This window comes from Vibrio fluvialis (genome assembly GCF_900460245.1).
GTDB classification, from domain to species: domain Bacteria; phylum Pseudomonadota; class Gammaproteobacteria; order Enterobacterales; family Vibrionaceae; genus Vibrio; species Vibrio fluvialis.
Genome location: NZ_UHIP01000001.1, coordinates 865,073 through 921,024, shown reverse-complemented (window position 1 = coordinate 921,024; position 55,952 = coordinate 865,073). Strand labels below are relative to the sequence as shown.

The following is a 55,952-nucleotide window of genomic DNA, read 5'->3' as shown; positions in this document are numbered from 1 at the left end:
ATCGCGCTCGTGCTCGATCTGACGCCGCCTCGCATCTGTCAGCTACACAAACAGGCGCTCAAACAACTCAACCAATATTTGTCCTCTTAGGAGCCACTTATGCAAAAGTTTCTTGGTGCCATCATTGTTCTGATGTGTGTATTCGGCGGTTACGTCTGGGCGGGCGGCAGCCTGACCGCAATTTGGCAGCCAGCGGAGTTTCTCATTATCGCCGGGGCGGCGCTCGGCTCACTGATCATCGGTAACCCGCCGCAGGTGCTCAAAGAGATGCGCCGCCAACTGCGCATGATTCTGTCACAACCGAAAAATGAACAGGCGTATTACATGGAGCTGATGGCGGTGCTGCAAGTGCTGCTGGAAACCGTACGCAGCGGCGGATTTAAGTCGCTCGATAAGCACATTGAAAATCCGGAACAGAGCCCGATTTTTGCCCGCTACCCGCTCGTTGCGCGTGATTATCGTCTGGTTTCGTTCATTACCGACAACCTGCGCTTAATGGCGATGGGCCAGATGTCGCCTCATGAACTTGAGGGGTTGCTGGAACAAGAAATCGACGCCATTCAGACCGACCTGCTACTGCCATCGCGTTCGATGCAACGCACCGCAGAAGCACTGCCGGGCTTTGGTATTCTGGCGGCGGTAGGCGGCATCATCATCACCATGCAAGCCATCGATGGTTCCATCGCCCTCATCGGCTACCACGTTGCCGCGGCACTGGTGGGCACCTTTATCGGCATCTTTGGCTGTTACTGCTGTCTTGATCCGGCGAGTAACGCCATGGCTCAGCGCGTCAAACGCGACATGTCGGCTTTTGAATGCGTGCGTGCCACTCTGGTGGCCTACGTGGCGAAGAAACCGACACTGCTGGCAATTGACGCTGGGCGTAAGCATATTCAGCTAGACATTAAACCAACCTTCAACGACATGGAGAAATGGCTAGCGGAGCAGGAGGGATAATGCAAAAACAGGAGCATGTCGTATTCAAGCGCTCTACCCGCAGTCACGACGAGCCTCACCATGGCGGTGCCTGGAAAGTCGCCATGGCCGATTTTATGATTGCCCTGATGGCGCTGTTTCTGGTGCTGTGGGTGATGCAGGTAGTGAATAAAGAAGAGCGTAAAGCGATTGTCGCGCATCTGCACAGCGCCAGCGTGTTCGATCGCAGCTACGGCAACCCGTTTGATACTTCGCAGAGCATCTCTCCTATCGATTTAGCTTCGGAATCGTCGGTACCGAGCAAGCACGATTCCAACCATACCGTGACTTCGTTCTATAACGGCAACGGCAATGGCCCGGAATCGGATGCGATCATTCCCGGTAACTTCGATACCCAGGAACAGCTGACTATTCTGGCCAAAGTGATTGAAGAGATGATGCGCCAGATCAGCGCGCAAGGGAACGTGCACGTTTCCGTGACACCGCAAGGGCTGCGCATTGTGCTGCAGGACGACTACAAACAGCACATGTTCAGTCGTGGCGGAACCGAGCTGACACCTTTTTTTGAAGATCTTCTGCTGGCTCTGGCTCCGGTATTTCAGCGGGTTGAAAATCCGCTCATCATCAGCGGCCACACCGACTCCACCGCGTTTAAGCAGCGTTTCAGCAATCGGACGAACTGGGAGCTGTCGGCCAACCGTGCCAACATTGCGCGCCAGACGTTGGTGGCCGGCGGCATGCCGGAACAGCGCGTGTTGCAGGTTACCGGCATGTCGGACCGAGCCTTGCTCAACCCGGAAGAGCCGGATGGCAGTGAAAACCGCCGCATTGAACTGTTTGTCCTGACCACGCCAGCTGCGCAGGTGCTGGAGACCTTCTTTGGCAATCAGCAGGACGGTGAGCTGGACAAAGCGCGCGATAAAGCGCAGTTCAATCAGCCAGTGCTGCGTCAGGAAACCATTCAGTATTCAACCCCGGTCGAGACAAAAAAGCAGCCCGACCAACAGTTATAACGCGTACTCTGCCCGAAGCCTGAGCCTCGGGCAGCTTTCCCGGTTTCATGGACTTCTTTATTACCGAGCACGTTATGTATCAGCATCCCGGCGAACATGCCCACAAAGACGGACTGAAAAAAGCCTTTCTCTGGCTGATCGTCATTGATTACTGCCTGCTGGGGCTGTTTTTGCTGCAACTCACCAGCCTGACGCTGCACGCGGGCACCAGCATCAGTCTGCTGCTGATGGTGTACAACATTCTGCTCAGCTTTCTCTGCTTTCAGCGCACCAGCAAGCAGGAATCCTACATCATCTATCCGACGCTTTCGGCGACGCTGCTGGCGTTCATCTGCTTCCTGTATTTCTTTTTTCTGATTTAACCTACGGAGTTATAACCGCTTTCTGACAGCATCCCCCGAAAGTATGACGGCGGACTGACGTGTCTGACATTTCTCTGTTGAATAATACTCATCAACAACAACGTCCACACGAAAACTCGATAGATAAGGATAGATGATGAAAAAAGCGATGTTCGCCCTAAGTGCACTGACTTTCATTTTAGCGGGCTGTGACACGGCTGAGAAAGCGGCAACGCAAGCAGAATCTCAACCCGCCGTGGATACACTGCCAACCGCAGTCAGCAACGCAGTTTCAACCGTCACCGACACCGTTTCAGCCGCCGCAGGCGCCGTTGCAGAAACCGTCGAAGCCGGTCACAACGCCTTCAACAGCCTTGATTGGCAAGGCACCTACAAAGGCACGCTACCTTGCGCCGATTGCGCAGGCATCGATTACACTCTGACGCTGAACGAAGATGAAACCTACACCCTGACTCAGGTGTATCAGGGTAAAGAAGACGGCGGTCAGTTCAGCTCTAACGGTAAATTCCACTGGGATACCAAAGGCAGCGTAATCACACTGGAAGATGGCTCAGAAACGCCTAACCAGTACTTCGTGGGTGAAAACATGCTGATGAAACTCGACATCAACGGCGAGAAAATCACTGGCGATATGGCCGCGCTGTATAACCTGCAAAAGCAGTAAGTCGTGACTGACTCACCTCCCCCTGAAACAACAACGCCAGCATGATGCTGGCGTTGCTTTTTTTCTGATGCAGCGCGCTCAGCGCAGCTCGGCCAGATGATCGGCAATGTACTCATCCAGCGAACGCGGCGCTTTGCCGGTGAGAGTGACAACCGCATCGCTCACGCCAGCCGTCCAGCCTTCGCGCACCGGATAGAAAATCGAGGTCAGAAATTCCGCGTAGTCGGCAGGGACACCCACCGATTTCAGCAGGTCACAGAACGCGCCCTCTTCCATCGCCTGATAAACCACTGGCTTACCGAGCGCTTCACTGATTTTTTGCGCGGCTTGCGCATAGCTCAGCGCCTCTGGACCGGTCAGGTTGAACGCCTGATTGTCAAAACGATTTGTGGTTAATGCCGCCGCTGCGCTACTGGCAATATCACGCACATCAATAAAACTCGATTTGCCTTCCCCTGCCGGAACGCCAATCACACCTTGGTCGATGCCCGCTTTCCAATAGGTATGGAAGTTATCGGCAAACCAGTTCGGACGCAGGATCACATACGGCACACCGGAGTTTTCCAGCGCGATTTCCACTTGGCGGTAAGGAATGGAATCATCGGCATCCACACCGAGTACGCTTTGGAATACCACCTTCACATTGCGCTCAACCGCAGCCTGAATTACGGGCTCGAGCAGAGCTTTTGATTCCACATAACCGCCTGGCAGCATCACATAAGCGCGGTCAACGCCGTCGAACGCGGCGTCAAAGGTTGTTGGGTCAGCAAAATCAAACACCACACCTTCAGCCGCACCAAACGCTTGACCACTGCGCGACGCAGCTTTGACCTGTTCCCCTTTTGCCAGCAACTCTGCCACCAGCGGTTGACCAACGTGACCAGAGGCACCCAATACCAATACTTTGTTCATTCTGTTCTCCTAGGTATATTTTGGAAACTATGTAGTTGATAGAAACTTTGTAAACAATCTATACTCCCGAGCTGACGTTGTGAAGAAGGCACTTTTGGGTAACAAGGTGTCCTTGAGGTAACCACCCTGTGGTTTGAGCATAGAGGAAGAATGATGGATTTTGCGTATGACGTTTATGAGAACCGCTGCCCAACCCGCGCGGTGTTGGATCGCATTGCCGACAAATGGGCACTGCTGATTTTAGACAAACTGCGCGGCGAACCGGTGCGCTTTAACCACCTCAAACGCGACATCAAGGGCATTTCGCAAAAGGTCTTGTCTCAAACCCTGAAAAAGCTCGAACGCGATGGGTTGGTCAGCCGCACCGTTTTTCCCACCGTACCGGTGACCGTGGAATACGCGTTGACGCCACTCGGCACGACGTTAACCGACGCCGTGGCTGCCCTCGCGCACTGGGCGGAAAACAATATGGACGCGGTACTGAAGGCACAAAAGAGCTACGATGCCAAACTTGATGGCGAGTAGGATTTCCGCTGAAGGCAAACTCACACCAAACCGACGTTAACGCTTTCTGTGTAAAGGCTTAGAGTAAAGTTTATTTTGCTGTCAGTTGGTCAAACTTACTTTTCACCTCCTAAAATCAAAATGTGATCTCGATTAATAAACCACATAAAAAGTGGGAGTAATTTAACTTGGATTTACGTTTTTGGGGGAGTGACCATGACCGCATCGAAAATGTTTCTAAGAGATTTGCTTGGCCTGATTTTAATCGTTTCAACCGTATTGGCGCTGCTGAGCGTATTGCTGGATTTACTGGCCCTGTTGGCTTACGTCAATCACGAGACACAAGTCGCCACCCTGCTGTTCGATGAATCGTTCTACCTGCTGGTGTTTTTCATCCCGCCCTACTTTATCGCCAAATACATTAATCGTGCAGAGGTAGTGAAAGCAGTGGATGAGTATCAGTTGATGAAGAGCAAGAGTGATGTGATTTGAAGTATTGGTGTTGGTTAGAAAGGTATATTGGGTTCAACGAGCTAGGTTTCAATTGGCTTGAATGGTTTGCATTGAACTGTTTGACGCGTTTTAGCGTCATCGAATCACGCAGCTTGGTTTGTCACGCGCCAGTTACTCTTTGCTGGCACAAAGAGTAACCAGAAAATGCCTGTTGTTTCTTTGTCGTTGCCCGGGACGGTTTTAGGCGTTCCCGACGCCGAAAACCTAAAAATTCATCCATGAATTTTTCCCTAGTGAAAGGGGATGAAACCAAATATTCTCTCTTTCTCAAGGATTCAAAAACAAAGCTAATGACTTCCCAGTAAAAAATCACAACACGTGAGACCCCTTCGAAGTCCGCTCATTCCAAAGGCGATGACATGCCCAACAGGAACTTGCGCAAATCTCTCTCAGAACGCATCACAAACAGAATAAACACTTTAGCGCCGTCGAATTTATAGAAAATACGGCATGGGTTCACGACCAACTCACGATAACTGAGATGTACAAGTTCGGGCGGAATACGACCCGATTCGGGGAAATTTTCGAGGCGTTCAACTTTAGCGAAGATCGTTTGAACCAATTGCTTTGCAGCTGCGACATTTTCAAGTGCGATGTATTCAGCAATATCATTAAGGTCAGATAACGCAGGATCCGTCCAGATTATTTCAGCCATTTCGACATTTTGTCCTTGGCTTCCTCGTGGCTCACCACTTTACCGTCAGCGAATGCACGCTCACCCCGCGCAATGCCCTCCAGAATCGCCAAACGATTTTGCATAAACTCATAATCCTCAACATCAACTAGATACGCCGACGGTTTACCATGTTCAGTAATGAGTACAGGTTCTTTCGTGCTGCGGAGATCAGCAAGGATCTTCGTAGCTTGACGTTTGAGCGATGTCACGAGTTCTACTTTCATAAGAGCAGCTCCAAAGGAAAACTAAAAGTGATACTATTCTATCACTTTTAGTCTAGCAAGTTTCATGGCGGCTAGCGTCTTGCTAAGGTGCAAGGCAAGCAATACCAAAAACCACCGCATACCACCTTAAACGGATTGTTAACTCAACTACTCAACCCCAAATGGCTTAGTAGCAATTTTCATATAATTTATTGAATCAATGAACTGCTGTGCTTTTTCTAAACTTCTCGTATAAAAACGTTTAACAACACGTTGTTCATCGTTTTTTAGCTGAATGATAAACCAATCTCTTTTGCTATAGAGTTCAAGCGCTAATATCGAGTTGAAGTAATACCTTGAATTGATATCTGATAATTTTATGTTTGAAGATGAAATGAGTAGATTTGAGACCTCATTGTAGTTTCCAACTGCCACTACTTTTGCCTTTTGACCTTCTGACAATCCAATATAAGAACTGGTCACAATAAGACCTTCAGGTCTAAATTTTATAGGCTGTTCCATGATGACCTGTTCAATCACATTTACCGCTACATCTGTGTTTACCATATCGGTAGGAGAATAAGGTATTTGCTTGGCAGCACATCCTGTTAGCAGAATAACCAAAAATAAAAACCACTTTTTCATTTTAGAAACAACCTATTTTTGTAGCAATTTCTCGTCATTTTATATCGAATAATAATTAATGTCCGGTTAAGAAATGAGCAACGCAATACCGAGGCCGCCGCATACCACCTCAACCACCAAACTTAACACATAGTGAAAATGCCACGCGTTGCGAATCACTCTTGAACAGTTTGTTAGCTGCGGACTCAATCGAGTACTTCTAAGTTAGAGTAATGGGACACTTTAACAACAGAACCTAAAACTGAACTCAACGCTTTATTTTTTCTTGTTAGTTGGTTGAAATATTCACAAACTCTTTTGTCAACGGTAAATACACTTGTAAACAAAGCAAAAACACACATATGTTTGTCTTGCATATTACTGCCGTGTGCAAACTTTTCAAATTTCATTGCCGTTTCAAAATGGTCCCATATTTCCCATGTAATTTGAGACCTATAAGGTACCTGTTTTTCTAGATGCTCTGGTAAGCCAAGTGAGTTTAGAACCACTTTTAACTGCTGATTATATACCGCTAGACTCCCCAACTGACCAATCGTTGTATTTTTAGAGACTTGTTCAAGCTTCACTCCTGATGAAAGCACAAATGCCTCATATGCCGAAATATCATGACCAAACATACCTACAGAGCTTTGCAGTACATCCCTAGTAAAGTTGGCAGCTACTTCGCTAGGATTTGATAACTTTTGATCACCACTAGTCTGTAGATTTTTACAAAGGTTATTTTCAAAAGCTATAAGGCTTTCCATCAAGTCAGTTGGATTTCGCAACTGATAGTCAAACAAACTAGACAGCTTAATTTTATCAATTGCCTTATCACGAACATGACAAATTGACTCTATCTCCTTGTCTCGTTGACTATAAGGAATACCCGAGTCACGAATAGACATATACAGGCTTTGGAAAAACTCTACAAATTCACTTCCTTTTGAATAGTTAACCAACGATTCTTCAACCGTCTGAATGAGTAAATCTGTATTTTTACCTAGCCCATCTAGCGTCAATAAAACCTCTATTTTATGAATATCGAGAATAGAACCTAGTCCAGCATTAGGGTCATGGCTACTAAGCCATGCGACATAAGGAAATTGTTGAAACAAAGACCACCTATTTAGAACAGTGCCTGTATCCTCATGCTGGAGTATTTCTAAGATATGATGATAAGTCACGAATGGTATGTACCCATTCATGACTAAATGATCAACGGTCTTTTTTGCCTTACTACGTAGCACTTCATTGTCAGAGAAATAATCTTTTGCTATGTCTCCAAAAATTGAAGTATCAATAGAAATCAACTTTGATTTACTCATAAGCTCCTTTTTACACTTGAGCAGCTAACGCCGTTATTAAACAGACCGTACCTATATAACTCTCAAACAAAAACACAGAAACAGTCTATTTAACATCGAACAAACTGCGTACATCATCAATCACTAATACAAACCAGTCAAAACTCCAACCGCCAAAACGTGCCGAAGGTATCAAACACGTTGCAACACCAAAGAAACTACCGACTCGCCTATCAACAGGGAAAAATTCATGGATGAATTTTTAGGTTTTCGGCGTCGGGAACGCCCAAAACCGCCCCGGCCTACGACAACAAACCCAAGGCACTTTCTGGTTACTCTTTGTGCAAGCAAAGAGTGACTGGCGCGTGACAAACCAACCCGCATGGTTCGATGAACATCAAACGCTACAAACCTCAAATATCAAAACAACCATCCTGCACATACCGAAACTATCACCCATGCAGCACCAACAAAACGCCCCATCCCTCTCATCCATAGGGAAAAATTCATGGATGAATTTTTAGGTTTTCGGCGTCGGGAACGCCTAAAACCGTCCCGGCCTACGACCACAAACCCAAGGCACTTTCTGGTTACTCTTTGTGCCAGCAAAGAGTAACTGGCGCGTCACACCGCAAGCCTCCTATTTCCCTAAAACCAAAACGCGACAAACCACTCAATAAATTCCAAACCCCGACCAACCATCACCAACAAATCCCCTTTCCCCAAAAACAAAAAAGACCATCAAACGATGGCCTTCTCCCTTAAACATCCACAAAAAATCAGCAAATCACCGCAATAACGCCACCACCGTATGACGACGCACATTCGCCTGCGCGTTCAGCGCCTGATAAGTCGACGAAAACTGATCCGCCGCCGCATGAAACTGCGTCAGTTTCTCCGTGGTTTGCTCGCTCGACAGCAGACGCGTCTGGCTGCGCAGCGTCTGCATTTGGGTATTGAGTTCGCTGTGGTATTGGCGCGCCTGCTCCAGGCTGGTTTGCGCCTGTGCCAAATGCTGGTTGACCTTGGCAATGCCCTGCTTGATGCCATCACGCGAGCTTAAATCAAAACGCAGCTCGGCAATGCCGTCCGGTTCGGATTTGAGGTTGAGTGTGTTGGCTTGCCCGGCCGGGAAACGGTGGCCTTGCCCTGTCACCATCACCTTTTGCTTCATCTGTTTGTACGCCGACTCTTTGGCTTCAAACACAATGTTGCCATCTTGCGTCACGCTGGCGCGCATTCCGAGCGGGATCAGGCTGCGATCCAACATTTTGACCGTTTTACTGTCATCCGACTGACCATCGAACTGAATCATCACCGAATTGCCTTGCGGGAAATCGAGACGAATCTGCTCGGCTTTCTCTTTGAGGCGGTTGACGTTCAGCCCCGGGATCGAGAAACGGCGAATGTCGGCGCGGTCGAGTTTCAGATTCAGCTCGTTATCCACCACGCGTTGACCATCAAAACGCGCCTGATCCAACACCGCTTCAATGGTCATTTTGGAACGGGTTAATGTCTCTTTCAGGTTCGGCACATTGTCGGCGCCTTGCGTCATCGCCTGTGTCAGACCCCGTTTGATGGTGGTAAGTTCTTTGCCGACAAATTGCAGCGATTTAGAGGCGATTTGCACCGAAGTGGCTTGTTGTTGCCCTTGAGTCAGCAGGACGCCAGAAACAGAATAGGCTGACGTGGTGTCAGCCTGAAGCGCGCGGGTTTGTCTGGCCGGTAAACGGGCCGAATCGGAGGAGCGCGACGGCGTAATGCTGGCCTGCTCCTGTCCGGTCAATCGAATGCCGTGTGGACGAACTTCCACTGTGCTCATTGCCATACTGAAAATTCCTAAATTCGGTCAAACAGCGACAGGTCGTCGATTTTCACATAGCTCGCCTGCGTCGCTTGCAGCGCGGCCATGTAATTGCTTAAACGCACCGAGGCTTCGCCGTAATCCAGCGCCGACAGATCGCTGGTGACTTTGTCGACAAACAGTTTGTTGTCGCCGTGTGCGCTGTCGAGCAGGTCGAGGTTGTTGTGACGGCCACCGATTTCAGTCATCGCCGCCAACACGTTGTTGAGTGTGCTGTCGACGGCGGCTAACGTATTGTCAACTTCGGTACGAAAATTCGCGGTCGGTGCCTCAAACTCACTGATCAAAGCATCCAGCGTGTTGAGCACATTGCTGCCGCCGCCCAAATCAAGAATGTCCTGCGCGGTCATGTTCGATTCCATGGTCACGCCTTTGGCCACCGTCACCACGCGCTTGTCACTGTTACCTTGCAGCACATAGCTGCCGCCGGAGTTATCCAGTGCGGCGGTGCTGGTTGCGGTGCCGGAAAACAGAAAGTGGCCTTCTTCGTCCTGCGCATTGAATGATGACGCAATCGAATCGCGCAGGCTTTTCAGCTCCGTCACGATGCCTTCGCGATCGTCAGTGGTCATGGTGCCGTTGGCGCCCCACAACACCCGTTCACGAATGCTTTTCAGGCTTTCGTTGACGGAATCTAAATACACTTCCTGACTCGACAATGTGGTTTTCACGTTGGCGATGTTGGCTTGATACTGCTCAATCGCGCTGCCTTCACGGTCAAGGTTCAGCAGTTTGATCGACGCCATCGGATCGTCCGAAAGCTTGGTCAGGCGATCGCCCGTCGACATTTGCTGCATCACTTTGCCAAGGCCGGCGTTGTTGAGCTGCAAGCTTTGCAGCATCATCTGGCTAAATTGGGTATCGCTGATTCTCATGGCCTTTCCTTAGAATAATTGCAGTACGGAATCGAACAGCTGATTCGCGGTGCTGATCACTTTCATGTTGGCGTTGTGTGCGTTGGCAAACGTCATCAGGTTGGCCGCTTCTTCATCGCTGTTGACCGCGCTGATGTTGTCGCGTGCGGCGACCGCTTGCTCGTTCATGCTGTTTTTGGCCTGATAATCAGAATCGGCCTGACGCGCTTTGATGGCCACTTCACCGACCATGCCGGTAAACGCATCGTTGAGCGACAGCGACCCAAAACCGCTGATTGAGAACGCCTGATTACTGATGGCGATCAGCGCCGTCAGGTTGTCGCTGTTACCCGGATTGCCGTCGCCCGACAGTGCCAGTTCGTTCGGCGTGATGTCAGTGATGGTCAGGCTCGATGACGGGTTGGCCGGATCGTAGCTAAACAGCGCCTTACCCGGCAGGCCATTGAGATCCAGACCCAGCGCCAGTTCGGTATTGAACGAATCGGCCATGGATTGCGCCATGTCGTTGAGCGCCGTCATGTACGGCTTGAGCACGTCGGTTTGATATTCGTTAATCGCGCCCAGCTCACCACCGAGATCGCCCGGAATGGCGAAGCTCTGCTTGCCAAATTCGACTTGCATGGTCGCGAGATAGGCATCGCTCGGATCGGGAATCGCTTTCAGCGTGCCGTGTTCACTGCCCATCACCAGCGGCTGGCCGGATGTCAGGGTCACTTGCATGCTGCCGTCGGCTTGATCAGTGGTTTTCACTTCGACGATCTTCGCCAGTTCGCCCACCAGCGCGTCACGGGTATCCATCAGTTGCGCCGGGTTACCGCCGGTGCCTTTCAGCTCGACGATCTGTTTGTTCACTTCGGCGATGTTGGCCATCACGCTGTTGGCCTGCGCGACGGCGGCCGTGCGCTGATCGTTCATGTCTTTGTGTTGGTTGTACATCGACTCGGTCAGCGTGTTGAAACGGCGCGACAGCGCTTCCGCTTCATTGATGATTTGTTGGCGCAGCGGCACCGATTCCGGTTTGGACGTTGCATCGTGCAGCGCCGCAAACAGGTTATCCAGCCCGGCAGAGAGGCTAAAGCCGTCGGCGCCGAGCGTGTTTTCCAGATAACTCATGCTGCTGGTGTAACGCGACGCGTAAGACGCCACGCTGCCGGTCGACCAGGTTTGCTTCACCAGAAACTGATCGGTGACTCGGCGAATACTGGTCACTTCTACCCCCATGCCTGCACTCAGATTGTCGTATTTCGCACCACCGACTGAGGCCATCAGCGCCTGTTGGCGGCTGTATCCCGGCGTATTGATGTTGGCGACGTTCTGCGCCGTCACATCGAGTGCGACACGGTTGGCGTTGAGTCCGCTTAAGGCAATGTTGACGAGGTTCATGTCCGTTATCGCTCCAAAGGTCTAATCAGTGGCTGACTAAAAGCATTCGTCACCGCCACTTTGGTGGTTTCCTGAGAAAGAGAGGCGACCGCATTGGCGGCATTGTTAACTGCATTGGAGGCGGCGCTGCGATTGTGTGATGCCCGTTCCGCCGCCGCGGCCAGTTCAACCACATTGGAGCCCGCACCATCGACCACCGGACTGAGCTGTTTGACCAGCATATCGGCAATGCCGGAGCGCTGCTTTTTCGCCATCTCAATCGCTAACTGGCCGTCGTACATGTCGCGGAACACGCCCTGCTGCTTGCTGTTAAACGGGCTGTCTTCATCGGCCATCACATCGCTGGAACTACGCATCTGACGCAGCACCAGTTGGAGAAACATCGCCTCGAACTGACCCGCCACGGTTTCCAGCGCGGCGTGTTTGTCGGCGGCGTTCTTGATGTTCGCCAGCGCGTTGTTGTCGTGATACAGCACTGAATTTACTGAACTGCTGTCGCTTCCCGTATCAATCTTCATCTCAGCTCCTTAGATGACCACTAACTCTGCGTTGAGCGCCCCTGCTTCATGCAAGGCTTGTAAAATCGACATCAAATCGGTCGGTGTTGCCCCGAGGCTGTTGACCGCATTCACGATGGTGTTGAGTTCCGTGCCTTCCGGCCAGATCACCATCTGCGCGTTGTCTTCGTTGATGTCGATTTGGGATTGATCGACCACTTGGGTATCACCGCTGGCGAACGCGTTCGGCTGGCTGACCTGTTGCGATTCGGTGATACTCACCGTCAGGTTGCCGTGACTGACCGCCGCCTGGCCGACTTTGACGTTCTTGCCAATCACCACCGTACCGGTGCGCGAGTTGAACACGATGCGGGCTGGCTTGCGGCTTTCCATCACGCTCATCTCTTCCAGCATCGACATCATGGTTACGCGTTGCTGAGTATCTTTCGGCGCGCGCATTTCGACGCGGCCTTTGTTGATGGCAACCGCCACTTCCGGGCCAAAGGTGTCGTTGATTTCGCGCGCGATGTTTTTCGCGGTGGTAAAGCTTGGCTCGCGCAGGTTGAGCGTCACGGTGTCGCGATCGTTAAAGTCGGTCGGGATTTCACGCTCCAGCGTCGCACCATTCGGAATGCGGCCGGATGTCGGTGTATTGACCGCAATTTTTGAGCCGCTGCGACCTTCGGCCGACACGCCGCCGACCACCACATTACCCTGCGCCACGGCGTACACTTCCCCGTCGATGCCGCGCAGTGGCGTCAGCAGCAGTGTGCCGCCGCGCAGGCTTTTGGCGTCACCGATTGAGGAGACCACGATGTTGAGCGTCTGACCCGGACCGGCCATCGGATCGACGGTCGCGGTCACGCTGACCGAGGCCACGTTACGCAGTTTCGGGTCGGTGGATTCATCAATCTGCACCCCGAACTGGCGCAGCATGTTGGTGATGGATTGCGCGGTGAATTTGACCTGATTGCGATCGCCCTGACCGTCGAGGCCCACCACCAAACCGTAACCTACCAGTTGGTTTTCACGAATCCCCTGCACATCGACCAAATCCATGATCGGAATTTCCACTTCCGCCTTGGCGGTGGTTGCAAGCCCCAGCGTCAGCGCCAGCAAAACCGTGGTGAAGAAGGTGTTGCGTTGTTTCATCAAAATGGCATCCATGGACTGTTGAAGAATTGAGTGAGCCAGCCGGACGCATTGCTGTCTGCCAGTGCACCGCGGCCTGAATAGGTAATGCGCGCATCGCCGATGCGCTGCGAAGAGACCTGATTGTTGCGGCTGATATCGTCCACCCGCACAATGCCGGTCAGGCGGATGAACTCATCGCCCTGATTGAGGCGAATCCATTTTTCGCCGCGAATACGAATCACGCCGTTGGGCAGCACTTCGCTGACCGTCACGGTGATCGCCCCCTCCAGCTTGTTGCCTTGTGAGCTGGACGCGCTGCCGTCAAAGCTGCGGTCGCCGTCAATCGAGGCCGCCAGTTTGTCAAAGGTTTTCCCGCCGACCACCGGCGCGCTCAGGCCGACACTGGACGTTTTGCCGTATTGGGTATCGGCGCTTTTCTTCGACTGGGTTTCTTCCGCTAACAGCACCGTCAGAACATCGCCCACGCGGTAAGCGCGGCGATCCTGAAACAGGGTCATCGCGTATTGATGGCGATAAAGGCTGCCCGACTGGGCGGCAGGCAGAGAGTAGTCCAGCGTTGGCGGGCCGTATTTTTCTTCGTCCGGAGACGGCGGCGTGAATTCGTCCCGTCCGGCACATCCAGCCAGAATCAGCACGCTCAGAAGCCCGACTTTGCTCAACTTTGCCATCACTCTTTCCTTCATCGCTTGATTCATCCTTACACCGACTGCGCTACAAACTTGAGCATGTCATCGGCGGCCGAGACCACTTTGGCGTTCATTTCGTAGGCGCGCTGCGTGGTGATCATGTCGACCATCTCTTCCACCACCTGCACGTTGGAGCCTTCCAGCACACCTTGTTTAATGCTGCCGACGCCATCTTCACCGGCAATCAGCTCATCGGCTGCGCCACTGGCTTCGGTTTCACGGAACAAGTTACCGCCCAGCGCTTCCAGACCGGCCGGGTTGATGAACTTCGCCAGCGTGATCTGACCGAGTTCCTGCGGTGTGGAGTCAGCGGCCGTGGTGATCGTCACTGTGCCATCAACGCCGACTGACAGCGAAATCGCATCGTCCGGCACCTGAATCTGCGGTTGCAGCGGCAGGCCCTGGCTGTTCACCATCAAGCCTTCCGAGTTGACGTGGAACTGGCCGTTGCGGCTGTACATGATTTGGCCGTCTGAGTTTTCAATCTGGAAAAAGCCTTGCCCCATCACCGCCAGATCCAAGTCCTGACCGGTATTTTGCGTGTTGCCCTGAGTGAACACTTTCTGGGTGCCGACCACGCGCACACCGCTCCCCAACTGAACACCGGTTGGCAGCTCGTTGACCTGATCGACCTGCGCGCCCGGCTGACGCTGAATGCTGTAGAACAGGTCTTCAAACACCACGCGGTCACGCTTAAAGCCGACCGTGTTGACGTTCGCCAGGTTGTTGGAAATGGCGGTCATTTTTGTGTCTTGTGCCGCCATCCCGGTTTTGCTTACCCATAATGCTGAATGCATCGGAGTCTCTCCTTATTGGTCGAGCGCTTAACGCGCGCTCATTAATTTGTTTCCGGCTTGCGCCAACGTTTCTGCGGTTTTCATCATGCGGATCTGCATTTCAAAGTTGCGCGTCAGTGACATCACATTCAGCAGTTCATCAATCGCGGAAACGTTACTGCCTTCAATGTGTTCCGGTGCCAGTTGCACGCTGTTGTCCGCCGCGAGCGGCACGCCATCCACCGTATGCAGCAGGCTGTCGCTCTCTTTTTGCAGCTGGTTGTCGTTGGCTTTCACCAGCTTGAGCGTACCGACTTCAATTTCCGCGCCGCCGCCCGGCGGAATGACCGAAATGCGGCCGCGTTCACTCACTTCCACTTTCTGAAAATCCGGCAGAACCAACGCGCCGTTCTCGCCCATGACCGCAAAACCGTTGATGCTCAGCGCGCCGTTCACATCCACCGCGATGTTGCCCGCGCGGGTGTAGGCTTCGCCGCCTTCCGGGGTTTGCACCGTCAGGTAACCATCGCCCATCACGGCCACATCGAGCGGACGTCCGGTTTTCACCACATCGCCGGTGTCGAAACGGGTTGCGGCCGAGTTGGTGACCACCATGGTGCGGCCATCGAACCCCGAACCTTGCAGCGGCACGCTGCGCACACGTTCCATATCCGCACGAAAACCCGCAGTATCGGCGTTCGATAAGTTGTTCGAACGCACGTGCTGCGCTTTGAGAACCCGGCTCGCGCCGGAGGTGGCGGTAAACAGCAAACTATCCATCGTCGGCTCCGTTAGATCGCGTTAAACAGCGCTTGAGTCAGCTTGTCTTCGGTCGAGATGGTTTTGGCGTTGGCCTGATAGTTACGCTGCGCGGTCATCAGGCTCACCAGTTCGCTGGTCAGGTCAACGTTCGATCCTTCCAGTGCGCCCGGCGTCAAATCGCCCAGTGTGCCGGTACCCGGTACGCCGACCGTCGGCGAACCAGAGCTGAAGCTTTGTGTCCACGCGGTGCCGCTCACTTTGGCAAGACCTTGTGGGTTGGCGAAGTTCGCCAGCACCACCTGACCTTGCAGCTGTGATTCACCGTTGGTGTAGGTGGCGTAAACCATGCCGTTGCCTTCCACTCGTACGCCTGCCAGCTCACCGGAGGTGTAACCGTTCGGGTTGTTGGTGCTGACGCCAAAGTCGGCACCAAACTGGGTGCTGCCGGTCAGGCTGACATCAATGCTCATCGCATTGGCGCCTGCGGCCGGAAACGCGACGTTAAAACTGCCGGTGGGTGAGCTCAGTGTGCCGTCGGTATTGAACGTCACTGGCACCGTTGCGCTTGCCGTCGCCGCGCCGTCCACCTGCACGTTTACTTCCCAGGTGTTGTCCGCAGTTTTGGTGAAGTACTGCGTTACTGTGTGGCTGTTACCCAGCGAATCGTACGCTTTGGAGGTGTAAGAGGAGTTGAATGAATTCGGATCGGCCGGATCAAACGGGTACACCGTCTGGTCAATCGCGTCCGCGCTGGCGTTAAAGTTGGCAACAAACTCCAGCGAGTCGGTCGCTTTGGCGGACAGCGATGAAGTGCTGATCTTGATGTCGCCCACCGAACCGCTCAACAGATTGTTGTTGCCATCCACGCTGTAACCTTGCAGCTTGGCGCCGGTGTTGCCGACCACGTAGTTGTCTTTATCCGTGCCAAACACGCCCGAACGGGTATACAGCGTTTGGCCCATGCTGTCTTTGGTGACGAAAAAGCCGCTGCCGTTGATCGCCAAATCCATGGCACGGCCTGTACCGGTTACGGAGCCATTCTTATCAAAGTTCTGCGAAATCGACGCCACTTCCACGCCGCCCGGCTGCATGCCGTTGTACACCGCAGAGAATTCGGTACGCGCGCCTTTAAAACCGTAAGTCGATGCGTTGGCAATGTTATGGCTGATGGTGTTCAGTTCGGTGTTGGTTGCATCCAAGCCGCTGAGAGCAATATTAAAACTCATAAATTAACCTCTGTTTCCTTGTTTGGGTTTAGGCGCCAAATTGGGTGATTTGATAGAAAGGCACGCTGCCGACACCGGCAATGTTCACCATGGCCGAACCGCCAGTGCTTGGAATGCGCACTTGTTCAACCGTGCCGGCCAGCAATACATTCGGTGACGACTGACCGTCCTGCACTTCGACGCTGACGGTGTAGTTGCCGGGTTTCAGGCCCAGCGCTTCTGGATCGATGGTGAAATCGACATCGCCCGCCGGATGCGCGCCCAGTGGCAGCTTGGTGGTTTGGCCGAACTCATCCGCAATGACCAGATTGACCTGACTGGACGCATAATCGAGTTCCACTTTTCCGCTTTGCGGCGCGTCGGTGAGTTCAAATTCGTTCCCGGAGACGTAAACCGTTTGACCGACCAGACCCGCGGTCGACAGCACTTGCATGTTGTCGAGCAGCACCATGCTGTTTTGCATCAGGCTCGACATGTTCTCCATGCTCTGCACCTGAGAAAATTGCGCGAGCTGGCCCACGTATTCGGTGCCATCCAGCGGGTTCAGCGGATCCTGGTTTTGAATCTGCGCCACCATCAACGAAATGAATTCGTTTTGCAGCGAGGTCGAATCGTTGGCATCTAAACCATTGCTGCTGATGCCCGTGTTGGTGGTGGTTGCGCTGCCGGACGTATCACCCGACAAGGCGGTGTATTGTGCAATGCTCATCAGCTACCCTGCCCCAGTTTGAGCAGCCCTTGCTGCATGCTTTTCACGTTGCTCAGCACTTCAACGTTGGTTTCAAAACTGCGCGTCGCGGACATCATGTCGGCCATTTCCGCCACCACGTCGATATCCGGGTAGTACACGTAGCCATCGCCATCGGCCAGCGGGTTGTGCGGCTCAAAACGCTTTTCCGCCTGACCCGCGCTCTGCACCACGTCGACGATGCGCACTTCCGCACTCGGATACACGTTATCGCCGGTTGCCAGTTGGCTTTTGTTGTACACCGTGGCGAAGACCGGTTTCAGCGCGCGGTAGGCGTCGTCCGGATTAGCCGACACAGCATCGGCGTTCGCCAGGTTACTCGCGACCGTGTTCAGACGAACGGTCTGCGCGGTCATCGCCGAACCGGCAATCGAATAAATATCAGTAAAAGGCATGATTAACGTCCCTCAATCGCTTTCGCTAAGCCGTTGAATTTCATATTGAGAAATGTCAGGCTGGTTTGAAAATCCATGTTGTTCTGCGTGAACTTGGCTTGCTCGACACCCAGCTCAACGGTGTTGCCGTTTTTGCTGTTCTGGTAAGGAATCGAATATTGAGATTCCACCTGCCATTCCGGTATGCCCGGATTGACGCCGCGGTTACCGGCCGTACTCATGACGGTTTTAAATGTCAGGTCTTTGGCCAGATATCCCGGGGTGTCAACATTTGCTAGGTTGCTCGCGAGGACTTTGGTACGCTGAACGCGAAAATTCAGTGCCTCCGGGTGAACGCCTAACGCGGTTTCAAATGAAATGGCCATGTCTGTTCCTTACAAGTCGGCTCAAGGTGCGTTTAGACGAAACAAGATGCATGCCATAAAATTATTTAATTAAAAACAATGACTTATAAATCAGAAAGGAAACACAACTTCCGCCCATCGGAAGCGCGATTACGTCAAGGGGAAACGATTTTTTCCTCTGCGCGGAGGAACGTGGTGCTGATGCTGGCGCTGCTGTTGGCACTGCCAGTCGCGGCGCAGGAACATCGCTCAGAAATGCAGATTCGGCACGCAGTGCAAGCTTCGCTCGACGAGGAAATCGCTCAGCTTGCGGCGCAGCGCGAATGGCCGCCGTACCAAGCGCAGTGGCAACTCTGGATTCCGGGCGCTGCCAGTCACCTGCCTGAATGTCAGGCGCCGCTGCTCGTCACCGGACGCGATAACCAACTGCTGCCCGTCGGTCATCTCAAACGCATGGTGCGTTGCGAGGAAGGCGATACCGCATGGCGCATTAACGTCACCATCAAAGCGTCGCTCACCCTGCCAGTGGTCGTCACGCAAACGGCGCTGGCACGCGGCGGGCGCTTAGAACCTTCCATGCTGGCACTGGAAGACCGCACCCTCACCCGTCAGGATGATTTTTTCACCCGTATCGATGAAGCGAGTGGATTGGAAGTCAACCGCCGCCTGCGCGCCGGACAAATTCTCGATCCGACGTTGGTCAGCAAGCCACCGTTGGTCATCAAGGGCAATCAGGTGGTGATCATCGCCGCGAAAGACGGGGTGAATGCCAGCACCAAAGGCGTCGCTTTGGAAGATGGCGGGCGCGGGGATCAAATCGAAGTGCAAAACAGCGCCTCGCAAAGCGTGGTGCACGCCGTGGTGACCGGGCTGAATCAGGTGCACACTCAGTTCTGATTCAGGCTGCAAATTTTGACTGAAGGTAACACTTTTTCATTGTGGCGCTCGAAATCCGCCCCGGATTTCGAGTACAAACTTTCAGTCATTCATTTTTTTGCACAAATTCGCTTTGTGCATTTAACTCTGCCCTGCTCTTGGTCGCCTGTTATCAGTGACGACGAAGATTGAGGACATCAAGCTTATGAAAATTGATAAGGTCTCGGGCGGCCACGTCCCACACACCACATTCCAGCAAGCGAGCAAAAAAACCGTTGCGCCAAGCCAAGCCACGTCTGTGAGCGAGCCCGCGCTGAATGCCAATACCGTGGCACTGGAAAAAGCACAGGCCGAACTGGCGGCACTGCCGGATGTCGATATGGCAAAAGTGGAACAAGTGCGCTCTGCACTGGCGCGCGGCGAGTTAAGCCTCGACAGTAAAGCGCTGTCTCAGGCGCTGATGCAATTCCACACCGGACACGAATAAACCGGCACGCAAGGAGCAGATCATGGCCTCAAACCGCGGACAGCTGATGCAAAGTTTTATGTTCACCATTAGTGAAGACCTGAAGCTTTATCGCCAGTTGCATACGCTGCTGACCGAGCAAAAAGCGCTGTATCTGCAATTTAACGGCGATGCGCTGGGCAAAAACATTCGCCAGCAAGTACCGGTGCTGAACCAACTGCACCGCAATGCGTCGCACCGAACGCAATGCTTACAACGCTTAGCGCTGCCCAACAGCGACAAAGGCGTGTTACGCCTGTTCAGTGCACTGCCCGCCAGCTTACGAACACGAATTGAAAAACAATGGCAGGTGCTGAATGTATTGATTCAGCAATGTCAGCGCCTCAATCAGGATAACGGTCTGAGCTCCGCCACGTTCCATGAACTGCTGAGCGAGCTGACCCAACCGTCACCGACCTACGAAGAACGCATCGCCGACGCGATATGAAATTACGCTCCCTGTTACGCCATCAATCCCACTCCAAGTTGTACCGGCTGACAGGGAGCTTCCTTATATTGCTGTTTAGCACCCACACTACCGCGCTCTCGTTGGATGACGCGATTGCCTCGCAGCGCGCCCTGCTGTCGCCCTATCAGCATCAGATTGAGTCGCGTCTGGAGACCTATCAGCCGCTGCTGGCGCATATTTTCAATCAGTTAGACCATAAAAAACTGCCACAGCAACTGGCGCTACTGCCGATGCTGGAATCGTCGTTTGACCCGAATGCGATTTCTCACGCCGGCGCGCGCGGATTGTGGCAATTGATGCCGGCCACCGCCCAGCGTTACGGTTTGCAAACCGCCCCGAACGATCAGCGTTTGGATGTGTTCGCCAGCACCGATGCGGCGCTGAACTATCTGGCGTTTTTGCATCGCAAATTCGGCGGCGACCTAGCGTTAACCCTGGCAGCCTACAATGCCGGCGAAGGGCGGGTCGCGCGCGCCATTCAACGCGCAGGCAGTCGTGAGTTTCATCGTCTGTCGCTGCCCCAGGAAACCCGCCAGTATGTGCATCGCTTTTACGCGCTCACCCAGTTGATTGATGTCACGGCGCTCAACCACTCCTCCTTCCAACCACTGATGCTGTTTAGCCGCCAACCGGCCATCACCCGTCAGGCACTGATCAATTTGCAACCGCTGCCGCCACTGGTTAAGTTGTAAGGCTTCAAGCAAGCTTGGCGCAAAGTGCGCAATTTCGGTCAGGATCTTCACAGCCCTGAATGCGACCATGGCTTTGTTTTCTCAAACAGGATTAGAAATGTGATGACCCATTCGCTGCATTCGCGCATACAAGGCGTGTGTGACTACATCGATCGCCATCTGGATGACGAGTTGTCGCTTGAGCAACTGAGCGCGCTGGCGCACTGTTCCAAGTACCACTTTCACCGCATGTTCAAAGCGCAGATCGGCGTCGGCACCGCCAAGTATCTCACCTTGGCGCGACTCAAGCGGGCGTCTTACCGACTGGCGTTTGAACCCGGCATCAGCGTACTGAATATCGCGCTAGAAGCTCAGTTCGACAGCCCTGAAGCGTTCGCCCGAGCCTTTGCACGCACGTTTGGTCAGTCTCCGTCCGGTTTTAGAAATCAGCCCGAGTGGCAGCAATGGCACTCGCAATTTCAATTTGAAATCCCCGCAAAAGGAGTCAACCTTGTGGACGTGAACATTATTCATTTTGCCGAAACCCGCATCGCCTACATCGAACATTGTGGTGCCCCCGAGCAGGTGCTCGATACCGCCGCGCAGTTTATTGCCTGGCGACGCGCCAGTGGTGAATCGCCGGTGACCACCAGCGCCACATACGGCATTCCCTACAGTGATCCCAACGAAACCGAGCCAGCGCTGTTTCGCTTTGATATCGCAGGCAGCGTCAGCCAGCCCGTCAAAGACAATGACTACGGCGTGAAAAATGGCGCTATTCCGGCCGGACGCTGCGCAGTGCTGCGCCATCACGGCAGCCATGATGCGATCAGTCAGAGTGTGTACGCGCTGTATCGCGACTGGTTACCGCAAAGCGGTGAAGAGCTACGTGATTACCCATGCTTCTTCCACTATCTGAATCTGATCCACGAAGTGGATGAGTGTGACTTGCAAACCGACATCTATCTGCCGTTGAAATAACTTAGTTGAAGCGGCTGACATTGAAGTAACTGATATTGAAACGAATTGTCAGTTGCTGCTGGATAGAAAAGAAAAAGCCGCCAGAAATGGCGGCTTTCGAATTACTTCTTCTGACGCGCTTCAAACGCAGCCAGTTGCTCGGGTGTCGCTTTCGGCTGATGGTTGGTTTTCCACTCATCGTACGTCATGCCGTACACACGCTCGCGTGCATCGTCGATGTTCAGCTCCAGCCCCATCTCTTTCGCTTCCGACTCATACCATTTGCAGAAACAGTTACGGCAGAAGCCCGCCAGTATCATCAGGTCGATGTTCTGCACATCTTTGTTGTCATCCAGATGCGCCAGCAGACGACGAAATACCGCCGCATCGATTTTGTCCTGTTCTTCCTGAGTCAGATTTTTGTATTTGAATTCGGCCACGTGACTTTCCTTTCGTTCTTGCCCGGAAGCCCTGAATCAGCGCTGCCGGAGGATTAATATGTCGTTGAGTGCCTCTGTTATATCACGCAGATAGCAAAACGCCCAAGACAGGCTTGGGCGTTTTTGTTCAAGTGAGTGGCCATTTAGCCTTGGATACCGACGATCAACCACGGTGCATTTGGTGTGGTCAGGTCGCGTTCCAGATGCCAGATATCTTCGATGTTCTCTTCGATACCTTCGCCTGCATCACGGTAACGACCGCTGAATTGCAGGCTCAGCTGAGCTTTGCTTGCGTCGTAGTCGGCACGCACAATCTCTGCATCGACGTACATCACGTCTGTTTGCGGATCGGTGTCGATCTTCGCGCGCTCGGCTTGCAGATCTTCAAACAAACTTGGTGACACATACTCTTCAATGGTCTCCAGTTGGTTGTGGTTCCACGCACCTTGCAGAATACGGTAGTGCTCACGCGCACCGTTGACAAACGCCACGCGGTCGAAACCGGCTGGGTAGTTGTGCGGAATGTCGCTCTGCATCTGACTGCCGAAACCGCCGCTGTTTTGTGGCTGTTCGAAGTTATGCACGTTCGGCTGCTCAAACGCGTTGCGGTTCATACCGCCAAACGCAGGCTGCTGCTGTTGATGCTGATTCATGCTGCCCTGCTTGGCGCCAAGCAGGCCGCGCATCAGTTTGAAGATCACAAACGCAATCAAACCGATGATCAGAATATCCATGAACTGGATGCCTTCAAAGGCACCGCCGAAGAAGGCTGCCAACAGGCCACCCGCCAGCAGACCGCCAAGCAGGCCGCCCATCAATCCTTTTTTGGTCGAGCTTTGCGCTGTTTTCGAAGTGTCTTGTTGTTTCAGTGTATTGGTGTTTTGGTTTTGCTGTGTTGGTGCTGGCGCTGTTTTGTAGCTTTTACCAAACGACTTACCACCACCAAATTTTTTGGCAGCGTCCGCCATCGGGGTAAACGCAACAGAAACCATGACCAGAGCAACAAGAGAAAACAGACGTTTCATACTTATCCTTAGCTACTTTACTTATTTGGGCCACACGGCCTACTTTAATACGGGGTCATCATAGCGGCTTCAATTTGACAATCAAACACTTTGCATTTGTCGACATGTATCAGAATATTGCAGGGTTCTGAGTTGACGCTCAATAGCCGGATAACTAGAATATCGAACATCGTTCATTAAGCATAGATCATCATGGCAAGACGAAACGACCATACCCGCGAAGAATTGGTCTCTTTAACGCTGAAAACCGTGAAGGAATTCCTGGGTAGCCATTCCTACCACGAACTGAGTCTGCGTAAGATCGCAACCATGATTGGTTATGTTCCTAGCACTCTGGTCAACGTATTCGGCAATTACAATTTGTTACTACTTCATGTGGTCGCACAAACGCTCGACGAGCTTTCCAGCGAAGCCAAAGCGGTCGTCAGCCAGTGTAAAGATCCGGAGCAAGCGTTGTATCAGCTTGCCTACTGCTACCACGATTTCGCTCAGAAGAACCCATACCGTTGGCAACTGATTTTCGAACACAACATGAACGGTGAAGTGCTGCCGGAATGGCAGGCCGAGCGTATCGACACGATGACCAGCATGCTGGAAGGATTGTTGAAAGTGATTGCGCCGCAACGTTCCGACAGTGAAATCCTGCGTACCAGCCGCGTGTTGTGGTCAGGCGTACACGGCATTACTCTGCTGAGTGTGGACGACAAGTTCTTTGCCGCCGAACCGATTGATGGCAAAGCGCTGATTGAGGACCTACTCTCTAACTATCTGGCCAACTGGTAATTATTAAGGAAAGGCGATGCCGCAGTCTCAGACGTCGTTGTTAACTCAGCGCCGTTTTCTTCCCTATTTCATCACGCAGTTCTTCGGCGCCTTTAACGACAATATCTTCAAAAATGTATTGCTGCTGCTGGTCGCCTTTGCTGGCAGCGGCGCGCTGCCGGTATCAAGCGATCTGTTCATTAACCTGGCGGCGGGCCTGTTCATTCTTCCGTTTTTCCTGTTTTCCGCTTCCGCTGGTGTTCTGGCCGACAAATACGAAAAGTCGTGGTTTATTCGCCGCGTCAAGCTGCTCGAAATCGCCATTATGTGTATTGGCGCCATCGGTTTTATTACCGAAAGTTACAGCGTGTTACTGCTGATCCTGTTTTTGATGGGTACCCAATCGGCATTTTTCGGCCCGGTGAAATACGCCCTGCTGCCACAGCAACTCAAATCCAATGAATTGGTTCCCGGCAACGCGCTGGTGGAAACCGGTACGTTTCTGGCAATTTTGCTTGGCACGTTAGGCGCGGGCGTGATTGCCTCTGCTGACAACGCCCGCCACATCGCTGCTGCCGCAGTGATTATTTTTGCCCTGTGCGGTTACTGGGCAAGCCGTTCGATTCCTGAAGCACCAGCCAGCGCACCGAATCTGATCTTTCGCTGGCGTCCGGTCAGCCAAACTCGTCACACGCTGGCGATTGCGCGCAGCGACCGCATCATTTTTCAATCGATGATGGCGATCAGTTGGTTCTGGTTCCTTGGCGCGGCGTACCTGACACAGTTTCCCAACTTCACCAAAGTCTTTCTTAACGGCACCGAAAGTTCGGTCTCGTTCCTGCTGGCGCTGTTTTCCATCGGGATTGCGATCGGTTCGCTTGCGTGTGACAAGCTCTCCAATCACCGCATCGATGTCGGAATTGTGCCAATCGGCAGTTTTGGTATCAGCCTGTTTGGTTACCTGATGGCAACCAGCATTCCTGACAATTTGCCGATTTTCAGTCAGTTCTCAGAGTTTGTGGCTTACCAGCCGTTGTGGCCGTTGTTTGCTTATCTGCTGCTACTCGGCGCTTCAGGCGGTGTGTTCATCGTGCCGTTGTATGCGTTGATGCAGCAACGCGCAAAAGTTACCGAACGCGCGCAGGTGATTGCCGCGCTGAACATCTACAATTCGCTGTTTATGGTGTGCAGCGCGATTTTGGGCATCATCTGCCTGACGCTGCTCGAGCTCACCATTCCTCAGTTGTTTGCGTTGCTCTCGGTCATGAACCTGTTGTTGGCGGCATATCTGTTCTTGCAGGTACCTATTTTTGTGGTGCGTTTTGTGGTGTGGGCCCTGACTCATACGCTCTATCGCGTACGACATAAAAACCTCAACAAGCTGCCAGAACATGGCGGTGCGCTGATAGTGTGCAACCACGTCAGTTATATGGACGCCCTGCTGCTGAGCGGTGCTTGCCCGCGCTTGATTCGCTTTGTGATGGAAGAAGATTACGCCAACCTGCCAGTCTTGCGCCGTTTCCTGAAACGCGCCGGAGTGATCCCCATTTCCGCCAGCAACCGTACTTCGATTCGCCGTGCGTTTGCGGAGGTTGAGCAAGCGCTGCAGGAAGGTCATTTGGTGTGCATTTTCCCGGAAGGCCGCCTGACCGCCGACGGTGAAATGAATGAATTTATGCGCGGGATCGATATCATTCTGCGCCGCAGTCCGGTGCCGGTGATCCCGATGGCGATTAAAGGCTTGTGGGGCAGTTTCTTCAGCCGCTACAACGGCCGAGCCTGTAAAGGCTTGCCACGCCGCTTCTGGTCTCAGATTGAGATAGAAGCCGGTGAAGCGGTCGCCGCTCGCGAAGCCAACACCGAACTAATGTTTGAGAAAGTCGCAGCGCTGCGCGGTGACTGGAAGTAGCCATCATTTAAACAGCTTGAACAAGCGTTCAGTTTTCCTGAACGCTTGTTCAAAACATTAAGACTTTCTGACCTCACACCTTAGGCTACAATGACTGTCCCCGACTCCGAATAACGATCAAACCGCCACAACATCATGAATTTTCAAGCCAAACACATTCCGTTTGCTCTGGCTCTCGGTGCTTGCCTGACGCCTTTTATTTCTTCACCGACCGCACTGGTACTGGGCTTTTTCCTCGCCACATTAGGTTGGGTGCCAACGCAGTTACCGATTGGCAAAATCACCAAGAAGTTGTTGGCGTATTCCATTGTCGGTTTAGGTTTTGGCATTCCGCTACAGGAAGCGCTGGCAGTAACGGGCCAGGGTATCGGCTTGATTCTGGCAACCATCACCGGCACTTTGATTTTCGGCACGTTGATCGCTAAAGCGATGGGTCTCAACCGCACCGCCGGGCACCTGATTGCATCCGGCACTGCAATTTGCGGCGGTAGCGCCATCGCTGCGGTTGCTCCGGCCATCAATGCCGATGACGATCAGACCGCGTTGGCTCTTGGTACGGTGTTTGTGCTCAATTCGGTGGCGCTGTTTCTGTTTCCGCTGATCGGCCATGCGCTCAATCTGGATCAACATACCTTCGGTACCTGGGCAGCGATTGCGATCCACGATACCTCATCGGTGGTGGGTGCGGCTTCGGCTTACGGTGAGGAAGCGCTGAAAACCGCAACCACGCTCAAACTGGCGCGTGCATTATGGATAGTGCCGGTGGCGCTGGTCAGTGCATGGATGTTTCGCAGCCACTCCAAGAAAATCACGATTCCCTACTTCATTGTGTTTTATTGTGCCGCAATTGGTTTTAGCGATGCGCTGCCACAGTTTGATACGCTGTATCAGTTGATCTTCAGCGTCGCCAAGCAGGCATTGGTGGTGTGTCTGTTTCTGATTGGTTGCAGCATTTCGGTGGCGCGTCTGAAAGCGTCCGGTCCAAAGCCGCTGCTGTTTGGGGTGGTATTGTGGGTACTTATATCGACGACGTCTCTGAGTTGGTTGCTGACCCGCTAGGCTGTTTAGCATTCCAGGCAAACGCGATAACCAGCAGAAACGCACTCAGCTCAGCAACATTACGCGGCCAACCTGTCAGCGTCAGCGCAAGCAGAAGTTGCAGCACAATCGTGGCAATAAGCAGTCCTTTCTTCATCATCGATAGTCCTAAGCGGTTTAAATCTTAGGACTATTATGCCAAGCAGTTATAAGAAGCAAAATTCTGTTTTGGACTAACTCATAACCCGAAAGCGTGTTTGATGGTTCGCCAGCCACTGTTTGAGAGCCTGGCGCGACACTTTAATACCGCTTTCCGTCAGCGCATCGGGCATATCAAAATACGCCACCGGCCACTTAAACTTCTCCAGTTGCCCTTCGCACCATTCATTGCCTAGCTCATCGCTAAACGGCGCGCTGCTTTGCACCACTGCCACCGGACGAGCGCCAAACTCATCATCTTCGACCGGCACGACCATCGCCAGCTGAACATGCGGATGACGATTGAGCACACTCTCAATCTCTTCACAGTGAATGTTCTCGCCACCGGAGATAAACAGGTTATCGGCACGGCCAATGATCACCAATTGGTCCTGGTCAAAGTAACCGAGATCTTTACTGTCAAACCAGCCTTGAGCGTCAATAAACGGATGTAAGAGACCCTGACGATAGTAACCGCTGGCAAGGGTATCGCCGCCAATGTAAATGCGCTGGTCTTCAACACGTACCGCGCGATGCGCGAGAACGTGCCCGGCGCCCGCTTGACCATCGACCTGTTTGGCGGTCACCGTTGATGCCGCCTCGGTCATGCCATAGCCGAGCCAGGTTTCAATGCCGAGTGCGGCGGCTTGCTGCGCGAGCGTCAGGGGGATATGGCTACCACCGAGCAACACGTGTGTCAGCGTCAGCCTCTGCCCGCTATCGAGTAATCGTTTCAGTTGAGTGGGCACCAGCGACGCGTGCGTGACACCTTCAATATCCTGCGCCAATTGGCCACCACCAATTTTGAGGCACGCCCCCGCAGCCAGCCAGCGATAAATAATCGCCAGCCCCGAGACATGATAGAGCGGCAAGGCGAGCAGCCAGGTGTCATCGGATTGAAATTTAAATTCGGTCAGTAGCCCCTGTGCGGAAGCTAAATGCTGCGCATGAGTATGCGCGACCGCTTTGGGTATGCCGGTGGAACCGGAGGTAAAAATCAGCGTCGCGAGATTATCCCTGTGGTAGGCACTCTCGGCATGGGTTGACGGGCTGGAAGGCAGTGACAACGCATTCACCTCACCCAACTCATCCAACGTCAGCCCCGCGCTTGGCGCGAGCCAAACATTGGCACGTTGCTCATCACGATACAGCGCCGACAATTTACTGCGCAGCTGCGCCGCCGGTTGTGGCATGGTCAGCGCGCACACCACGCCAAGCTGCATTGCACCCAGCAGCCAAAACAGGGTTTGCGGATGATTTTTTCCCACCAGCGTCAGCACATCGGAGTGCTTAAGACCACTCTCGACAATCGCATTGGCGTATTGCTGCACATGGTGGTTGAGTTCACGCCAAGTGAGCGTGCCCTCTTCAAGACAAAGCGCCACCCGCTCTGGGTGGCGCTGCTGCCAGTGTTGCCACGGGGTCATGCTGACTCCGATTGCCACAGCAGGCTGTGTTCGCTCAAGGTTTGCAGCGGCAATTCACACTGCGGCCACGGCGTTTCCAGCTGCGCTTTAAACAAACCGATGGTATCCAGACCCGGAATCTCATTCGGCAGTTGCCAGTGTGAGAAACGCGCCAGTTGAGTCAGACCGAGGCTCGATTCAATACTAGAGCTGATGATCGCTTGCAGGCCAAGCGCTTTGGCTTTCTCAATCAATTTCAGACAGCGCGACACTGAGCCTATCAGGGTCGGCTTGATGACGATGGTTTTCACCCCAATCAAATCTTCCAAACGGAACTCTTGGCTGCGCACCGCATGTTGCAGGGTTTCATCCCACGCAATGGCAATGCCGGTATCAATCGCAAACGCCAGACTGTCACTCGGTGACTGACACGGCTCTTCCAGAAACGCGATTCGGCCGCGCAGTGACGGCGCGATATATTGCGCGAACTTAGCGGCTTTCTCTTTGCTCCAGGCGCGATTGGCATCGAGACGCAGGTAAAGATCCGGCATCGATTCTAAGAACAGATTGACCAGCATGCCGTCACGAATCGGCTCATACAGGCCGACTTTGACTTTCGCCACTTTCTGTCCCGGCATCGCGTTAAGTTGCGGGATCAGTTCATCCGGGTCGCCGGTACACAGCGGAGCAGCCTGATACTGGCCCTGCTCCGGCAATTCACCCGCCAGCTCCAATTCCGCCATCGATACGCCAAAAGCCACCGATGGGAACAGCGCATCGTAGCCCAATGCCTGACCTTGAACCCACAGCTCAAGCTGCTCTTTCGCCAGCGCCCCCGCTTCATCGAGCGATTCGAGACTAAAACCTTTTAGCGGCGCGACTTCACCACGCCCAATATTGCCATTTTCCTGAAGTTCAACGATAAAGCCTTCACGTTCCGTCATCTTCTCATCACGAAGAATGACGCCGCTATCCATTGGCAAGCGGTAGCGATACAGTTTTGCACTGCGCATATCTAACTTAACTCTGCTTGTTACTGAAATGCCCTTCCGGTCAAAGTCACCACATTAGTGGTCAATTTGGATTGATTGGGCTCGGAATACTTTTAAACAAAGAGCGGCACCAGACAACCGGGCCGCTCTTCATGATTATGGGTTACGAGGGAACTTGTTGAAGTCCGGTCTGCGTTTCTCGTTGAACGCGTTACGCCCTTCCTGACCTTCGTCAGTCATGTAGAACAGCATAGTGGCATTACCCGCCAGTTCTTGCAGGCCAGCCTGACCATCACAGTCTGCGTTCAAGGCCGCTTTCAGGCAGCGCAGCGCCATTGGGCTGTGTTGCAGCACTTCACGGCACCAGCGTACAGTCTCTTTTTCCAGCTCTTCTAGTGGCACCACCGTGTTCACTAGGCCCATATCCAACGCTTCTTTCGCGTCGTAGAAACGGCACAGGAACCAGATTTCACGCGCTTTTTTCTGGCCAACGATACGCGCCATGTAAGAAGCGCCCCAGCCGCCATCAAACGAACCAACTTTAGGCCCCGTCTGACCAAACTGCGCATTTTCTGCGGCAATCGTCAGGTCACACATCATATGCAGGACGTGGCCGCCGCCGACCGCCCAGCCAGCAACCGAGGCGATGACCGGTTTCGGACACGTACGGATTTGGCGTTGGAAGTCGAGCACGTTAAGGTGGTGAGTACCGGTTTCGTCTTTGTAACCGCCGTAATCGCCACGAATTTTCTGGTCACCACCAGAACAGAAAGCATCTTCACCGAGGCCGGTCAGAATGATCACGCCGACGCCTTCGTCGTAGCGCGCATCTGCCAGTGCATGGATCATCTCTTTGACGGTCTGCGGACGAAAAGCGTTGCGAACCTGCGGGCGCGCAATGGTGATTTTCGCAATACCATCTTCCGATTTGTGATAGTGAATATCTTCGTAACTGCCGCCGCAGTCTTGCCAGTTGACCGGAGCGTAAAGTTCTTCTTCTGAAATGCCTACTGTTTTAGCCATGGTGATTCCCATTGTTGTTGTCACCCGCCCCCAAACTGAGCGTGTGTATTAAATCTTGAATAATCCGGGCGAAGGCGGCGGGCTGTTCATGGTGAACATTGTGCCCGGCATCTTCGACCTGACGATAGTTCAGCCCGCTGTGCTCAGCAAGCTGACGAAATTTTTCATCCTTCGCACCGCACACATACCAGACAGGGGTCTGCAATTGCTTCAGGGTTGGCAACAAATACGGCTGTGTGGCCAGAGAAGTGGATAACAGCATATTTGCCACGGCGTGCCCAAGATTAGCACTTCGCTTTGTGATTAAGGTTTGTCTTTGCTCATGGTTTAGTGAACTAAATACCGCTTGCTGATACCAATCGCTCAATACCTGTTCAATCGGCTCTGAGCGAAAACGGGCTGCCCAGTGGCTGTCGTTGTGCCAGCGTGCTTCTCGTTCGACTGTCGATTGTAGGCCAAAGTTTCCACCTTCGATGATGAATCCCTGCACGTTGAGCGCAGCAAATGCACCGCTCGCTGCGCCAGTCATGGCGAGACGGCCACCCAGCGAATAGCCCACCAGCCAGACTGGAGTTTGCGGTGGAACATGAGAAAGAACGGCAGCGGTGATTTGCTGGCAGCAGTCGGCAAAATCGTGACAGGTTTGTTCTTGGCTATCGCCGTGTCCGGGCAGATCAAGCGTAATCCAATCCCAATCAGGCAATGCATTCAACACTGACTGCCAGTCGTCGCCGTTGCCGAGTAAGCCGTGCAGAAACACCAACACTGGCACATCTGCACGCTGTTTACGTAATGAAAAGTGAGAAAATGACGCGCGGCTACAAATCATGAATCTGCGGCATCAGTTGTTTGATTTGCTGCGCGGCTTGCTGAGGCGGCGTGGTGATCTCCAGCAACAAAGTTCCATTGCCCTGCGCGAGATGGTCATCCACCAGGCTCTGATAGGCGGCCAAAGTTTCCGGACGTGCGTAACCCAACCCAAACTGGGCTGCGGCGTGTTCGAACTGCATGCCATGCGGCATCTGATACAGCGCTTCACGTTGCTGCGCCGGAACAGGCAGCAGATCAAAAATGGCGCCGCCATCGTTATTAGCGACCACAATCACCAGCGGCTTCGGCGTGCTGCGCACCAATGCGAGTGAGCTCATGTCATACAGAAGTGAAGTATCGCCCATCAGCATCAGCATTGGCTGGTTAATGGCACGTTGCACGCCGGCCGCGGTGGCCACCAGGCCATCAATACCGGACGCGCCGCGGTTGGAAAACACTTCCCGCCCGTCGACCGCGCTGAACATATCGACCAGACGCACAATCAAACTGTTACCGACAAACAGTGCGGCGTGACGCGCACGCTCAGTCAGATCGAGCGCCAGAGCGATTTCCGTCATCGGTTCATTGCTTAAATGCAGTTTGGCGAGTTCCGCGGTGCTATCAGCGTAGCGTTTGAGTTCATCCGCCCAGCCTGCATGAGTGGCGCTGAGCGCGCTCCACTTACTCAGTTTGGTTTCAATCCAGTCGGGAATATCGCACACCCAATGCTGCTGGGGCAGATGCGACTGATTGTTGCGATCCGGCGCTGGCGAAACATAACAGTAATGCGCATTGCTGCGGCGCACATGTTGTTCCAGCCAGTGATTGAGGCGCTTTGAAACAATGCGCGAACCAAACTGCACTACCTGTTCACACTCATCCAATAAGGCTTTCGCGGCGCTGTTTTGCAGCCACAAATCAAAATGTGCCCACTCACTGCTGATGCCCGATTGCGGGTCACACAGTAGCGGCCAGCCGAGCTTCTCTGCAAACTGCTGCGCGGCTTTGGCTTCAGCCAGACGCACGGACCCGACGATCACCAAGCCTTTACGGCTGAGCATTTGCGCGTCTTCCGGAAAAGCGTGCGCATCGCTGAATCGGCGTTCACTGTACGGCTGATTCGATTGCTGCCAGTGGCTTACACTGACCAGATAATCCTGATACAGGCTGGCGTCGTTGGCCGAATAAAGCGGTTCAGGGAACGGACAGTTAAACTGCACCGTGCCACCATGCTGCGCTTGTTGACTGAGCGCCTCATCGACCGTAGTCAGCAGCCAGTTCAGTGGCAAACGCACATTCGGGCTGGGCAGATTCACCGCCTGCGTCACGTGCGAAGAGTAAATGCCAATTTGATTGATCGCCTGATTGGCGCCGCAACCGACCAGTTCAACCGGGCGGTCAGCAGTCAGAACGATGAGTTTCTCGCCCGTCAGGCGCGATTCAGCAATCGCCGGCAGTAAGTTGGCAACCGCGGTGCCCGAGGTCACGATCACCGCCACCGGTTTGCCGCTCGCCTTCGCCATACCGAGCGCCATAAAACCCAGACCGCGTTCGTCGTAGTGCGTGTGCAGCGTCAGGTTGTGATTGGCTGCCGCTTCCAGCGTTAAAGGCGTTGAACGCGAGCCCGGTGCAATACACACCTCGCTCACGCCAAATCGGGTCATCTCTTCCAGCAGTGTCTGACACCAGATGCGGTTCAATACCGCTTGATCCTGACTCATGAGGCCACGCCCAACGGCAGGCGGTCAGTGATGAGACTCAGCAGTGTCGACATTTTCTTGTCCAGCTCCTGCCATTCATGCTCGGCCACCGAGCCCGGTACAATGCCGGCACCGGCAAACAGCTGGACTTCTTTTTCCAGCACTAAGGCGCTGCGAATCGCAACGCAGAATTCCGCTTGTTGATGACTGAAATAACCCATAGAACCTGCATACCAGCCACGAGCGAACGGCTCGTGCTGAGTGATAAAATCGAATGCTGCTTTGCGTGGCAAACCCGCCACCGCCGCGGTCGGCTGAAGTGCACTCAACAGCTGCACGCCATTGATGCCTGTTGCAAGCTGCGCATGAATACGGCGTTTCAGATGCTGCACTTTGCGCAGGCGAACCAAATGCGCCTCCTGCTCCACCGTTACCGCCTCTGAGTAAGGCGTTAAACGCTCAACAATGTCGTCCACCACATACTGGTTTTCGTTGAGGTTTTTACTGTCCTGAGTCAGCCAGTTTGCCAGTTCCATATCCTGCGTCGCATTGTGACCACGACCGATGGTGCCCGCCAGCGCTTCCGTTTGTAGCTCTTGCCCTTGACGAAAATAAAGCCGCTCCGGCGTGGAGCCCATAAAGCTGTGTTTGGTATCCAGCGCCAACAGAAAGTGAAAACTGTGGTGATTCTGTTCGTAGCTGGCTTTGAGCAGTTGCGCGGCGCTGATCGGGCGATCGAGCGACAACTTTGTCTGACGCGCCAACACCACTTTCTTAAAGTCGTTGTGCTCAATGCCATCCAATACCTGTTCCACCAGCGTCGCCCAACCTGATTCGGTCGGGACATGCTGCACGTTGGTCACCTCACAGTTCATTACGCGCAGTGGCGCTACGTCCGTCAGCAGCTTATTCAGCGTGGCGAGCGTACGGTGGCGTTCGTGACTGACGTTGGCTGCGAGCTTCCATGTCGTGTCAAAACGGATAAGCTCCACCTGTGGCAGAAAGAAAAACGACGACATGCAGCGACGGTTTTTGTCTGTCTGACCATCAAATGAACGCCCGCCCCACACGCGTTGATCGTCACCCAAAATGGTGTACGCCGGCGCAGGATCGGAGAATGTGTAAAGCTGCCCCAATGCGACCACCTCTTCACGGGTATCACGGGACTGCCAATAGAATTTCGGGAAAACCGGTTGGGCTTCAAGCCAATCGATGAACGCGAATGGTGGCTTCTCTGCCAACTCTTGGGTGAAACGAACGTCGTTATCCCTCGCGTCGTTAATTTGCTCTATCAACCGAGCAATGGCTTGATGAAAGTTCGACAAAGCGACCTCGACTAAACTGAGATTCGATGTAACTGTAGCTACTCTATTGAGAGAACCCACGTAAATCAAGGTTATACCCCATCTTTTGCGTGCTTTTCCTGACCACCATCAGGGGACCTCATTTTTTCCTCCCTATAAACCCTTTCATCACTAGATTTATATTCTAAAAAAAGGCAATCTGTTGTACTTTAATAAAGAAATTCAATTATTTCCTGGGGTAACGCAATGCAAAATATCGGGATGTCGTCAAAACTCGATAATGTCTGCTACGACATTAGAGGACCAGTACTTAAACATGCTAAACGCATGGAAGAAGAAGGGCATAAAATACTAAAGCTCAATATCGGCAACCCGGCCCCATTTGGTTTCGACGCCCCGGACGAAATTCTGGTCGACGTGATCCGTAACCTGCCAACATCACAAGGTTATTGTGATTCCAAAGGTATCTACTCGGCACGTAAAGCTGTCGTTCAGCACTATCAGAAAAAAGGCATCCGCTCTCTGGATGTGGAAGACGTGTACGTGGGTAACGGCGTGTCTGAACTGATCGTGATGGCGATGCAAGCCCTGCTGAACAATGGCGATGAAATGCTGGTTCCGGCTCCGGACTACCCACTGTGGACAGCAGCCGTTGCACTGTCAGGCGGTAAAGCCGTGCACTACCTGTGTGACGAGCAAGCGGACTGGTATCCGGACATTGATGACATCAAGAAAAAGATCACCCCGAAAACCCGCGGCATCGTACTGATTAACCCGAACAACCCGACAGGTGCAGTGTACAGCCGTGATTTTCTGCTGGAAGTGATTGAAGTAGCGCGTCAGCACAAGCTGATCATTTTCGCCGATGAAATCTACGACAAAGTGTTGTACGACGGTGCAACACATATTTCAGTCGCGACCCTGACCGAAGATGTATTGGTGATGACGTTTAACGGCTTGTCGAAAGCCTACCGCGTGTGCGGTTTCCGTGGCGGCTGGATGTTCCTGACTGGTCCTAAACATCAGGCGCAAGGTTACATCGCTGGTCTGGATATTCTGGCCTCTATGCGTCTGTGTGCCAACGTGCCGATGCAACATGCCATCCAGACAGCGCTGGGCGGCTACCAGAGTATTAATGAACTGATCCTGCCGGGCGGTCGTCTGCTCGAGCAACGTGACCGTGCATGGGAAATGATTAACCAGATTCCGGGTGTATCATGCGTGAAGCCAAAAGGCGCGATGTATCTGTTCCCGAAAATTGATACCAAGAAATACAGCATTAAAGATGACCAGAAGATGGTGTTCGACTTCCTGGTTCAGGAAAAAGTGCTGCTGGTTCAAGGCAGTGGCTTCAACTGGCCGAAACCAGACCACTTCCGCATTGTGACCCTGCCACACGTAGAAGATCTGGAAATCGCCATCAGCCGCTTTGAACGATTCCTCAGCACCTACAGTCAATAACACTTTCATCGACCTCCGGTGATCAGTTAGGCTATTCAGGCTCTCTTTTATACACTAGAAGAGAGCCTGATTTTTAGATGAGGATTGCCGAGAGTTATGAAAGAAAGCCATTTTTTTGCCCATCTCGCCCGCATGAAGCTGATCCAGCGCTGGCCGCTGATGCGCTCCGTCTCCAAAGAAAACATCTCTGAACACAGCTTGCAGGTGGCATTTGTCGCCCACGCACTGGCGGTGATCAAAAACAAAAAGTTTGGCGGGACACTGAACCCGGAACGCATTGCGATTCTTGCCATGTACCACGACTCCAGTGAAGTATTGACCGGGGACTTACCGACCCCGGTGAAATACTACAATCCGGACATCGCCAAAGAATATAAGAAAATCGAAGCCGCGGCCGAGCGCCGTTTATTGTCGATGTTACCGGAAGAATTTCAGCAAGATTTCGCGCCATTTCTGGTTCACGAAGCGGCGTATGAAGAAGATGCGGCCATCGTCAAACAAGCCGACAGCATCTGTGCTTACCTCAAATGTCTGGAAGAACTCAGCGCTGGTAATCACGAATTTGCGCTGGCAAAAAAACGCCTCGATGTAACGCTGCAAGAGCGCCATACTCCGGAAATGGCCTATTTTCTGGAAACCTTCGCGCCAAGCTTTGAATTAACACTGGACGAAATCAGTTAAGTCGCTGTAAGTTTTATAAAAATGGTCGAGTATCCTTAAGCTGTCTGGCGTTCCAGACAGCACGGAAATGGAACGGGAGCAGTGTATGCAGGTATCCATCAGTCCAGACTGGCAAGAACGCAACAACGACGAACACAAAATTCGCCGCAACGATCACCGCAGTCCGTTTCAACGCGACCGCGCACGCATCCTACACTCTGCGGCATTCCGCCGTCTGCAGGCCAAAACTCAGGTACACGGCACCAGCCTTAACGATTTCCACCGCACTCGCCTGACCCACTCCCTTGAAGCCGCCCAAATCGGTACCGGCATCGTGGCGCAAATCAAACTCAAACAGCCGGAATTTCGCGACCTGATGCCTTCCGACAGCCTGATTGATTCTTTGTGTCTGGCGCACGACATCGGTCACCCACCTTATGGTCACGGGGGCGAAATCGCACTGAACTACATGATGCGTGAACACGGCGGCTTTGAAGGCAACGCCCAGACGTTTCGTATCGTCACTTGTTTAGAGCCTTACACCGAGCATCACGGCATGAACCTGTCGCGCCGCACGCTACTGGGCCTGTTGAAATACCCGGCGCTGTTGAGTCAGACCCGCGCCGAGAAAATTCCCGAGTCGGTGCCGCATCAGCGTCAGCTCAAAGCCAAAGACTGGTCGCCAGCCAAAGGCGTGTACGATTGTGACCGCCAAATGTTTGAGTGGGTCTTAGCGCCGCTCACCCCGAACGATCGCGCGCTGCTGAGCCAGATGCGCGGCGAAGCGGAAACGCCGTATAAGCACCAGAAAACCCGCTTTAAATCGCTCGACTGCTCGATCATGGAGCTGGCGGATGACATTGCCTACGGGGTACACGATCTGGAAGATGCAATAGTGCTGGGTATGGTCACGCAGACGCAATGGCAACAAGCGGCCGCGAACCTGCTCGCCAACAGCGGTGAATGTTGGTTTGCCGAACACATTGATGAGCTGAGTGGAATGCTGTTTTCCGGCCAGCACCATGTGCGCAAAGACGCCATCGGGGGCATCGTCAATGCGCTGCTGACCAGTATCAGCGTACGCCCGGTGGATGCGCCGTTCGACAGTGATCTGCTGGCATTTAACGCCTATTTGGAGCCGAACATGGCCGATGCTCTGGAGATTCTCAAGAACTTCGTCAATCAGTATGTCATTCAGGTGCCGCAAGTACAGCGTTTTGAATACAAGGGCCAGCAGATCATTATGGATTTGTTTGAAGCCCTGGCTGCCGATCCGGAGCGCTTACTGCCACAGGCGACCCGCGAGAAATGGCAAGCGGCGGAACATGCATCCGGCGATGGCATGCGAGTCATTTGTGATTACATCGCAGCGATGAGCGATGCTTACGCCCAGCGTTTGCATCAGCAACTGTTCTCCGCGCATGTGCATTACTAAGTGGAGTGAGCGCGACTATTGGTCTTTATTGAGGTAGTTGCGCTCAAACACGCCCGGCGGCATGTGTTGAATCTGATACTCGATCATGGCGTCAAAAGTGTTTATCAGCGGCGAAAAATCGCTCTCTGGCTGCAAACTTTGCAACAGATGATAACCCGCTTCGACGGTTGAGAGCGCATTGTCACTCGGCGCTTTTCGGATGCGGTAATTGCCGGTGAGATCTTTGGGTAAGTGCAGCGAGGGCAACGCATGCAACTGCGTATTCACCTGCCACATTTTGAACGCTTTTTTCCACGTTCCATCCAGCAGAATCACGCGCAGCGTTTTCCCTGCTTCGGGCTCAAACTCGGCCGAGGATTGCGACTGCTCACTGGGGTACAACACGAAATGTTGCGCGTTTTCATCGGCCAACAGGCGGCTCAGTTCCTCGTGCTGACGAAAATCTTCCCCCACCAGCAAGCGGCTGTTGGGGAGCGACAGGCTCAGAATGCGCGCCGTTCCCATCGGGCGGTGTTCTTCAGTTGGGTGTTGAAGGATGATAAGCTCCACTCGCGAACTTAACGGCACAATCGCATCACAAATGCAGGCTTTGCGTGCTTTTCCACACTCTGAACAATAACGGGACATACTGTGAATCTTTACCTGTGGCTATTATTTTTAATCAGTATCGTTTGTTTCGGGCTGCAATTCGAGCCGCTCGCCGGTTGGAGTGCGTGGCAGCTCAGCGGCATTCAACACGGCCAATGGTGGCGCATCCTAACAGGAAATTTCACCCATACCAACTTTGCCCACTTAGGCATGAACCTCGCCGGGTTGTGGATCATCAGTTTTATCTTTAAACCAGCGGCGCGTACGTTGCTGATTCTATTGCTCTCACTCAGCGTGTGGATTGGACTATGCGTGCTGCTTACCGACATGCGCATCTACGTGGGTCTTTCCGGCACCTTACACGCTCTGTTTGCTTTCTTTGCCCTGCAAGAGGCGCTGCAAGGCCGTCGCAGCAGTTGGCTGTTGGTGCTTGGCGTGGTGGCGAAAGTGGTGTGGGAACAAGCGTTTGGCAGCTCGATGGGGACTGAGCAACTGATTCATGCACGTGTGGCGACCGAAGCACATTTGGCGGGTGTGATTGGCGGAGGACTCCTCGCACTGACACTCAAACTATGCGGCTGCAATCGCCTTATAAGTCAGTGATGATAATACCTAAGGGTGATGTTTAAGAAGAGAAGTGATTACACGATGCCATGTGCAAAAGAGCAGCCGCTTTATATTGCTGATTAATCAACTTAATAACGGCAAGGTTGCCTCCCTTGTCTGGATGATAAGCAGCACTGAGTAACTTGTAACGCTTTTTAAGCACTTCCGGGGTAGTCACATCCTCAAAGAAATTAAAGGAGGTCGTCTCTTGATGATTTGCCAATACAGACTTTAAGCACGCGATACGAAAATGAGCAGCATTAAGCATGACATTCGCTTCCTGAAGTTTGGTTCTTTCCATTTCATAAGCCTGCATCAGTTTTTCCATTCGAGATACATATATTTTTACCACTTGATAGGCTTCTGCTTTTTCGGTTCTAATGCGTGTATTTTTTCGATAATTAACAGATGAACCCACTTTATAAAATAAGAGTGCGATCATTATTATGGTCGGTATTATTAACATAAGGTAAATGCCAATCTGATTTTCCGTAAAATAAAAATTGCCTTCATTGTTGGCGGAAGATGAAAACACCAATAGAAAAATATCCAGCATTTTCATCTTTCAAACCCTTTTCTTATTTAAACAGATTAATACTTAGAAGCGATAACCTAAAGTCAGGCGAGACTCGACAAAAACAACATCACTATCCAATTTCGTTGCATCAGTCGCCAGTGTTGCAAAAAGCTGTTTGTACATCAGTGACACACCCACCCCTAAATAAGGTTTGTTGAATGTTTTGTTCACGGAGAAATCTTTAACCTTGGCTTCGATAGTATTAAATCCGATTGTACCAAACGGTTTAACGGCCCATTGTTCGCCTTCAAAACGGTAACCAATATTAGCCCCTGTGTAGAAACGTTCTGTTTGTAGATCCAATCCCCAATCATCCGAGCTAGTGTTCGTGTAACCACCCGTGATACCAAGAATCTTGTTCATACTGTAGTCAAACTGAATGCCGTAGCCTGTAAACTGGGTTGTATCATCATCGCGATTGTGATCGCTCGTATCATTGTATGCCTGCCCGACCACTGAAGCGCCAACGCTCAAACCATCGAAGTCAACTTGTTCTGCTTGTGCCACTCCTGATAGTAGAGTCGCAAGAGTTACAGTGATCAAAGTAAATTTCATCATTTTTTATACCTTATCTATTGGTAAAAGCTCAAAGCTCTTAAACTGTGTTTTCATTTAAGTTCTTTACCGTCACGCCTCTATCCATAGCTTTCACTGTGAACACAAAAAACTTAGTTAATGCTGATTTGGCGACGTATCAATAGCTTCTAACCATCATTCCGTATCAGTGATGAAACCTTAACGCCATCACTAGAAAAGGTATTCTAATTAAAATTAATAATTATAATTCACTTAAAAATCAACCAGTTAAATAGATAATTAATTTATAGTTTCAAAAACAAGTAGAGTGGATAAAGAAGACCTTCATTTTTGAGTTAGCGTCACTCAATTTGTCATCAAGACGGTTTGTAGTACTATGGTTTCGTATCGGCATGCGAAAGTGAGAGACAAGCATAGAATGACTAGCAACTACATATATATTGACTTTAGTGAGGAAGGAGGGAGCTATTTTATTGCTGTCGATCAAGTGAGATATAAATGTTCCTATGCTGAATCAGCGATACTCGCTCACTTGCTAAATCACAAAGGTGAGTACTATAGTAAAGAGAACCTCGCATCAATTGGATGGCCAGGAAAACTGGTCTCGAAAAACTCAGTCCCAGTCTCTATTGCTAACCTTAGAAAGATCCTAAAAAATCACACTCAGCTGGATATCATCATCAATGAAAAAAATAAGGGATACGTTGTTGTAGACCCTAAAATTCTGCTTTCAGAAACAGAAACAGAAACAGAAACAGAAACAGAAACAGAAACAGAAACAGAAACAGAAACAGAAACAGAAACAGAAACAGAAACAGAAACAGAAACAGAAACAGAAAGTATGGCCGAGGCCGCACAGGTCATCAATAAAAAGTCTCCTTTCCCATCGGTGCGCCTCCAACAGTTAACATCTCAATTCATCGGTTATCCTCTTTTGGTTGTTAATCTGATTCTTCTCGTGCTGTTTGTATTGCAAAGCAACAATCATATTGAAACATCACCCGTCAACATTGTTCAAACTAATAGTTATATTGCTGTATTACCAAATAACGACACCACGTTGTTTTCTAAACTAGTCTCCACCCAGCAGGGCTCTGATACCAAAGAAATCGCATTTAGCAGCTTGGACAAAATGATCAAACAGGCTCTTCAACAAAATAAACATGTTTTATTTATCAACTCTATAGGAAACAGGGTCGTTATTGACTGCTTAAGGCAAGAATCTTTGGTCTCCTACTCTGGTAACGACCTAGATGAAATTTTTCAAGAGCTGAAAATCCGCGGGTGTAATCTATGAAACACTTAAAAATAATTAACACATTGCTTTTTTTTATTCTTGTTATTGCATTCATTTCAATAAACAGAAGAAGTGAATTACCTGTTGATGGATACTATAAAAGAAATGAAGTCATCATCATGAATAATGAAGATAGAATTGAGTTAAAAACCAATGTCGACTTTTTGTCTAAAGAAGAAAAATACACATCCATCGTAAATATTTCCGACATTTACAATAAAAAACAATATAGCTCATTTTCTATCAATGGTGACATTTACAGTAAAGATGGAATACTTTTCTCCAAGACCAAAAAAATTGAAGAAGTTGAACAAATTAACAAGCCAGTTGTGTTTATTGCTTCATCTTCACCTATTGTCAGTCAGATACAAAAATCTTTTTTAGGTGTCGATATCTACAAAGAAAGAAGATACCAATATTTGCTGGCTGATAAATACTTCTGCTACTACGATGTGGATAAAATCATTGTTCGATGCATGGAGTAATTAGCTAGGCTTCGGAAATAACGATTATTAATATTAATTATTTCTTATCTCTTTTGTCTAACACTATCTTTCGAAAAAATGCACAAAAGAGATATGACTATGAGACTAGGAATTATTTTATCCGTTCTATGCTGGCTATCCATTATCATCACCTTCCAGGCTATTATTACCTTCATTTATTCTGGATAACCTATGTTACCCTACCAACAGAAACTGAACGCTCCTCACTTGGACCTACTGAGCTCAACATGCTCACGGAGCTTGTGAGAACATTCATCACTGTCAATCAGCATTGCCGTCTATCTTACGATCATTGCAGGTTAAGACCAGTTCATATGGACGGCACGTTCCGATTCAAGTGTAACCAGAATGGCGAATGTATCGATCGATTTTTTCTTTATGTATAGCCTCACACAGGCGATTTTCCTGTTGCTATCAACAAAGTTTTCAAGTCAAGAGTCCACGGCTGAATGCTGCGTGCTTGCTCCGTGTGATGGTTGGATTGCTGAGATGAAGAAAGTGAATTGCCTATTAATCTCGTTGATTAAGGATGAATAATCTTTAATCCGAGTAAACCACTCTTTTCTTTTTAAATAGATGAGTCAGATCTAATCGGGATCAACGCATCTTAGGATGCTTGATTAGACTGTATTATTTTGTCGTTAGGCCCGGAGGGAGTTGTGAGCTCTGCCTATATACTCCCTACAGGTGGATTATGATGAATGTGATCGACATTGCTATATCACACATCAACAGTTCTGTGTTTAATTGCAGCTCAGGCCTCGTTTCTGCACTTCTGTTTTGTTCGCTTCAACGTAGTAAATATTGGTGTCTTCCTTGTAGTTTTTACATAGCTCCTCATCCGAGAACTTCGCAGCACGCTCTTGGCTCGCGTTAGCGGCTTTTTCTTTTAAGGCTGAACATCCAGTCATACTAAGAACTAGGATGGATAACGTAAGGGTAAACAGGTTCTTGTTCATTTTAACTGTACTTAGCATTCGTACCACTCTCTATTGTAAAGTTGTTTGATTGGGAAAAGATGTAACCGGAGTATGTACTCAAACCCACGGTCAGTCGTAAGGTCATTCGTTCAATTCGTTTTCATCACAGAACGTCGTTGACAAGCTGATTATCTGACCACATGAACTGAGTTCCCAATTATTAAATTTAATTAGGCAGAGCTAAGGCATCTGGATATCTTCAGGGCAACGAACAGAGAGAGGCTTATTGGCTTGCTATGCTTAAATGATTACATAGCTATGACCCATTAAACATTTTCAAACGCCTCCAGCTCCTAAAACCAAATGGAACACAGCGCTCCATTTATTCCTCATTTAGTGAGAAATTCGTGGATAAATATTTACGGTACCTGGAATAACTAAAGCCGTTCCGACCTGCGCCAACGAAAAACAAAAAGGGCCGTCAGTATGACACCGGCGACCCTTTCCATTGCTTACGAACCAGCAATAAACTTACTGCTGCAACTTCGCCTTCGCTTCTTCAACTTTCGAGAAATCCAAGCCCAGCTCTTCCACCGCTTCTTTAATCAGCGCCGGATTTTGCATCACTTGGCCCATCAGTAGTTGCAGTTTTTCCTGCGGCAAACCCAGTTGGCTGATGGTCATCATCGCGGCCAGCGGGTTTTGCGTCAGCGCCTGAAACAGCTCACCAATTTGTTGGTCACTAATATTGTTCTCTTTCAACAGTGCGAGAATCGGGTTCATCACAGTACCTTTTTAACTATGTCATCAAATGAACGAGGTCATCAAACGAAAGCGCCCGTATTGGGGCGCTTGGGTGGTTCAATATGGATTATACAATCGGACGCTGGCCGCGGCTGATAAGCTTCAGCAACACGCTGTCGGCAGCTTCACCGGCCACACCCGCCAGCTTGGCGGTCAGTTTTTTCTTCTGCACGTAGTGGAGCGCCAGTACGGTTTTGTTCTTACACGCGTCGACAATCAGGTCGTCTGAGGTTTTGATCTCATCCACCAGCCCCAGTGCTTTGGCTTGGGTACCGAACCAGTGCTCGCCAGTCGCCACTTTTTCCAAATCCAGATCCGGACGGTGTTCACGAATAAAGTCTTTGAATAGTACGTGCGTTTCTTCCAGCTCTTCTTTGAACTTTTCGCGTGCTTTATCGGTATTTTCACCGAACATCGTCAGCGTGCGTTTGTATTCACCCGCGGTCAGCTGTTCAAATTCAATGTCGTGTTTCTTCAGCAATTTGTTGAAGTTAGGCAGTTGCGCGACCACACCAATCGAACCGACAATCGCAAACGGCGCCGACACGATTTTATCGGCGATACATGCCATCATGTAACCACCACTGGCCGCCACTTTGTCGACCGCAATCGTCAGCGGCAGACCAGCTGCTTTCAGGCGATCCAACTGAGAAGATGCCAGGCCATAGCCGTGCACCATGCCGCCGCCCGTTTCCAGGCGCAGCAGCACTTCATCGCCCTGTTGTGCAACCGCCAAAATGGCCGTGACTTCTTCACGCAGCGAGGTGACTTCTTTGGCATCGATGCTGCCGTGGAAATCCAGCACGAACAGATGCGGATCGCGCTTCGTATCTAGTTCACCGCTTTTCGCTGCTTTTTTGACTTCTTTTTCGCGAGATTTGTTCTTTTCCTTTTCGCTTTTCTTCTCCGCTTTGTCGCGGGCTTTCAGAAAAGCGTCATCATGGAGATGAGATTCAAGCTGTTCCACTGTCTGCTTGTGTTGCTCAGTCAGGTTGGTGACTTCCAGCTCGCCTTTGGCGGCGCTGTGTCTTCCGCCCACGGACTTCACAATGACTAATAACACCACGAGAGCGACGACGACAGTCGCAATCTTGGCCAAAAACAGGCCATAGTCCAACAAAAATTCCAATGTGTTCATCCTCTTCAATGCGAATTGGTGTATTGTAACCACCTTGTCACGAAGACTTAAAGCAAATCATAAGAATAAGGAAACGTAACGTGGATTATTCAGTTTCTAAAGATGCCCTGAAAGATAAAGTTATTCTGGTGACCGGTGCTGGTGATGGCATTGGTAAACAGGCAGCCATCTCTTACGCCGCGCACGGTGCTACCGTAATTCTGCTTGGCCGCACAGTGAAAAAACTGGAGCAAACCTACGACGAAATCGAAGCCGCGGGTTACCCGCAGCCGGCAATCGTTCCGCTGGACATGAAAGGCGCCACCAAACAGAACTACGTTGATATGGTTGATACTATTGAGGGCCAGTTTGGTCGTCTGGATGGTGTGTTACACAACGCAGGGATTCTTGGTGTATTGAGCCCATTCGATCAAATCGGCGAAGATACGTTTGATGATGTGATGCAGGTGAATGTGAAATCTCAGTTCTTGATGACACAAGCACTGCTGCCACTACTGCACAAATCTGACGATGCGCGCATTGTGTTCACCAGCTCAACGGTGGGGCATGTCGGTCGTGCATTCTGGGGCACTTACTCGATCTCAAAGTTTGCTACCGAAGGCATGATGCAAGTGCTGGCAGACGAGCTGAGCGACAGCACCATTCGCGTCAACGCCATTAATCCTGGCGGCACCCGCACGGGCATGCGCGCCAAAGCGTTCCCGGCAGAAGATGCTGAATTGCTGAAAACGCCGCTGGATATCATACCACTCTACGTCTATCTGATGGCGCCGGAAGGGAAAGCGGTCAACGGTCAGTGCATCGACGCACAACCCAAAAAATAAACGAAAAACTCGTTCTGAATTCAAAGCCTTGCTCAATCAGCAGGGCTTTTTACTTTCTGCACCGCGACTTTTCTCTTGAATGTTCAATATAACGAAATATACTGTACAAATATACAGGTAAATTGTTATGTATGAACTGATCGAACACCTCAAAAATAAACACTGGTTATGGCAAGGCTCCGATACGCCGTGCGAGCCGCCCTCCCATGCTACAGGCTTTGCCGAACTCGACCACCAGCTGGCTGGCGGCTTTCCGGCACACGGCGTGATTGATATTCAGTCGGCATGCGGCATCGGTGAACTACGTCTGTTGTTTCCTTATCTACAACAACATCATGAACGCCTGACCGTACTGATCAACCCGCCGGGACAAGTGCACGCCGAAAGCCTGCAACACGCCGGAATCCATCTCGATAACGTGTTGATTCTGACCCCGCCAACCGCCAAGGAAGCGTTGTGGTCAGCCGAGCAATGTGCTCGCAGCGGCGCTTGCAGCCAAGTGCTGTTGTGGCAGGACAAACTGGAAGTGCATCACGCGCGCCGTCTGCAAGTGGCGTGTGAAACCGGTGACTGTTTGCAGTTCCTGTTCCGCTCGCGCCAAGACAACCTGTTTTCTTTGCCCGTGACCATGACACTCGTCCTGAGCGCCCATCCTCAAGGCGTGGAAGTGAGTGTTCCCAAACGTCGTGGCGGCTGGCCATTGGGCGCTTTTTCTGTCTCGATGGCAGAGCGCTGGCAAGCGCTCACATTGCCCCGACCCGCATCGGTGGTGGTGCCGTTTCCGCTGCGCAAGCAAGGCTGATGATGACGCTGTGGATCTACCTGCATTTTCCTGCGCTGCAACTCGATACTGTGTTTGCGCCGACGGCAGAAACGGAGCCTGCGGTTCCGGTGGTGATTGTCGATGGGCGCGTGCATCAAGTGGTGCAAGCCAACGAACTGGCTTTCAACCAAGGCATCACACTGGACATGGGGCTTGGCAGCGCGGCCGCGTTGTGCGCGGAGCTGCAAGTACACCCTTACGATGCCGAGATTGAGCAACGAGCGGTGGAAGAAATTGCGCAGTGGCTCTATTTGGTCACCTCCGACATTGCCCTGTATCCGCCGCAAGGGCTTTTGCTACGCGCAACCAATATGCTGTCGCTCTATGGTGGCCTAACCGCTTATTGGCGCACGCTCAGCCATCATCTGGATCAACGTGGCGTGCGTTACCACTACGGGTGTGGTTTCTCACCGTTGAGCGCCATGTTGCTCGCCAAAAGCGGTGCCAACCTGATTGAAGCGGATACGGCTATCTTGCGCCAAAAGGTCGGCCGCTTTCCGCTGACCGCCACCGAACTGGAAGGTAAACATACCGATAAACTGGCGCGCGTCGGCATTCGAGACATCGATAGCCTGCTCGCGCTGCCCATGCAGGAGATCGCGCGCCGCTTTGACATCGATTTGGTCAACTATGTTGGCCGGCTGCTGGGACAATTCAAACATCCGGTCAGTTTTTATCATCCACCGGAAGCGTTTCACAGCCATCTGGAACTGCTGTATGAAATCGACAACGTGCAGTGGTTGGAAAAACCGCTGCGCCGCCTGCTCACGCGGTTGGAGCTGTTTCTGACACTGCGCAATCAGGTTGCGTTCGATCTGAAACTCACGCTGACGCAGCGTGACAAAATTCAACACAGTGTGACATTCACTTCCGCGCGTGGCGATTATCAGGCGGAAAAATGGGCGCAGTTGTGCCGCTTGAGCATGGAATCGCTGCTGCTGGAACATCCAGTCGTCAGCCTGACGCTAAGCGTGGTGCGGGCGGGGCTTGCCGAGCAGACTGCCGAAGATTTTTTCTCGGGCATCAAAGGCCAACAAAGCGCGTTGGAACTGATCACGCTTCTGCAAGCCAAACTCGGCCCATCGCATGTGCACAAGCTGCAACTGGGTGATGACCCAAGGCCGGAAAAGCGCAGTCGCTATGTCCATCCAAATGTGCATCCAGCCACGACAACAACCGAGCCACTGCGCCGCGCCGAATTGCGCCCCAGCCTGCTGTTACCGCAGCCGCAGCCGCTGTGCGAAGCGGTCTCGTTGATTCATGGCCCGGAGCGCATCGCGACCGGTTGGTGGGACGGCCACAACATGATTCGTGATTATTTTATCGCTCGCACCGAGCAAGGGCGCTGGCTGTGGGTGTTTCGCACTCCCGAGCAGCAATGGTTTATTCACGGCCAATTCAGCTGAGGCAATCATGGTTTATGCAGAACTGTTCTGTCAGAGTAATTTCTCGTTTCTGACCGGCGCATCTCATCCCGAAGAATTGGTCATTCAGGCTGATTTTCTGCGCTATCACGCCATTGCGATTACCGATGAGTGCTCGCTCGCTGGCGTGGTCCGCGCCCACACTGCCATAAAGCAGCAACAACTGGGCATCAAACAGATTGTCGGCAGCCTGTTTCAGCTCAATGACGAGTGCCGCTTTGTATTGCTGTGCCCGAATCAGGACGCGTATGCTGAACTGTGCCGCATCATCACCAATGCTCGGCGGCGTAGTGAGAAAGGCCAATACAAACTGTCGGAATGGGATGTGATGTCGGCGCGCCACTGCCTGGTGATTTGGCTGCCGAGCCACACCGAGCGCGACAAGTACTGGGGGCAATGGCTGCGTCAGCATCACCCCCATCGATTATGGCTGGGCGTGCAACGCCACCTCGGGCCGCAAGACAACGCTTACCTCAGCCACTGCCGCACGCTGGCACGAGAATTAGAGATGCCAATTACCGCCTGCGGCGGCGTGTTGATGCACAACGCAACCCGCCTGCCCCTGCAACACATTCTGACCGCTATTCAACGCGGCCAGCCGGTAGAACACATTCAGGCCCATTTGGTGAGCAATACCGAGCGTGCGCTGCGCAGCCAGGCCAAGCTGAGTAAACTGTTTCCGCCCGAATGGCTGCAAGAAAGTGTGCGCATTGCTGAACGCTGCGAATTCCAGTTGGGCTCGCTTCACTACCGCTACCCCAGTGAGTTGGTGCCCGATGGTCACACGCCGATGGCCTATCTGCGTCAGCTCGTCGAGCAAGGCAAAGCGCTGCGCTTTCCGCACGGCGTGCCCGCCGACATCAACGCCACAATTGAAAAAGAGCTGACGCTGATTGAAGAGCTCGATCTGCCCTACTACTTTCTCACCATTCACGACATTGTGATGTTCGCCAAACACAGCGGCATTCTTTATCAGGGGCGCGGTTCGGCGGCCAATTCCGTGGTGTGTTACTGCCTGGAAATCACTTCGGTGGATCCACGCCAGATCAGCGTGCTGTTTGAGCGCTTCATCAGTAAAGAGCGCCAAGAGCCGCCGGATATTGATGTCGATTTTGAACACGAACGGCGCGAAGAGGTGATTCAGTATCTGTATCGCAAGTATGGCCGTGAGCGAGCAGCCTTGGCGGCGACGGTGATCAGCTATCGCTTTAAAAGCGCCGTGCGCGATGTGGGTAAGGCGCTCGGCATCCATGAGGCGCAACTCGATTTTTTCATCAAGAACGTTAACCGCCGCGATCGCGGTTTGGGCTGGCAAGCGCAGCTCACTGAACTGGGCTTGGAACCGCAGTCGCTCAAAGGACAGCAGTTTATTGAGCTGGTCAACGAACTGATCGGCTTTCCACGTCATTTATCACAGCACGTCGGCGGTTTCGTTATTTCCTCCGGCCCGCTGTACGAACTGGTGCCGGTTGAAAATGCCGCTATGCCGGAACGCACCATTATTCAGTGGGATAAGGACGATTTGGAGAGTCTCGGGCTGTTTAAAGTCGATGTATTGGCACTTGGCATGTTAACCGCGATTCGCAAGTGCTTTACCTGCATTGAGCAGCAGTATCAGCGCAAACTCAGCATTGCCGATATCACTCGCCTGCAGGATGATGCCAACGTGTATGGCATGATTCAGCGCGCCGACACCATTGGCGTGTTTCAGATTGAATCGCGCGCTCAGATGAGCATGCTGCCACGCCTGAAACCGCGCTGCTACTACGATTTGGTGATTCAGATTGCGATTGTGCGTCCCGGCCCGATTCAGGGCGACATGGTGCACCCATTTCTCAAGCGGCGCGATGGCATTGAAGACGTCACCTACCCGTCAAAAGAGGTGGAAGCGGTACTCCAACGCACCATGGGCGTACCGATTTTCCAAGAGCAAGTGATCAAAATTGCCATGGTCGCTGCCGGATTTTCGGGCGGTGAAGCCGACCAATTACGCCGCGCCATGGCGTCATGGAAGAAAACTGGCGAGCTGGCGAAATTTCGCACCAAGCTGATCAACGGCATGCTGGCGCGGGGTTATGAGCTGGCGTTTGCCGAGCGGATTTATGATCAAATCTGCGGTTTTGGCGAATACGGTTTTCCGGAAAGTCATTCAGCCTCGTTTGCGGTACTGGCGTACTGCTCTGCATGGCTGAAATACTACTATCCGGAAGCGTTTTATACCGCGCTGCTCAATAGCCTACCCATGGGGTTTTACAGCGCCTCGCAACTGGTTCAGGATGCTCAGCGTCACGGCATCGCGGTGCTACCGGTGTGCGTGAACGCCTCGCAGTGGGATCATCAAGTGGTCGAGCATGATCAGCAATGGGCAATGCGCCTTGGCCTGCGACAGGTAAAAGGCTTCAGCGAACAAGGTGCGCAATTGCTGCTGAACGCTCGTCCGGCGCAAGGATTTCACCACCCGGCGCAGTTGAAACGTTGCGGGCTCACCCAAAAGGACATGGAGTCGCTCGCGTCAGCCAACGCGCTGCACAGCTTTGCGCATAATCGCTATGCGACCCGCTGGACAATGATGGATTCGCTCTCCGATTTGCCTCTGTTTGAGCAACTAGAAGAAGCTGCGCCTGCGCTGTATCAACAGCCCAGTGACATGGATACCTTGGTCGAAGACTACGCCTCGCTCGGTTTGTCTCTCACCCAGCACCCGGTGACCTTGCTCGATACCGCAGGCGAACTGGGGCGTTTTACCCGCATGCGAGATTTGATTCAGTTACCGCACAAGTCGCTGGTCACCGTGGCAGGAATCGTCACCGGACGCCAGTCCCCTGGCACGGCGGCGGGCGTGACCTTTTTTACTCTGGAAGATGATACAGGCAACATCAATGTGGTGGTATGGCAAGCCACTGCGCGGGCGCAAAAAAGCGCCTATATCAGCGCCAAGATGCTGATGGTGAAAGGGATTTTGGAACGCGAAGGCAGCGTAATTCACGTCATCGCCGGCCGACTTATCGATCTGACGCCAAAACTCCACCAGTTACAAACTCAGTCGCGGGATTTTCATTAACGTTGCGCGGTGCGTTAGCTTCACCGACAAAAAAAGCGCTGACCATTCAGCGCTTTTGAATGCAAGTGTACTTGGCTGCGATTAGAGAATTTCACGCATGCGATCTTGCACCGCTTCCACCAATCGGTCCGGCTGGAACTTGGAAATAAAACGGTTACAACCGACTTTCTGCACCATGGCTTCATTAAAGCTGCCACTCAGAGAAGTATTGAGGGTAATAAACAGGTCCGCCATGCGCGGGTCGTTGCGCACTTCATGCGTCAGTTTATAGCCATCCATTTCCGGCATTTCGGCATCGGTGATCATCATCAGCAGCTCTTTGTTGATGTCTTTGCCTTTATCACACCAGCTTTTTAGTAGCTTCAACGCTTCCAAGCCATCGCGACATTCGATGATATTCAGACCAAGCTGTGACAGCGTGCCTTTCACCTGGTTACGTGCGGTTGATGAGTCATCCACGATCAGAATATTACGTCCGACCATTTCATCCACCAGCGCAGGATCCAGCACCTCTTGTGAGATCGACACATCGTAATCGATGATCTCTGCCAGCACTTTTTCAACGTCGATGATTTCAACGATTTTAGTTTGGTCCTGCTCTTTGATTTGGGTAATCGCCGTCAGGTAGTTTGAACGTCCGGCCGATTTTGGTGGCGGCTGAATCTCGGTCCAAGCGGTATTGACGATATTACGCACCTGCCCGACCAGAAAGCCCTGCACTGTACGGTTATATTCGGTGATGATCAGATTTTGCTCGGGGTTTTCTAAACGCGAAGGCGGAAAACCAATCGCGCGGCGCAAATCGATAATCGGCACAGGATCACCACGTAACGACGCCACACCAGTAATGTTCGGGTGCGAACCCGGCATTTTGGTGGTTTTCGGCATCTTAATGACTTCCCGAACCTTAAATACGTTGATAGCAAAAATTTGGCGACTATTTAAGCTAAATAGCAACAATTCGAGGCGGTTTTCCCCCACCAGATTGGTACGCTGATCGACCGTATTTAAAATACCCGACATACAAAATCCCAAAAGTGAATAACGCTCTATAGCTAAACAGTATAGCTATCTTCGCGAATGGTAAATGTAACCTGAACGGCAAATGTAAACCGGAGAGAGGAAAAAACGAAGAAAAACTTACCCTTCAACCACTTTCATCAGCAACAAACCATCGTACAGCGCCTGTTTGATCAGTGCGGCACCGGGCATGGTCGCTTGCTTATAGAAACGCGATTCCACCAGTTGTAAATCCTGATGGTAAACCGGCAGGCTCTGCTCTTCGATGCAACGCTGAATCGCAGGATACAGCACATTTTTCGCCTGATTGATGACGCCACCAATCAGCACTTTTTCCGGGTTGAACAGGTTAATCACAATCGCGATGGCCGAGCCGAGATAACGGCCCAGTGTTTCTACCACGTCGACCGCAAGCGGATCGCCTTCCGCGGCCGCGGCACAAATGTCTTCGATCGTAATGTCTTCGTGCGCTTTTTCGCTCAGCGACGAGGCTTCACCGGCAGCAAGGCGTTCTGCCACTTGTTCACGAATGGCCTGCGAACTGGCAACCGTTTCCAAACAGCCAATATTACCGCAATGGCAGCGTTTGCCATTCGGATCAATCTGAATGTGGCCCAGCTCCCCGATATTACCGTGACGACCTTGCAGCACGCGACCATCAAGAATGATCCCCGCCCCCAAACCGTGGTGAATTGAGATCAGTACTGAGTTGTCGACGTCTTGTGAATGACCAAACAGTTTTTCCGCCAATGCCCAGGCACGAGTGTCGTTGGCCACAAAGACCGGCAGGCCGGTCGCCTTATAAATCTCCGGCCCTAAAGCCAGATTTGCCACATTGTAGTGTGGCATTTGCAGCACAATGCCCTGATCGGAATTCACCAAGCCAGGGAGCGTAATGGCAATGCTGGTGACGCGATCAAGCTGTGCAGCGTAAGTCTGGAAAAATTCGTCAATTTCAAACAGCAGCCGCTCTAATACATCATCCTGATCGATTTCGTGTATATCGATTTTGGTATCTATCAGTACATCGCCACCTAACTCATGGAGCGCTATGGTCAGGTAGCCACGTCCGAGACGCATGGAGAGAAATTGCCAGCCTTCATTGTTAGTTTGTAGCCCCACCGCAGGACGACCTCGGCTGATGGCTTCTTGGACGGTGGTTTCGTGTATCAGGTGAGCTTCAATCAATTCTCGGGTGATTTTGGTAATACTTGCTGGCGCAAGTTCACTTTCTTTCGACAGATCGATGCGGGATATGGGACCTTTTTGGTCTATGAGTTTATATACACGGCCAGCATTGACCTGTTTGATGTGATCAATATGGCCTGGTTGAGCCATGTACATGGGGCGCTCCAGAATTCAATAACCTGCCAATTTTTTTACTTTGCGAAGTAATTGTGAAGCAATTTGGTGAATAGCCGTGACAGGCATCACGCATATACGTGGAACTTTGTGTTTTCAGTCAAATAGTGATCCATCTATTCCCGGATTCAATACCCGCTGGTCAGTTATTTTTCGACATTAATTATCTTGTTGCAAAGCGTAAATATCCTTCAGGGCTCCCAAACTCTTCAAATATCTTGCATATACTTAAGGAGTCTCAATTCCTCTGTCCGATCATTTCAGGAGATCAGAATGACCTCAGCATTAAGAAGAACAAAAATTGTCACGACTTTAGGGCCTTCAACAGACAAAGGAGAAACTCTGGAAGCGATCATCCGCGCGGGAGCCAACGTAGTACGTATGAACTTCTCGCACGGCTCAGCCGAAGATCACAAAGCCAGAGCGCAGAAAGTGCGCGAGATTGCCGCCAAGTTGGGAAAACACGTCGCGATTCTGGGCGACCTGCAAGGGCCGAAAATTCGTGTCTCGACCTTTAAAGAGGGCAAAATTGAACTTATCGAAGGTGAACGATTTGTACTGGATGCCAATCTGGCTCCAGGCGAAGGGGATCAGGATGCTGTCGGTATTGATTACAAAAATCTGCCAAAAGATGTGCAACGTGAAGACATTCTGCTGCTGGACGACGGCCGCGTACAACTACTGGTGGTTGCAGTCGAAGGCAGTAAAGTACACACCACCGTACTGGTTGGTGGTCCGTTATCAAACAACAAAGGCATCAACAAAAAAGGCGGCGGTCTGTCTGCCGATGCGCTGACAGAAAAAGACAAACGTGATATTCAACTCGCCGCTGAAATCAAAGTGGATTATCTCGCCGTATCGTTCCCGCGCAACGGTGCGGATATGGATTATGCTCGCCGCCTGGCCCGCGATGCCGGCCTCGAAGCCCGACTGGTTGCCAAAGTCGAGCGTGCGGAAACGGTCTCCTGTGACGAAAACATCGATGATATCGTACGAGCATCCGACGTAATCATGGTCGCTCGTGGTGATTTGGGGGTGGAAATCGGTGACCCGGAACTGATCGCCGTGCAGAAGAAACTGATTCACCGCGCCAAAGCGCTGAACCGCATTGTAATTACCGCAACACAGATGATGGAATCAATGATCGCAAACCCGATGCCGACGCGAGCCGAAGTGATGGACGTTGCCAACGCAGTATTGGATGGCACCGATGCCGTCATGCTGTCCGGTGAAACTGCGGCGGGTAAATACCCGGTTGAAACCGTCAAAGCAATGGCAGAAGTGTGCATCGGCGCAGAAAAGATGATTGAATCCAACCAACAAAACTATCGCATTGATCGCTCCTTTACCACCGCTGAAGAGACCGTAGCCATGTCAACCATCTACGCAGCCAACCATCTGGAAGGTGTTAAAGCGATGGTGACCCTGACCGAATCCGGGCGCACCTCACTGATGACTTCACGTCTCAACTCGGTGCTGCCGATTTTCGCGATGTCGCGGAATGAAAGTACCCTTAACCGCTGTGCACTCTATCGCGGGGTCATGCCGTTCTATTTTGACAGCAAAAATGGCACTGGCTTTGAAGTCGCACAAGCGGCGCTGGAAGCGCTGAAAGAGAAGAAACTCCTCGCCTTTGGCGATCTGGTGATCATCACCCAAGGTGACATTATGGAGGTGGAAGGTTCCACGAACTGTATGCGTATCTTACCTGTCCTCTGATTGCGAAACCGTAAAAGGCCCGTAAACCGGGCCTTTTTATTTATCGCTGTTGTGGCTTATTCACCATGATCCGGCATCGAAAGCGCATGTTGTTTCAACCGTTCCGACTTGAGCTCACTGGCATCAAGATAGGTTTTAACAAAACGAAAACCGGCTTCCCGCCCAAGTTCATAATCGTGCATCAGGTCGTCTGTACTGCTCAACAACGAACTGGATTTGAGCGGTTCACTGGGTGCTATCTGCACAATAAACGTATCATCCGGTGGCGTGCGCAGAAAATCACACGTCAACGAATACGTCTGGTAGTGCACCATCAGCATGTCTGCCAGACCGGAATCAAACTTATCGCCAATCAGGTGGCTTAAACGATAGATATCATCAGCGCCAAACAGCCAACGACCACCGTTTAAAGTACCAAGATGTTTGTGCTCCATCTTCGCCAGCTTAGATTTCTCGATCTGCTGATAGAAGAAGCTGTTCCAGTCATCTTTCCATTGGACGAGTTTGTTTTGCCACTGATTCTGAATGGTATTAAACGAATCCCGAAACCACTTCACGGGCTCATGTTGGGGTTCTATACGAATTGGCAATTCCGATTCATCTTCCAGATTCTCAGTACGAATCACGGCAATGAAGCGTGCTTCGCGGCGCCAGGCCTCCTGAACCGGAATCGAAGC

The 55,952-nt window shown here is 51.8% G+C and carries 61 protein-coding genes (2 of these 61 running past the window's edge); 26 read left to right on the top strand and 35 right to left on the bottom strand.

Going from position 1 to position 55,952, the window contains the following annotated elements; genetic code table 11:
* The 5 genes from DYA43_RS04470 to DYA43_RS04450 form a co-directional block, all read left to right on the top strand.
* Positions 1–90: the end of a FliA/WhiG family RNA polymerase sigma factor gene (locus DYA43_RS04470; RefSeq protein ID WP_020329954.1), read on the top strand. It extends 639 nt beyond the left edge of the window; the window shows 90 of its 729 coding nt (coding positions 640–729); the start codon falls outside the window, past its left edge; the stop codon is at positions 88–90.
* A gap of 9 nt (positions 91–99) precedes the next feature.
* Positions 100–957, top strand: coding sequence for a flagellar motor stator protein MotA (gene motA / locus DYA43_RS04465; RefSeq protein ID WP_020329951.1), 858 nt, complete (start codon positions 100–102; stop codon positions 955–957).
* Positions 957–1,949, top strand: a complete 993-nt coding sequence (locus DYA43_RS04460) for a flagellar motor protein MotB (RefSeq protein WP_020329950.1) — start codon at positions 957–959, stop codon at positions 1,947–1,949. The genes motA and DYA43_RS04460 overlap by 1 nt, the downstream gene beginning before the upstream one ends.
* Before the next feature lie 74 nt (positions 1,950–2,023).
* Positions 2,024–2,311: a hypothetical protein gene (locus DYA43_RS04455; protein WP_024373222.1), complete on the top strand. Its 288-nt coding sequence runs from the start codon at positions 2,024–2,026 to the stop codon at positions 2,309–2,311.
* Positions 2,312–2,447: 136 nt separating this feature from the next.
* Entirely contained in the window at positions 2,448–2,975 is a 528-nt protein-coding gene (locus tag DYA43_RS04450; RefSeq protein ID WP_061056299.1) for a copper resistance protein NlpE, read from the top strand.
* 78 nt (positions 2,976–3,053) lie between these two features.
* Here DYA43_RS04450 and DYA43_RS04445 read toward each other — a convergent pair whose 3' ends face one another.
* Entirely contained in the window at positions 3,054–3,887 is an 834-nt protein-coding gene (locus tag DYA43_RS04445) for an SDR family oxidoreductase (RefSeq protein ID WP_061056298.1), read from the bottom strand.
* A 150-nt stretch (positions 3,888–4,037) separates the two neighbouring features.
* On the opposite strand from DYA43_RS04445, the gene DYA43_RS04440 reads away from it, so the two are divergent.
* Complete coding sequence (locus DYA43_RS04440) at positions 4,038–4,412, top strand: winged helix-turn-helix transcriptional regulator (protein ID WP_199251200.1); 375 nt, start codon at positions 4,038–4,040, stop codon at positions 4,410–4,412.
* A gap of 195 nt (positions 4,413–4,607) precedes the next feature.
* Entirely contained in the window at positions 4,608–4,883 is a 276-nt protein-coding gene (locus DYA43_RS04435) for a hypothetical protein (RefSeq protein WP_020329945.1), read from the top strand.
* Positions 4,884–5,244: 361 nt separating this feature from the next.
* On the opposite strand, the gene DYA43_RS04430 is transcribed toward DYA43_RS04435, so the two are convergent.
* The 16 genes from DYA43_RS04430 to flgB form a co-directional block, all read right to left on the bottom strand.
* Positions 5,245–5,559, bottom strand: coding sequence for a type II toxin-antitoxin system RelE/ParE family toxin (locus DYA43_RS04430; protein ID WP_061056297.1), 315 nt, complete (start codon positions 5,557–5,559; stop codon positions 5,245–5,247).
* Positions 5,547–5,804 carry a type II toxin-antitoxin system Phd/YefM family antitoxin gene (locus DYA43_RS04425; protein WP_055466056.1) on the bottom strand — a complete coding sequence of 86 codons (258 nt, stop codon included), beginning with the start codon at positions 5,802–5,804 and terminating at the stop codon, positions 5,547–5,549. The genes DYA43_RS04430 and DYA43_RS04425 overlap by 13 nt, the downstream gene beginning before the upstream one ends.
* A 147-nt stretch (positions 5,805–5,951) precedes the next feature.
* Positions 5,952–6,428, bottom strand: coding sequence for a hypothetical protein (locus DYA43_RS04420; RefSeq protein ID WP_061056296.1), 477 nt, complete (start codon positions 6,426–6,428; stop codon positions 5,952–5,954).
* Positions 6,429–6,613: 185 nt separating this feature from the next.
* Complete coding sequence (locus DYA43_RS04410; protein WP_061056295.1) at positions 6,614–7,735, bottom strand: hypothetical protein; 1,122 nt, start codon at positions 7,733–7,735, stop codon at positions 6,614–6,616.
* A 766-nt stretch (positions 7,736–8,501) separates the two neighbouring features.
* Positions 8,502–9,542 carry a hypothetical protein gene (locus DYA43_RS04405; protein ID WP_061056294.1) on the bottom strand — a complete coding sequence of 347 codons (1,041 nt, stop codon included), beginning with the start codon at positions 9,540–9,542 and terminating at the stop codon, positions 8,502–8,504.
* A gap of 11 nt (positions 9,543–9,553) precedes the next feature.
* On the bottom strand, positions 9,554–10,453 hold the full coding sequence (gene flgL, locus DYA43_RS04400) for a flagellar hook-associated protein FlgL (RefSeq protein WP_004725079.1): 900 nt from the start codon (positions 10,451–10,453) through the stop codon (positions 9,554–9,556).
* Positions 10,454–10,462: 9 nt separating this feature from the next.
* Positions 10,463–11,836 carry a flagellar hook-associated protein FlgK gene (gene flgK, locus DYA43_RS04395; protein ID WP_004725078.1) on the bottom strand — a complete coding sequence of 458 codons (1,374 nt, stop codon included), beginning with the start codon at positions 11,834–11,836 and terminating at the stop codon, positions 10,463–10,465.
* 5 nt (positions 11,837–11,841) lie between these two features.
* Positions 11,842–12,354, bottom strand: a complete 513-nt coding sequence (locus DYA43_RS04390; RefSeq protein WP_020329937.1) for a rod-binding protein — start codon at positions 12,352–12,354, stop codon at positions 11,842–11,844.
* A gap of 9 nt (positions 12,355–12,363) precedes the next feature.
* Positions 12,364–13,485 carry a flagellar basal body P-ring protein FlgI gene (locus DYA43_RS04385; RefSeq protein ID WP_061056293.1) on the bottom strand — a complete coding sequence of 374 codons (1,122 nt, stop codon included), beginning with the start codon at positions 13,483–13,485 and terminating at the stop codon, positions 12,364–12,366.
* On the bottom strand, positions 13,485–14,156 hold the full coding sequence (flgH, locus tag DYA43_RS04380; protein WP_020329935.1) for a flagellar basal body L-ring protein FlgH: 672 nt from the start codon (positions 14,154–14,156) through the stop codon (positions 13,485–13,487). Before flgH ends, DYA43_RS04385 begins: the two co-directional genes overlap by 1 nt.
* A 29-nt stretch (positions 14,157–14,185) precedes the next feature.
* Complete coding sequence (gene flgG / locus DYA43_RS04375) at positions 14,186–14,971, bottom strand: flagellar basal-body rod protein FlgG (protein ID WP_004725074.1); 786 nt, start codon at positions 14,969–14,971, stop codon at positions 14,186–14,188.
* 27 nt (positions 14,972–14,998) lie between these two features.
* Complete coding sequence (locus DYA43_RS04370; protein ID WP_061056292.1) at positions 14,999–15,730, bottom strand: flagellar basal body rod protein FlgF; 732 nt, start codon at positions 15,728–15,730, stop codon at positions 14,999–15,001.
* Positions 15,731–15,741: 11 nt separating this feature from the next.
* Complete coding sequence (gene flgE / locus DYA43_RS04365) at positions 15,742–16,938, bottom strand: flagellar hook protein FlgE (protein ID WP_014204707.1); 1,197 nt, start codon at positions 16,936–16,938, stop codon at positions 15,742–15,744.
* Between the two features lie 28 nt (positions 16,939–16,966).
* A complete protein-coding gene (flgD, locus tag DYA43_RS04360) occupies positions 16,967–17,647 on the bottom strand; it encodes a flagellar hook assembly protein FlgD (protein ID WP_024373236.1) in 681 nt (226 codons plus the stop codon).
* A complete protein-coding gene (gene flgC / locus DYA43_RS04355) occupies positions 17,647–18,081 on the bottom strand; it encodes a flagellar basal body rod protein FlgC (protein ID WP_004725070.1) in 435 nt (144 codons plus the stop codon). Before flgC ends, flgD begins: the two co-directional genes overlap by 1 nt.
* 2 nt (positions 18,082–18,083) lie before the next feature.
* A complete protein-coding gene (flgB, locus tag DYA43_RS04350; RefSeq protein ID WP_004725069.1) occupies positions 18,084–18,446 on the bottom strand; it encodes a flagellar basal body rod protein FlgB in 363 nt (120 codons plus the stop codon).
* Between the two features lie 174 nt (positions 18,447–18,620).
* Here flgB and flgA point away from each other — a divergent pair, with 174 nt between their 5' ends.
* The 5 genes from flgA to DYA43_RS04325 all read left to right on the top strand — a co-directional run bounded on the left by flgA (position 18,621) and on the right by DYA43_RS04325 (position 21,927).
* Complete coding sequence (gene flgA / locus DYA43_RS04345; protein ID WP_061056291.1) at positions 18,621–19,322, top strand: flagellar basal body P-ring formation chaperone FlgA; 702 nt, start codon at positions 18,621–18,623, stop codon at positions 19,320–19,322.
* A 184-nt stretch (positions 19,323–19,506) separates the two neighbouring features.
* Complete coding sequence (gene flgM / locus DYA43_RS04340) at positions 19,507–19,788, top strand: flagellar biosynthesis anti-sigma factor FlgM (protein WP_020329928.1); 282 nt, start codon at positions 19,507–19,509, stop codon at positions 19,786–19,788.
* A 22-nt stretch (positions 19,789–19,810) separates the two neighbouring features.
* Entirely contained in the window at positions 19,811–20,254 is a 444-nt protein-coding gene (flgN, locus tag DYA43_RS04335; protein WP_004725066.1) for a flagellar export chaperone FlgN, read from the top strand.
* A 68-nt stretch (positions 20,255–20,322) separates the two neighbouring features.
* The gene (locus DYA43_RS04330) at positions 20,323–20,967 is read left to right on the top strand and encodes a lytic transglycosylase domain-containing protein (protein ID WP_061056290.1); all 645 of its coding nucleotides are present in this window, start codon (positions 20,323–20,325) and stop codon (positions 20,965–20,967) included.
* 102 nt (positions 20,968–21,069) lie between these two features.
* Positions 21,070–21,927, top strand: coding sequence for an AraC family transcriptional regulator (locus tag DYA43_RS04325; protein ID WP_044362028.1), 858 nt, complete (start codon positions 21,070–21,072; stop codon positions 21,925–21,927).
* 101 nt (positions 21,928–22,028) lie between these two features.
* Here DYA43_RS04325 and DYA43_RS04320 read toward each other — a convergent pair whose 3' ends face one another.
* Both DYA43_RS04320 and DYA43_RS04315 read right to left on the bottom strand, forming a co-directional pair.
* Complete coding sequence (locus DYA43_RS04320) at positions 22,029–22,346, bottom strand: DUF1244 domain-containing protein (RefSeq protein WP_020329925.1); 318 nt, start codon at positions 22,344–22,346, stop codon at positions 22,029–22,031.
* 143 nt (positions 22,347–22,489) lie between these two features.
* Entirely contained in the window at positions 22,490–23,371 is an 882-nt protein-coding gene (locus tag DYA43_RS04315) for a Tim44 domain-containing protein (protein WP_020432021.1), read from the bottom strand.
* Between the two features lie 192 nt (positions 23,372–23,563).
* On the opposite strand from DYA43_RS04315, the gene DYA43_RS04310 reads away from it, so the two are divergent.
* The 3 genes from DYA43_RS04310 to DYA43_RS04300 all read left to right on the top strand — a co-directional run bounded on the left by DYA43_RS04310 (position 23,564) and on the right by DYA43_RS04300 (position 27,101).
* Complete coding sequence (locus tag DYA43_RS04310) at positions 23,564–24,154, top strand: TetR/AcrR family transcriptional regulator (protein ID WP_020329923.1); 591 nt, start codon at positions 23,564–23,566, stop codon at positions 24,152–24,154.
* Between the two features lie 16 nt (positions 24,155–24,170).
* Positions 24,171–26,042, top strand: coding sequence for an MFS transporter (locus DYA43_RS04305; RefSeq protein ID WP_061056289.1), 1,872 nt, complete (start codon positions 24,171–24,173; stop codon positions 26,040–26,042).
* A 135-nt stretch (positions 26,043–26,177) separates the two neighbouring features.
* The gene (locus tag DYA43_RS04300; protein ID WP_024373243.1) at positions 26,178–27,101 is read left to right on the top strand and encodes a YeiH family protein; all 924 of its coding nucleotides are present in this window, start codon (positions 26,178–26,180) and stop codon (positions 27,099–27,101) included.
* Here DYA43_RS04300 and DYA43_RS04295 read toward each other — a convergent pair.
* From DYA43_RS04295 to DYA43_RS04265, 7 genes are all read right to left on the bottom strand, one after another.
* On the bottom strand, positions 27,061–27,240 hold the full coding sequence (locus DYA43_RS04295) for a hypothetical protein (protein WP_020432018.1): 180 nt from the start codon (positions 27,238–27,240) through the stop codon (positions 27,061–27,063). The two genes, DYA43_RS04300 and DYA43_RS04295, sit on opposite strands and share 41 nt — an antisense overlap.
* Positions 27,241–27,313: 73 nt before the next feature.
* Positions 27,314–28,705, bottom strand: a complete 1,392-nt coding sequence (gene menE, locus DYA43_RS04290; RefSeq protein WP_061056288.1) for an o-succinylbenzoate--CoA ligase — start codon at positions 28,703–28,705, stop codon at positions 27,314–27,316.
* On the bottom strand, positions 28,702–29,697 hold the full coding sequence (gene menC, locus DYA43_RS04285) for an o-succinylbenzoate synthase (RefSeq protein WP_061056287.1): 996 nt from the start codon (positions 29,695–29,697) through the stop codon (positions 28,702–28,704). The genes menE and menC overlap by 4 nt, the downstream gene beginning before the upstream one ends.
* 135 nt (positions 29,698–29,832) lie before the next feature.
* On the bottom strand, positions 29,833–30,699 hold the full coding sequence (gene menB / locus DYA43_RS04280) for a 1,4-dihydroxy-2-naphthoyl-CoA synthase (RefSeq protein ID WP_061056286.1): 867 nt from the start codon (positions 30,697–30,699) through the stop codon (positions 29,833–29,835).
* Positions 30,692–31,528 (bottom strand): 2-succinyl-6-hydroxy-2,4-cyclohexadiene-1-carboxylate synthase, encoded by an 837-nt coding sequence (gene menH, locus DYA43_RS04275; protein ID WP_061056285.1) that lies wholly within the window; start codon positions 31,526–31,528, stop codon positions 30,692–30,694. The genes menB and menH overlap by 8 nt, the downstream gene beginning before the upstream one ends.
* The gene (gene menD / locus DYA43_RS04270) at positions 31,518–33,230 is read right to left on the bottom strand and encodes a 2-succinyl-5-enolpyruvyl-6-hydroxy-3-cyclohexene-1-carboxylic-acid synthase (protein WP_061056284.1); all 1,713 of its coding nucleotides are present in this window, start codon (positions 33,228–33,230) and stop codon (positions 31,518–31,520) included. Before menD ends, menH begins: the two co-directional genes overlap by 11 nt.
* Positions 33,227–34,534 (bottom strand): isochorismate synthase, encoded by a 1,308-nt coding sequence (locus DYA43_RS04265; protein WP_055452623.1) that lies wholly within the window; start codon positions 34,532–34,534, stop codon positions 33,227–33,229. The genes menD and DYA43_RS04265 overlap by 4 nt, the downstream gene beginning before the upstream one ends.
* A 225-nt stretch (positions 34,535–34,759) precedes the next feature.
* Between DYA43_RS04265 and DYA43_RS04260 the strand changes: the two genes are divergently transcribed.
* From DYA43_RS04260 to DYA43_RS04250, 3 genes are all read left to right on the top strand, one after another.
* Entirely contained in the window at positions 34,760–35,974 is a 1,215-nt protein-coding gene (locus DYA43_RS04260; protein ID WP_020329910.1) for a pyridoxal phosphate-dependent aminotransferase, read from the top strand.
* A 96-nt stretch (positions 35,975–36,070) separates the two neighbouring features.
* The gene (gene yfbR / locus DYA43_RS04255) at positions 36,071–36,655 is read left to right on the top strand and encodes a 5'-deoxynucleotidase (RefSeq protein WP_020329908.1); all 585 of its coding nucleotides are present in this window, start codon (positions 36,071–36,073) and stop codon (positions 36,653–36,655) included.
* 85 nt (positions 36,656–36,740) lie between these two features.
* Positions 36,741–38,069, top strand: a complete 1,329-nt coding sequence (locus tag DYA43_RS04250; protein WP_061056283.1) for an anti-phage deoxyguanosine triphosphatase — start codon at positions 36,741–36,743, stop codon at positions 38,067–38,069.
* 15 nt (positions 38,070–38,084) lie between these two features.
* Here the strand turns inward: DYA43_RS04250 and DYA43_RS04245 are convergent, their stop codons facing one another.
* Positions 38,085–38,696 carry a tRNA-uridine aminocarboxypropyltransferase gene (locus tag DYA43_RS04245; protein WP_061056282.1) on the bottom strand — a complete coding sequence of 204 codons (612 nt, stop codon included), beginning with the start codon at positions 38,694–38,696 and terminating at the stop codon, positions 38,085–38,087.
* 3 nt (positions 38,697–38,699) lie between these two features.
* Between DYA43_RS04245 and rrtA the strand changes: the two genes are divergently transcribed.
* Positions 38,700–39,260, top strand: coding sequence for a rhombosortase (gene rrtA, locus DYA43_RS04240; protein ID WP_061056281.1), 561 nt, complete (start codon positions 38,700–38,702; stop codon positions 39,258–39,260).
* A 22-nt stretch (positions 39,261–39,282) separates the two neighbouring features.
* On the opposite strand, the gene DYA43_RS04235 is transcribed toward rrtA, so the two are convergent.
* Complete coding sequence (locus tag DYA43_RS04235; RefSeq protein WP_115241593.1) at positions 39,283–39,825, bottom strand: J domain-containing protein; 543 nt, start codon at positions 39,823–39,825, stop codon at positions 39,283–39,285.
* A 36-nt stretch (positions 39,826–39,861) separates the two neighbouring features.
* A complete protein-coding gene (locus DYA43_RS04230; RefSeq protein WP_061056279.1) occupies positions 39,862–40,398 on the bottom strand; it encodes an outer membrane beta-barrel protein in 537 nt (178 codons plus the stop codon).
* Between the two features lie 397 nt (positions 40,399–40,795).
* Here DYA43_RS04230 and DYA43_RS04225 point away from each other — a divergent pair, with 397 nt between their 5' ends.
* Positions 40,796–41,674 (top strand): winged helix-turn-helix domain-containing protein, encoded by an 879-nt coding sequence (locus DYA43_RS04225; RefSeq protein ID WP_061056278.1) that lies wholly within the window; start codon positions 40,796–40,798, stop codon positions 41,672–41,674.
* Positions 41,671–42,159, top strand: coding sequence for a hypothetical protein (locus tag DYA43_RS04220; protein WP_061056277.1), 489 nt, complete (start codon positions 41,671–41,673; stop codon positions 42,157–42,159). The genes DYA43_RS04225 and DYA43_RS04220 overlap by 4 nt, the downstream gene beginning before the upstream one ends.
* A gap of 764 nt (positions 42,160–42,923) precedes the next feature.
* Here the strand turns inward: DYA43_RS04220 and DYA43_RS04210 are convergent.
* The 3 genes from DYA43_RS04210 to sohB form a co-directional block, all read right to left on the bottom strand.
* On the bottom strand, positions 42,924–43,157 hold the full coding sequence (locus DYA43_RS04210; RefSeq protein ID WP_225869427.1) for a hypothetical protein: 234 nt from the start codon (positions 43,155–43,157) through the stop codon (positions 42,924–42,926).
* Between the two features lie 474 nt (positions 43,158–43,631).
* The gene (locus DYA43_RS04205) at positions 43,632–43,883 is read right to left on the bottom strand and encodes a DUF2999 family protein (RefSeq protein WP_020329897.1); all 252 of its coding nucleotides are present in this window, start codon (positions 43,881–43,883) and stop codon (positions 43,632–43,634) included.
* Positions 43,884–43,971: 88 nt separating this feature from the next.
* Positions 43,972–45,033 (bottom strand): protease SohB, encoded by a 1,062-nt coding sequence (gene sohB / locus DYA43_RS04200; protein ID WP_020329896.1) that lies wholly within the window; start codon positions 45,031–45,033, stop codon positions 43,972–43,974.
* Between the two features lie 89 nt (positions 45,034–45,122).
* Between sohB and DYA43_RS04195 the strand changes: the two genes are divergently transcribed.
* The 4 genes from DYA43_RS04195 to DYA43_RS04180 all read left to right on the top strand — a co-directional run bounded on the left by DYA43_RS04195 (position 45,123) and on the right by DYA43_RS04180 (position 51,174).
* Complete coding sequence (locus DYA43_RS04195; protein ID WP_061056276.1) at positions 45,123–45,866, top strand: YciK family oxidoreductase; 744 nt, start codon at positions 45,123–45,125, stop codon at positions 45,864–45,866.
* A gap of 127 nt (positions 45,867–45,993) precedes the next feature.
* On the top strand, positions 45,994–46,668 hold the full coding sequence (gene imuA / locus DYA43_RS04190; protein ID WP_061056275.1) for a translesion DNA synthesis-associated protein ImuA: 675 nt from the start codon (positions 45,994–45,996) through the stop codon (positions 46,666–46,668).
* A gap of 2 nt (positions 46,669–46,670) precedes the next feature.
* On the top strand, positions 46,671–48,095 hold the full coding sequence (locus DYA43_RS04185) for a Y-family DNA polymerase (protein ID WP_061057192.1): 1,425 nt from the start codon (positions 46,671–46,673) through the stop codon (positions 48,093–48,095).
* Between the two features lie 7 nt (positions 48,096–48,102).
* A complete protein-coding gene (locus tag DYA43_RS04180; RefSeq protein ID WP_061056274.1) occupies positions 48,103–51,174 on the top strand; it encodes an error-prone DNA polymerase in 3,072 nt (1,023 codons plus the stop codon).
* Between the two features lie 81 nt (positions 51,175–51,255).
* On the opposite strand, the gene DYA43_RS04175 is transcribed toward DYA43_RS04180, so the two are convergent.
* Positions 51,256–52,197, bottom strand: a complete 942-nt coding sequence (locus DYA43_RS04175; protein ID WP_024374820.1) for a chemotaxis protein CheV — start codon at positions 52,195–52,197, stop codon at positions 51,256–51,258.
* 117 nt (positions 52,198–52,314) lie between these two features.
* Complete coding sequence (gene mlc, locus DYA43_RS04170) at positions 52,315–53,538, bottom strand: sugar metabolism global transcriptional regulator Mlc (protein ID WP_020329890.1); 1,224 nt, start codon at positions 53,536–53,538, stop codon at positions 52,315–52,317.
* 291 nt (positions 53,539–53,829) lie between these two features.
* On the opposite strand from mlc, the gene pyk reads away from it, so the two are divergent.
* Positions 53,830–55,275, top strand: a complete 1,446-nt coding sequence (pyk, locus tag DYA43_RS04165; RefSeq protein WP_061056273.1) for a pyruvate kinase — start codon at positions 53,830–53,832, stop codon at positions 55,273–55,275.
* Positions 55,276–55,331: 56 nt separating this feature from the next.
* On the opposite strand, the gene DYA43_RS04160 is transcribed toward pyk, so the two are convergent.
* Positions 55,332–55,952: the 3' portion of a patatin-like phospholipase family protein gene (locus DYA43_RS04160; RefSeq protein WP_020329888.1), read on the bottom strand. The gene runs 567 nt beyond the window's last position; the window shows 621 of its 1,188 coding nt (coding positions 568–1,188); its start codon lies beyond the right edge, outside the window; the stop codon is at positions 55,332–55,334.

Coding starts and splice junctions, on each gene's coding strand:
- flgB (WP_004725069.1), bottom strand. CDS start 18,446: ATGGCCATTTCATTTGAAACCGCGTTAGGCGTTCACCCGGAGGCACTG.
- DYA43_RS04385 (WP_061056293.1), bottom strand. CDS start 13,485: ATGAAACAACGCAACACCTTCTTCACCACGGTTTTGCTGGCGCTGACG.
- DYA43_RS04235 (WP_115241593.1), bottom strand. CDS start 39,825: ATGAAAATGCTGGATATTTTTCTATTGGTGTTTTCATCTTCCGCCAAC.
- motA (WP_020329951.1), top strand. CDS start 100: ATGCAAAAGTTTCTTGGTGCCATCATTGTTCTGATGTGTGTATTCGGC.
- DYA43_RS04435 (WP_020329945.1), top strand. CDS start 4,608: ATGACCGCATCGAAAATGTTTCTAAGAGATTTGCTTGGCCTGATTTTA.
- DYA43_RS04325 (WP_044362028.1), top strand. CDS start 21,070: ATGACCCATTCGCTGCATTCGCGCATACAAGGCGTGTGTGACTACATC.
- DYA43_RS04220 (WP_061056277.1), top strand. CDS start 41,671: ATGAAACACTTAAAAATAATTAACACATTGCTTTTTTTTATTCTTGTT.
- DYA43_RS04260 (WP_020329910.1), top strand. CDS start 34,760: ATGCAAAATATCGGGATGTCGTCAAAACTCGATAATGTCTGCTACGAC.
- DYA43_RS04420 (WP_061056296.1), bottom strand. CDS start 6,428: ATGAAAAAGTGGTTTTTATTTTTGGTTATTCTGCTAACAGGATGTGCT.
- DYA43_RS04310 (WP_020329923.1), top strand. CDS start 23,564: ATGGCAAGACGAAACGACCATACCCGCGAAGAATTGGTCTCTTTAACG.
- DYA43_RS04370 (WP_061056292.1), bottom strand. CDS start 15,730: ATGGATAGTTTGCTGTTTACCGCCACCTCCGGCGCGAGCCGGGTTCTC.
- yfbR (WP_020329908.1), top strand. CDS start 36,071: ATGAAAGAAAGCCATTTTTTTGCCCATCTCGCCCGCATGAAGCTGATC.
- DYA43_RS04225 (WP_061056278.1), top strand. CDS start 40,796: ATGACTAGCAACTACATATATATTGACTTTAGTGAGGAAGGAGGGAGC.
- menD (WP_061056284.1), bottom strand. CDS start 33,230: ATGAGTCAGGATCAAGCGGTATTGAACCGCATCTGGTGTCAGACACTG.
- menC (WP_061056287.1), bottom strand. CDS start 29,697: ATGCGCAGTGCAAAACTGTATCGCTACCGCTTGCCAATGGATAGCGGC.
- flgG (WP_004725074.1), bottom strand. CDS start 14,971: ATGCATTCAGCATTATGGGTAAGCAAAACCGGGATGGCGGCACAAGAC.
- flgN (WP_004725066.1), top strand. CDS start 19,811: ATGGCCTCAAACCGCGGACAGCTGATGCAAAGTTTTATGTTCACCATT.
- flgL (WP_004725079.1), bottom strand. CDS start 10,453: ATGAGAATCAGCGATACCCAATTTAGCCAGATGATGCTGCAAAGCTTG.
- flgM (WP_020329928.1), top strand. CDS start 19,507: ATGAAAATTGATAAGGTCTCGGGCGGCCACGTCCCACACACCACATTC.
- DYA43_RS04185 (WP_061057192.1), top strand. CDS start 46,671: ATGACGCTGTGGATCTACCTGCATTTTCCTGCGCTGCAACTCGATACT.
- DYA43_RS04405 (WP_061056294.1), bottom strand. CDS start 9,542: ATGGCAATGAGCACAGTGGAAGTTCGTCCACACGGCATTCGATTGACC.
- flgE (WP_014204707.1), bottom strand. CDS start 16,938: ATGAGTTTTAATATTGCTCTCAGCGGCTTGGATGCAACCAACACCGAA.
- flgC (WP_004725070.1), bottom strand. CDS start 18,081: ATGCCTTTTACTGATATTTATTCGATTGCCGGTTCGGCGATGACCGCG.
- imuA (WP_061056275.1), top strand. CDS start 45,994: ATGTATGAACTGATCGAACACCTCAAAAATAAACACTGGTTATGGCAA.
- DYA43_RS04430 (WP_061056297.1), bottom strand. CDS start 5,559: ATGGCTGAAATAATCTGGACGGATCCTGCGTTATCTGACCTTAATGAT.
- DYA43_RS04305 (WP_061056289.1), top strand. CDS start 24,171: ATGCCGCAGTCTCAGACGTCGTTGTTAACTCAGCGCCGTTTTCTTCCC.
- DYA43_RS04315 (WP_020432021.1), bottom strand. CDS start 23,371: ATGAAACGTCTGTTTTCTCTTGTTGCTCTGGTCATGGTTTCTGTTGCG.
- menB (WP_061056286.1), bottom strand. CDS start 30,699: ATGGCTAAAACAGTAGGCATTTCAGAAGAAGAACTTTACGCTCCGGTC.
- DYA43_RS04210 (WP_225869427.1), bottom strand. CDS start 43,157: ATGCTAAGTACAGTTAAAATGAACAAGAACCTGTTTACCCTTACGTTA.
- flgH (WP_020329935.1), bottom strand. CDS start 14,156: ATGGCAAAGTTGAGCAAAGTCGGGCTTCTGAGCGTGCTGATTCTGGCT.
- DYA43_RS04455 (WP_024373222.1), top strand. CDS start 2,024: ATGTATCAGCATCCCGGCGAACATGCCCACAAAGACGGACTGAAAAAA.
- mlc (WP_020329890.1), bottom strand. CDS start 53,538: ATGTACATGGCTCAACCAGGCCATATTGATCACATCAAACAGGTCAAT.
- DYA43_RS04180 (WP_061056274.1), top strand. CDS start 48,103: ATGGTTTATGCAGAACTGTTCTGTCAGAGTAATTTCTCGTTTCTGACC.
- pyk (WP_061056273.1), top strand. CDS start 53,830: ATGACCTCAGCATTAAGAAGAACAAAAATTGTCACGACTTTAGGGCCT.
- DYA43_RS04450 (WP_061056299.1), top strand. CDS start 2,448: ATGAAAAAAGCGATGTTCGCCCTAAGTGCACTGACTTTCATTTTAGCG.
- DYA43_RS04205 (WP_020329897.1), bottom strand. CDS start 43,883: ATGAACCCGATTCTCGCACTGTTGAAAGAGAACAATATTAGTGACCAA.
- DYA43_RS04175 (WP_024374820.1), bottom strand. CDS start 52,197: ATGTCGGGTATTTTAAATACGGTCGATCAGCGTACCAATCTGGTGGGG.
- DYA43_RS04250 (WP_061056283.1), top strand. CDS start 36,741: ATGCAGGTATCCATCAGTCCAGACTGGCAAGAACGCAACAACGACGAA.
- DYA43_RS04295 (WP_020432018.1), bottom strand. CDS start 27,240: ATGATGAAGAAAGGACTGCTTATTGCCACGATTGTGCTGCAACTTCTG.
- DYA43_RS04440 (WP_199251200.1), top strand. CDS start 4,038: ATGATGGATTTTGCGTATGACGTTTATGAGAACCGCTGCCCAACCCGC.
- DYA43_RS04410 (WP_061056295.1), bottom strand. CDS start 7,735: ATGAGTAAATCAAAGTTGATTTCTATTGATACTTCAATTTTTGGAGAC.
- DYA43_RS04245 (WP_061056282.1), bottom strand. CDS start 38,696: ATGTCCCGTTATTGTTCAGAGTGTGGAAAAGCACGCAAAGCCTGCATT.
- menH (WP_061056285.1), bottom strand. CDS start 31,528: ATGATTTGTAGCCGCGCGTCATTTTCTCACTTTTCATTACGTAAACAG.
- DYA43_RS04460 (WP_020329950.1), top strand. CDS start 957: ATGCAAAAACAGGAGCATGTCGTATTCAAGCGCTCTACCCGCAGTCAC.
- menE (WP_061056288.1), bottom strand. CDS start 28,705: ATGACCCCGTGGCAACACTGGCAGCAGCGCCACCCAGAGCGGGTGGCG.
- DYA43_RS04425 (WP_055466056.1), bottom strand. CDS start 5,804: ATGAAAGTAGAACTCGTGACATCGCTCAAACGTCAAGCTACGAAGATC.
- flgK (WP_004725078.1), bottom strand. CDS start 11,836: ATGAACCTCGTCAACATTGCCTTAAGCGGACTCAACGCCAACCGTGTC.
- DYA43_RS04230 (WP_061056279.1), bottom strand. CDS start 40,398: ATGATGAAATTTACTTTGATCACTGTAACTCTTGCGACTCTACTATCA.
- DYA43_RS04390 (WP_020329937.1), bottom strand. CDS start 12,354: ATGAAGATTGATACGGGAAGCGACAGCAGTTCAGTAAATTCAGTGCTG.
- DYA43_RS04445 (WP_061056298.1), bottom strand. CDS start 3,887: ATGAACAAAGTATTGGTATTGGGTGCCTCTGGTCACGTTGGTCAACCG.
- flgD (WP_024373236.1), bottom strand. CDS start 17,647: ATGAGCATTGCACAATACACCGCCTTGTCGGGTGATACGTCCGGCAGC.
- DYA43_RS04300 (WP_024373243.1), top strand. CDS start 26,178: ATGAATTTTCAAGCCAAACACATTCCGTTTGCTCTGGCTCTCGGTGCT.